Here is a 57,128-nt window from a genome sequence, read left to right as displayed (position 1 = left end):
GCAGTCCTTAAAATACCACAGAAGAATTATCATATAAAAAAGATTGTAGAGAAACTGGGGTTTCTCTACAATCTGAAGACAGGCTTGGCCTGTCTTTTTTCTTATCTCCTTATTCCTTTACTAACCTACCGGCCGCTGACAAACTCTTCCCTGATGATTGAGTACAGTTTCAGGTCATGCTGCGTTCCTTTTATGTACATCCGCTTTCGCATAGTCCCTTCATACTGCATGCCAGCTTTCTGCATGACACGCTCGGATCCTTCATTGTCAACCAGGCATTTTGCCTCGATTCGTTCCAGCTCCATCCGCTCGAAACCAAACCGAATCACTTCCTTGACCGCCTCCGACATATAGCCCTTATGCCAATACGGCCTTCCAATTACATAGCCGATTTCACCGACGTGATGTTTCTGCTGCCAGGACACATAATTAATCGTACCAATCAGCCGCTTCTCTTCTTTAAGCTCTATCCCCCAAAAGACGGCTTGATTGCTTTCATATAAACTTAAAATGATGTCCAGGAATTGCTGGGTATCATCAATCGATTGATGAGGGGACCAGACAACGAATTGCGAAACGGCAGGATCAGATCCATAGGCATACATTGCCTCTGCATCCGATTGTGCAACTTTACGAAGAAGAATCCGCTTCGTTTCCAGGGTAGGAAGATTCTCAAGTATGTGCTCTGTCTGCATAACTAACCTCCCAGACTGCAGGTATTCTACTGTATGTCTAGTGAAAAGGAGACCTCCTCACTGTCATTATCCCTTACTATTCGACACCTTCTCCTGTATTTCCTCTGATATGCCATTATAGAAAAAACTCCCCGAATACAACTGTAAACAGGAAGTTCTAAATAATCAGGTACACTCCCAAGCGCGTGTCACCCTTATGATTTTAAAACCGTATAAAGATCGAGGAATGTAATCCAGCTAATATACTATACTGCCTATTTTAGTTGATTCCAGAATCACCTTTCCATCATCATTTTTATAATAATAATAAGTTCTCGCATCGTCTTTCAGCTTAACAGCTACCATATAATTTTTATTGCCGCTTAAATTTGCAATAAATGGCTCAAGGCTATCTATTTCGCTTTCCTGTTTTCCGCTATCAATTAAATATTCATGCACAGCATTTTCAACACTATTTTTCTTGTAAGCGAAGAACCCCCATATTCCAGAAACAATCAGAAGTAACAGAACAAAAAAAATCATTATCTTCTTTTTCATTTTTATATTCCACCATCTCAACTAATATAATTTAATTTAACATAATTAGTTAAAGAGGGTCACAATTTTTTCCAATTTAAAATAAGTTCTTACCCCAAAAACGCCCGATACATATTCTTGCCATCCTTTTTTGCCTGATACAGAGCGGTATCCGCGCTCCGCATCAGCTCATATCCCTTCGTCCCATTTGCTGGGTAAAAGGCTATTCCGATACTGGATGTTGTGTTGAACAGATTCCTGCCGATATTCCAAGCATTCTGAAACGAATCCCGGATATACTCTGCAATTTCAATAGCATCCTGCTCTTCCTCGATTTCCGACAACAGAATAGTGAATTCATCTCCGCCTTGCCTCGAAATTACATCACGATCCCGCAGGCATTCCTTGACCCTGCGAGCGAATTGCTTCAATAATTCGTCGCCTACATCATGCCCGAGTGTATCATTGATATATTTGAAATTATCGAGGTCCAGATACATGACAGCCGCTTTCTTCTTCGTCTTCTTCGCTTCTTTCAGCGCTTGCTCAAGCTTTTCCTTGAACAACCTCCGGTTTGGCAGCCCCGTCAATGTATCATGATAAGCCATGTACGTCAGTTTCTCTTCATATGCCAATCTTTCGGTGATATCCCTGGAGACAATAAGAAAATGCTCAAACAAACCATTTTCATTGAAGATAGGACTCGCTTTCCCTTCCAACCAGATCCATTCACCCCTGATATTTTTGAAGCGGAATTTCAGCTCACAGCCTTCCTTGGCATAAACCATTTCATCCAGCTGTTTCCGTATGACTTTTCGGTCATCACCATGCATGAAAATTCCTGCATGCTTCCCCTCATATGCTACTGATGGAAACCCGAGGACAGTTACATGCGATGGCGAAGCATACTTAAAATAGCCTTCCAAGTCAATGATGCAGACCAAATCAGTCATATTCTCCGCAATCAGTCTGTATCGCGCCTCGCTTTGCTGCAACGCTTCTTCTGTATTTACCTTTCCGGAATGATCCAAATGGTATGCTGGCTCTTTTTTAACTGTGATATCAACCGAACATCCAATTACTTCGACGACCTTTCCGCCTCTGATGATAGGACGAAGGGAGGTAATGTACCTTAATCCATTTACAATCGATTCGTAAGTGACATTTTCTCCCCCATTCCACGCGCGCTCGTAGTACTTCTTTTTTCTGTCTGCTTCTGCTTCCGGAAGAAAATCTTTCAATTCCTTGCCGATGATTTGTTCCGGAGTAAGCTGCATTCGATAAATCAGTTCACCATCACTGAAACCATGGATGAATTTTTCGGCTTCTTTCTTATATTTGAAAATCATGCCTTGCTGTTTCCGTACGGTTTCCTTCAAGTCCTGATAAGATTTTTCTACGCCCCATTGCAGCCATGACTGCTTGCAGGACTCCGATGAAATGCCTTCATTCGGAACGACCTCTTCCAAATGCGGAATACTCGCCACTAATTCATCTGGCGGAACAGGTTTACTGAAGAAATATCCTTGGGCTTCATCACACAGATTTTGCTGGAGAAAAACAAGCTGGTCCTTAAATTCCACGCCCTCGGCATTGACTTCAAGCTTCAATTGATGCGCCATCGCGATGATCGTTTTAACGATGGTGGCATCCTTCGAATCAATCGTACAATTTTGTACAAATGATCGATCTATTTTGACGATGTCTATCGGAAATTCCTTTAAATGATAAAGGGAACTATATCCGGTGCCAAAGTCGTCCATGCTGATCCGGACTCCAATCCGTTTCAGCTTATGCAAAACAGGAAGTACATGATCGACATTCATCGTCATTGATTCGGTGATTTCCAGCTCCAAAAACTCAGGAGCAATTCCCGAGTTATCCAGAATGGATTGCACCTTCTCCGCCAGATCATCTTGATACAGCTGGCAGGCAGAAAGATTGACTGCAATGATCATAGGTACCAGTCCCATTTCCTGCCACGCCTTGTTCTGTTCACAAGCTGACCGGAGCACCCATTCCCCGATTGGCAAAATCATTCCTGTCTCTTCAGCAGCGGGGATGAATGATAGCGGTGAAATCATCCCATGCTCAGGGTGCTCCCAGCGGATCAACGCCTCCGCGCCAATCAATCTGCCCGTCTTCAAACTGAGCTTCGGCTGATAAACTAGACGAAATTCCTCTCTATCAAGTGCATGAAGTAAGTCTTCTTTTGCTATATGTTGATTCATAATATTTTGGTTCATATCACTGCACCTCGTTATCTAAGGTCTATACGCATGGTTGCTGGGCTGCCTAGTGATAGCTACATTTGCTATATGCATCATGATTATACAACCAACACCTGCTGTATACGATACTTTCCAACATTCCAATTCCAGGTAATTCATCAAGATTGACCCTTAATCGGCTCTAACGGACAAACCCACCACGTATCTATACCCCGTCATATATAATCAGATGCTAATTAATAGGTATGGAGCAAAAAACGTCAGCAATAGAGGCTGACGTTTTTTTACAAAGTGATCACATGTTACGAATCAAATCCTCACAATAGTCCAGATACACCTTGCTTATAAGTGTACTTTTTGGGCTAGGATGGCACTACGTTTCATCCGAATCAACTTTTTCAGCCAATATGACTTGTGTGCCATCCCCTCGCCTTATAGCAGACTAAACCGTGTGGTTACCGCACAATCAACAATAATTGAATAGTCTTTTGGTAGTTATCTCTACACCAAAAACCTTCCATAAAATTTATGGAAGGTTTTAAAAATCCTTTGTTTGTTGTCCTTTTCCGATGGACAAAAATCACCCAAGATTACAGAATAACACACGATTCTGCCAGCTTTCCGCTGTAAAGTTTATTTTTACAATACCTTAATAGTAATTTGATACTAGTCTGATAGTATTTACTTGAAATTAGCACGTACCGACATTTTCAAATAGACAACCTTGGAGGATAAAAACATGGATATCCGTATTGATCAGCTTTCAATGGTTTTTGATAAAACGACTGCCGTTCGTGAAATGACGACAACCATCAAGGATGGGGAGCTTGTATCTTTACTGGGACCGAGCGGCTGCGGGAAGAGTACGACCCTGATGCTGCTCTCAGGTTTGTACAAGCCCACTTCTGGCACTATCTATTTCGGCGATAAAGATGTGACGAAGCTGGATGCAGAAAAGCGCGGCATTGGCATGGTATTCCAGAATTATGCCTTGTATCCGCATTTATCCGTCCTTAAAAATATTATGTTTCCACTGAAGATGCAGAAAGCACCTAAAAAAGAAGCCGAAACACGCGCGAAAGAAATGGCTGATCTCGTCCAAATCGGCCATCTGCTCGATCGGAAACCTGGACAATTGTCCGGCGGCCAGCAGCAGCGTGTTGCCATTGCCAGGGCGCTGGTCAAAAAACCGAATGTCCTATTACTTGATGAACCCCTCTCCAACCTTGATGCGCGGCTGCGACTGGAAATGCGGGAAGAGATTCGACGGATTCAGCAGGAAATCGGCATTACTGCCATCTTCGTAACACATGATCAGGAAGAAGCACTGAGCATTTCCGATCGAGTCATGCTGATGAAGGACGGCATCATCCAGCAGGAATCCGCTCCGCAGAATATGTACAAAAAGCCGGAAAATGAGTTTGTTGCCTCATTTCTCGGTAACCCCCCTATCAATCTCATGACCATAACCAAATCAAAAGTTGCAGATTCCTATCGACTGGAAGATATGGATCAAACGATTGATTTACCTGCGTTGCCGCCAACAGAGCTGCAAACAGTCCGTTTGGGCATTCGAGCGGAGGATTTATACATCTCTGAAGATAATCCGATTTTCCACGGGAAAATCATACACATTGAAACAATCGGCCGCGATACGTTAATTCGCATGCAGGTCGGTGGCATTACAGTACGGGCCCTAGTCGATCCCAATCAGCAGCTTCAAATTGGCGACATCCATGGCTTGGGAGTACATCATGAAAGCATCCATTACTTCCACCAGGATCACGGGAAGCGACTTCCACTCCAAAAGAGAGGCGGGATGCGGCATGCTAAAACCAACGTGGAAGAGCACGCTTAAAGGCTATCTTTATCTGCTGCCTGCTCTGCTTATCCTGATCGTGTTCAGCATTTATCCGATCATCAAATCATTCCTGATGAGCTTTTATACGGATTACGACTTCTTCAATGACACAGTCAATGCTTATGGGTTCGAGAATTTCACGAGATTATTCCAGGATCCCAACTTCATCACTGCCCTGAAAAACACAGGTATATTCGTCATTGGCGTCGTGCCGCTGTCGATCGTCATCTCTTTGGCAATTGCTGTATTGCTGAATAGCAAAATCAAGCTGAGCGGATTCTTCCGTACCATCTACTTCCTGCCATTCGTCACTTCCGTTGTAGCTGTGGCGATTGTCTGGAGCTGGATTTTCCATTCGGATTATGGGCTTTTGAACTATGCGCTTGGCTTATTCGGCATCGACCCGATCAATTGGCTGACGAATCCGACTTACGCAATGCCGTCTTTGATAATTTTAAGCATCTGGAAAGGTCTTGGTTTCAATATCATCATCTTTTTGGCCGGGCTGCAGAATATTGGAAATCAATACTACTTAGCAGCGAAAGTGGACGGGGCATCAACCTGGAATCGATTCAAGCATATTACCTTGCCATTGCTGTCACCGACGATGTTCTTTGTCTCGATCATCTCCATCATCAATGCCTTCAAGGTCTTTGATGAAATATTCGCCCTGTTCAATGGCAGACCCGGACCAGCTAATAGCGCCCTGACCGTTGTCTATTATGTGTATCAGAAATTCTATGAGGAATGGGAATTCGGTTTGGCGTCTGCCGCCGCCTTTGTTCTCTTCATTATCATCTTCCTGTTCACTATCATCCAATTGATAGTCGGCAAAAAATTTGTGCATTACAACTAAGGAGGAATCGGGATGCGTAAGGAAGCTTTATCCAAAGGAACAATCTATGTACTTCTATCATTGGGCTCCATCCTCATGCTGCTGCCATTTGTCTGGATGATCAGTACCTCGCTGAAGAATCCCAATGAAGTGATGGCAATGCCGCCCGTTTGGATTCCTTCTGAGTGGCAGTTTGGGAATTACGAAAGCGCGAGTGAAGCAGCACCATTCGGCACCTACTTCTTCAACAGTATCGTTGTCACGGTACTGACTACCATTGGAGAGCTATTGACGACAATACTCGCCGCTTATGCTTTTTCCCGGATCAACTTCCATGGCAAGGGAGTCGTGTTTGCTATGTTGCTCGGAACGATGATGGTACCTGGTGAGATGCTGTTGATTCCGAATTTCGTCACTGTCTCCAACCTGGGCTGGATCGACTCCTATGAGGGATTGATCATCCCTTGGATTGCGAGCATCTTCTCCATCTTCCTATTGCGCCAGTATTTCTTTTCGGTACCGCAAGAATTGTCCTATGCCGCCAAAGTGGATGGATGCAGTGATTTCAAGTTCCTATGGTATGTAATGGTACCTTTAGCGAAGCCTGCGCTCATCACCATTGCCTTACTGAAGATCATCGGCAGCTGGAATGCTTTTCTCTGGCCGCTGATTGTCACCAATTCACAAGAACTCCGGACGCTGCCTGTCGGACTATCTGCATTCACAACCGAGGCCGGCATCAAATACGAATTGCTTATGGCGGCTTCGACAATGGTCATCCTGCCCATGCTGCTCCTCTTTTTCGTCATGCAGAAATATGTCATCTCCGGCGTTGCCCGAAGCGGATTGAAAGGCTGATCATGAAGCGCTTATTGGAGGTGATGCACAGGGAATCTGCTGCAGAACACGGTAACAGTCGATTAGTGAAAAACACCAAATCCCTTTAAGGAGGAAGTCAAATATGAAAAAAGTAATATCTGTACTGTCCTTATTTTTGGTTCTCTTTTTAGCTGCTTGCAATAATAGTTCCGGTGCCAATGCCAATGGAGATAGTGACGCAAATGGACCAGTTGAAATTGAGTTCTGGCATGCCATGAGCGGCCCGCATGAAGAAGCAATCAAAAAATTTGCGGATGATTTCAATAGTGCGCATGAAGATATTACCATCAAGCCCGTCAACCAAGGCAGCTATGATGATCTGCAGCAAAAAATCATGGCCGCAGCCAAAGCTGGTAATCTGCCTGACATGGCTCAAGCCACAACAAATGTCATCCCAGAATACATCGATAATAAGTTCATCACTTCCTTGAATGACTTCATCGAAGATCCGGAAATCGGCTTGTCTGAGGATGAATTGAATGACTATATCGAGGTATTCCGTGATTCCAGTACATGGGATGACACTTACTACAGCCTGCCTTTCAGCAAGAGTACCCGCGTGCTTTACTACAACCAGACACTGCTTGAAGAAAATGGGCTGGAAGTTCCGAAAACATGGGACGAACTGCAGGAAGTCGCAAAAACGGTAACGAAGGACGGCGTTGTCGGAATGGGCTTCGAGAACTCCTACGAAGCAGAGTTCCAAGGCATCCTGAAACAAATGGGCGGCACGTACATGGATGAAGAAACTGGCGAACCGCAATTTGCTTCCAAGGAAGGCCAGGAAGCAATGACTTTCATCAAAGACATGATTGACGACGGCATCGCGCGGACAGCTGGTGAAGATGAGTACATGTCGAACCCATTCGGCCGCGGGGATGTTGCGATGTACATTGGTTCCTCTGCAGGTATTCCGCATGTTGACGGCGCTATGGAAGATGGCATTGAATGGTCCACTGCCCCGATCCCTACTTTGGATGGCGAGGCTGCTACAACATTTGCCGGAAATGACGTCGTAATTTTCAATCAAAGCGAAGAAGCTGAACAAAAAGCAGCTTGGGAATTCATGAAGTATTTGACTAGCGCTGAAGTAACTTCCGAGTGGTCCATGCTTTCCGGCTACTTGCCAATCCGTCAATCAGCATTGGATACAGAAGAATATCAAACATTCCTTGAAGAAAACCCAGCTTATAAAGCAGGTACAGAACAGTTCGATGCCGGCTTCTTCATCGCCCGTGTTCCTGGCGGCGATGCAGTGCGCAACATTGTACTTGAAGAAATGGATTACATCCTGCAAGGCATGAAGTCTGTCGAAGAAGGTTTGACAGAAGCACAAGACCGAGCGAAAGCTGAATTACAATAATAAATGAACGGCAGGGTCATCCCCTGCCTTTTCTTAACAGAGGTGACAGACATGAAGACAACGATCAAATTTTGGGGCGGGCTGCGCACGATCGGCGGCAATATTGCAGAAGTGACATATGGAAAAGACCGGATCATCTTTGATTTTGGTCTAGTTTATAACCCCGCCAACGCCATCATCGATACAAAAGAACGCAAGCAGTCCTATGTACTGGATATGCTGAAATTAGGAGCCATACCAGCAATTGATGGTATTTACAGTAAAGAAGCGTTGACAGGAGACAGCTTTTCGATGAAAAAGCCTCTGCCTGAAGAAGAGTCAGCTTTTCAAACAGCCGTATTCATCTCCCACCTGCATTTGGACCACATGGGTGCAATCGATACCCTGTCATCCCGAATCCCCATTTACATGACGGAAGGTTCGAAGCAGCTTTACGATGCGCTGGAGAATGTCGGCGAAGGATTATCGGTACATAAGGAGACAATCGGGATTTCCTACGGTCAAACGATCCAAATCGGTGAAATCCGCATTACCCCGTTTCAAGTCGACCATGATGTACTTGGAGCTTCCTCCTTCTTGATCGATACGCCTGATGCAACCATCGTGAATTCAGGAGACTTGCGTATGCACGGTGCCAACCCGCAATATACAGAAGACTGGCTGACAAATATGGTATCCAGAGATATCGATGTATTGCTTATCGAAGGTACGACGTTCAGACCAGATACAAAAGATGCAGAAACAGCTGAAGAAGCGGATATCCTGACAGCTGGAATTGATTCACTGCCCAAACAAAACGGGTTAGGCCTATTCAACATCTATCACCGGAATATCGATAGAATCAATACATTCCTTCAGATGGCTGCATTGACCGACAGAACTCCGGTATTGGAAGTACCGACTGCTTATTTAGCTAAGCAGTTCCTGACTGATGCAAAGTTTGAAATCTACTTGGACGACAGCAGCAAACATAGCAAGATTGCCAAACAGTTGCTGACGCAATACAAAGGTGTTACTGCTGCAGACATCAATCAGAACCCTGCCAACTACTTGCTGCAAAACAGTTATCATCTTATCCACAACTTATTGGATCTTGATTTGAAGGACAGCATTTACCTGCATTCGAACGGCATGCCGCTGGGATCGTTTGACCCTGCTCACAGCACGATGCACGCGCTGCTAGATCGATTCGGCGTCACCTATCAATCTCTTAATGTATCCGGTCATGCCAAGAACGAGGATATCCTTTATATCATCGATAGAATAAAACCCGGCGTACTCATACCATGGCATAGCCATCATCCGGAACTGATCAAGCCGCTTGATCCGAAACAGGAAGTGTATTACCCGAAGAAACTGGAGACATGGCAGCCTACGTTAGTGCCCGCATCGGATTGATAATGTGAGACCAAACAACCATCTGTCACAATGAGGATGGTTGTTTTTCTTCTTCTGCTGTATTCATCTCATGGTTTCTCACCTACTCTATGTATCTTAAGACCCCAGCCTAACACATGTAAATTTATGTTAATATACATAAAGATCGACTAATTATGTTTGGAGAAATCGCAATGACAAAAACGAAAAAGTTTCTCATCATCATTGGTTCCATAGACTTGTTACTAATTATCATGCATCTGATTGGTTATTATTTTCTCTTCTTGAAACCGACTGGTTATCTCATACCTATTGCACTCAATATTGTTACACTAGCAATAATCGGCTTTCGTCATCCTAGAATCAATGGTTTACTAGTCGTTGCAGGTGTATTGCTAGGAACTGCGATCATGTTAGTACATGCTTTCTTCATCTTGATAGGAGAATCAAGTTATAAAAAGATAACTTCTCCTAATAATCAGCAAGCACTTGTCGTAGAATATCAACATTTCACACTCGGCGAAACAACCTATTCTTATAATTTTTATAAAACTAAGTTCGGCATTATCGGCAGAGAACTAAGAGACCAATCCATTCGCATTCTTGTACGGCATGCAGGTAAGCCCGGACGTTCACAGGCGGAAGATATACTAGGCATGAATAATAGCGAATGGGTCGGGGAAGATATCGTTCGTTTTTCTACTAATGACGGAATCAAGGAACTATACTTAAACCCGTCCCGCTTAGATGAGAAATCGTCAACTTCACTCGAGCCCGATTCAATAGATAGAAACACATCTGATTTCGAATTAATAGATAGTAATACAATTGAACAATTTATCGAGAAGGCAGAACAGAAAACAGACGGAGATGAAATATCCATCAATGGAAACATATTCGTTACACGATACGACACGTTATCAAGTCAATACTGGATTGAAGTGCAGAATCCCGACGACCAAGCCCCAATTCCAAGACAGCAATGCTCCCGTATTGTACGCAACGAAGAACGGCAATACTACATGCTGGAGGAATGTACGCATAAGTGGGAGTATGAGCTGTATCCGATTACGAGTGAGTAGTAACATAAAAAAGAGAAACCGCTAGCTTTTCGGGCGGATTCTCACTTTTTTAATTTAAGAACATGCATTTCATTGTTTACCACCTTCCACTTAACTGAGGATTTGGAATTTTCCACAATGGCCGAAGATAAAATATTCTCCGGAAAAGAAAGAGGGATGTGCAGATAAGATTTGTGAATAAATGCCGCCATAAAATGTCCCTGAACCTGAAGTGGTCTTTAGAAATAATAGATTCAAAACCCACTTCCTCAACTAGTACAATTATCTACGAGGTGTTATATATGAGAAAAACACGTGTATTTGCAATAACTTGCTTTATTTGTTTTACCCTAATAGGAGGATGTCTGGCAATCCGGGGTGATAATTCTTATGATGAAGAAACAATCGTAAAGGCAGAAGGGGCAGCCAAAAGCTATGTTGAAAATAACTTCAGGAATATTGAATCTGTTGAGTTGGAAGAACCCTATCAATCACCAATGGGCGGCATGAAAGTTGATGGAACTGTTAATGACGGGCAATCCGGTTTTTCCATAAGCTTAAACAATGACTTTACAGTTGGTTCGATGAGTCTTGAAGAGGGTTTTCCGGAACATAAGGAAGCTTGTAAAGAGAAGAGCTGTGATTACTGACTAACTAGTGAGCAGTACCTACAAGCTTTTGCTTAGCAAGTTTAGTTATTGGTAATGTAACATAAGAACAAGTTTCGGCAATAAGGAGGATTTCAATATGACAGATCTAAAAAAATACTAAACCACCGTATCGGTCTGGGAACGGCGCCGCTTGGCAATATGTTCCGAAGCTGAAGCAATAGCTACTATTGAAACGGCGTGGGATGAAGGAATCCGTTACTTTGATACAGCGCCTTTTTATGGTACAGGTTTGGCAGAGCTTCGCCTGGGTAAGGTATTGTCTCAAAAGAATCGTGACGATTATGTCATCAGCACCAAAGTAGGCCGCTACCTTCTTGATGAAGAGGAAGAAAAGGAAGGTCTATTCAAGCAAGCTCGCAAAAATAAAGTAGTTACAGATTATTCCGCGGATGCGACAAAACGTTCGATTGAACAGAGCTTAGAGCGTTTGCAGACAGATCGACTTGATATTGTTTATGTACATGACCTTTCCCCGGATTTCCATGGTAATGAATGGATTTCCAAGTTTGATGAAACGAGAAAAGGGGCTTTTCGTGTATTAACGCAGCTGCGCGAGGAAGGCGTCATCCAATCTTGGGGACTCGGTGTGAATACGACCCAGCCGATCGAAGTGGCAATGGAATTTGAAGAAGTTCAGCCTGACCTAAATCTGTCAGCGACCCGCTATACACTATTGCAGCACGAGCAGGCATTGCAGCGCATGCTGCCGACTGCACAGGAAAAAGGCGTCGGCATTGTTGTTGGCGGTGCATTCAACTCAGGCCCCCTGCTCGGCGGTCCTTATTTCGACTACAAAGAAGCACCAGCAGAAATCAAAGAGCGCATGAAACAATTAGAGGAAATCGCCCAGCGACACGATGTGAGCCTGAAATCTGCTGCCCTTCAGTTTTCAACAGCTCACCCAGCTGTTGCAGCTGTCATTCCTGGTTCTACACGCCCGGAACGTATCAAGGAGGATCTGGAAGCGATGAAGGCAGATATACCAGAAGCATTTTGGCAGGAACTAGTGGAGAAAGAACTGATTTCACCAGCGGCACCTTTACCGAAGTGAATCTGCATAGAAAAGGCAGCTAACAAACGATGTTAGCTGCCTTCTTCAATTATATTCAGCTCTCTTGCTGCTGATTGATAGTCGCGTTTTTCCCTGCTCCCATACCTACAATCCACAGTACCGCAGCAACTACTAACAATAATACCAAGGGCACTGTCCAGCCCGACGTGATATCGTGTATCAAGCCAAACAAAGTTGGTCCAACAGCGGCTAGCAGATACCCAACAAACTGCGCCATACCTGATAATTCTGCTGCTTCTTGGGATGTGTTCGTGCGTAACACGAAGAACATCGTAGCGAGGCTGAAAACGCCGCCTCCAGCAAGTCCGAATAACAAAACACTAATAACACTTACCCAGGTAATGCCAGTCAACAACCCTGAGAAAGAAAGTGCGAAACACACAGCTATCATGGTTACAATTAGCCTTTGTCCCGCTAAACGTCCTGCTAAAATCGGGAGCAAAAAGGAAGTCGGCAAACTGCAAAGCTGCGTGAGTGCTAAAAGCCAGCCAGATGTTGATTCGCTGAAACCTTGACTTTGGAGTATGGTAGGCAGCCACGTAATCATAATATAATACAGCAGAGATTGTAATCCCATGAAACCTGTAACCTTCCAAGCCAGACCGGATGACCACAATCCTTTCCCTCTTTCAGGGATGGCAATCGATGGTGTGACGCGCAGGCGCAGCTGCGGAATCCATACAACCAAGGCTGCAAGTGCCAATAGCACCCATACAGCGAGAGAGCCATGCCACCCTAGCCCTAGTCCTTCAGATAGAGGGATGCTTATGCCCGAAGCAAGTGCAGCCATCCCATTCATCGTCATGGCATAAGCACCTGTCATCATGCCTACTTTTTCGGGGAATTCCCGCTTGATCAAGCCTGGCAGCAGTACGTTCCCCATGGCAATTCCGATTCCTGCCAATGCCGTTCCAGTGAAAAGCATCCATACAGGGGAGAAAGAGCGGAGTATAAGTCCAAGGGAAATAATAAATAAACCCGCGAATAAAGTTCTTTCAATACCGATGCGCTTTGCAATTCTTGGCGCAACGAGTGCAAAAACAGCAAATGCAATCAAAGGCAATGTAGTCAGCATACCAGTGGAAGCATTGCCGATTCCGGTATCTGAACGGATATTGTCGATCAATGGGCTTAACCCCGTTATCGGTGCACGCAGATTAGCACCGACAAGCAAGATGCTTAATACAAGTAATACGACCCCGACACGAGTCGATTGGTATTTTATTTGATCGGATTGTTCCATTTTTTTCTCCTTATTTCTTTGAGCACGTCAAGTATCTTAAATTACCATACCAAACAAAGAAACACCTTTATGAAAGAGGTGTCTCGGCTCTTGTACTAGGAATCAAATTCTTTCATTATCGCCAAAAGGTAGAACAGTCAGCCTTGTCCATGATATTGAACTCGATCATGCGTTTCAGTAATGAGTAATCAACAGGACCATCCCACCGAATCCGTACCAGCTGCTTCGTGTGCTCATATCCAGACTGGACAATTTCCTCGGAAAAACGATCTATCCCAGCCTTCTCCGGAGCAACAGCCAAATGCTGTTTGGACACGCTGAAGCCAATAATAAAGGTTCCATGATCAGTGAACATCGGTTGATTCCACGCAATTTTCGGCTCTAAATCCGGAAATTTCCCAGCTACCCAAGTGAGCACTTCTTCCGTACGAGCTCGATGCTCTGGGTTACCGATCTTGGCTAAATAATCTGCAAATACTTCCATATCATTTCCCCCTATCAATAACAGTTTATTAATATCAATACGGTTGGCGCCCTCCTCTATGTTGAGGAGATAGATGATTGGTCTATCACTACTATAACCACAAGCGTTAAAAAAGAAAAGCCGACCTCATCCTAACACCTCTGCTCCATTTGGTTATTTAATACAATAAAGTAATATTATCCTTTTGAAAATCTGCGAATATGTTAAAATGAGTGCAATGGTTTTATTCATCTAGTAAGTATAAAGGAATGTGAATCAATGAATTTTCTCTTGGAGATTTTAGGGGAATTGGCAATGTTATTCCTTGAAAATTTAATCCCCTCCAGGAAAGGCAAAAGATACAAAAAGAATCTAAAGACACTAAAAAAACAAGAATGGTTCCGTAGCTTGATGAAAGAGCATAGATCTGTATTTTTAACGAGTCTAGCTGTAAGGTCTAAAATTACGGAATATGCTGATGACGTCAATCTCCAAAAGTATAAATCAGAATTAGAGCGAATCGCAAAATCCGAGTTCGGCTAATGGATTATCCTGCTATGCAAAAAGAACACCTTTACGAAAAAGGTGTTCACTGAAGGTCATTAACATTTCTGGATAATATAGAACAGACTTCACTAGCTCTTCCACGTTACAATCTCACAAATTTCCCTATCGTTCAGCACAAGGTCATCACGCGATTCAACATCTCCCCAGTAAAGGGTTTTCCTCGTCCAATCCCCTCGATCTTCCGTTCCATTCAAGCAAGTACAATATTCTATCATGCCACTTTCCTCTACAGCGTTGCTTATATAGTCATAAAACAATCCCAAACACTTTCTTTCTATCGGGTTGTTACCCCTCTCCTCGGATTTGATAGGAAGGAAATTGTGATAAACAGCGACTTGGTACTTATAATGGAAGCTAGGAACATAGCTGAATCTTTTTTTCTTATCCTGGTCATAATTGTTTTCAAAAAACAAACTTGTAAAATCCAATTCATTGCTGAATACATGAGGCTTATCTTCTGATATAGGCTTTGCACCAAAATCGCCCTCAGGAAGTTTTCTTGGTGAGGATATGTAATAATATTGCGTCATTAGCAATCTCTCCTTATGTGTAGCCAAAGCTCAATTCCTTCTTGTATCATAACCCTTATTATCTCTTAAGACCTTGTTTTTACATGCGTGAGAAGAGAAAGCCTGTACAATCAATCCAAAAGTCATCGAAGTCTATGAAGGATTCGAAACCAGCAGCAAAGAAGATGATGTAACGAAGAAATGGGAATTTGCCATGCTGCACAAGAAATATGAAGATAAATTACTTTGAAAGCGTATGGCAAGAAGGAATAGACTATTTTCAAAGAGTTAAAGATTTTTACAATGTAAGACTCTTCTCAAAAGAACTCGCACAGTACTATACTAGTAATAAGCAGCATGAACTTGCAACAAAGTACTATCTGTTGGCTCTAATATAACGGGAGGGATTTTCCATGAAAAAAATCGTCTACTCATTGGTGCTAGTTGGTGTGATTGTTGTAAGTGGCTTGCTCGGATTCGCTAATCAGGACAATTCAGCTGAGAAGCAAACTGATCTTGGCAGCGCAGTTTTATCCTTGGACATTCTAAATAAATAAAAAATAAGTAAGGATGAAGATCATCAAATGATGGTCTTCTTTTTTAGCCTTTCAACATAAAAACCGGGGGCTTTCTATAACTTTTGATTAAGACAAACAATTTTTCGAGTCTTTCTCATTAAGCGTACTTTAATAATAGAACATAGCAACTTTCTTTAAAGAGATCATAGAAAAGCGAGACTATTTAGAGAATAAGACCCGACAGCATAATTGTCGGGTCCCACTTTTAATGAGCTAATTCCTTAACTTCTGATTCACTCAACGCCTTCCGATAAACCCGGACATCATCCATCTGCCCGCCAAAGAACGGATCTGCGCCATATCTGCTTCGCCCTAAATAATTTGTATCTCCGAGAATATCGGCTGGATTAGCAGTAATATTTTCATTCGACCCTGCTAGTTCGCCATTCACGTACAGCTTTCCTGTATTACCTTCAAGTGTCACCGCAAGATGCACCCACTCACCTTCGGCCAATGCTTCATCAGCAGTTATGTTCTGATCAACACCATCATGAATCGTAAAACGAAGCTTGCCGCTGCCGTCATATGGGGTAAAAAACATATTCTTGCCGTTGCTCTCACCGATGTCAAAGATTCGCTGCCATGCACTGCCGCCTTGCCAGTTCACCCATGCGGAAAATGTGAAATCCTCTGCATCGGCAATCAGCGGGGAAAGTTCCACATAAGCATCCTTGCCATCCAATGCCAGCTTGCCATCATCTGTTTGGATTGCAGTACCTTTCAGCTGAGCTGGCAGATTGCTGGCGGAAGAATCTGCTGCTTCCTGACTGCCGGGATTGCCAAAACTATAGTGCGCAATTTCCGGCTCGGAGGCTTGCTGCTTCACTGTCACTTGGAATGTTTTCGTATCTTTCTTTTTGCCTGCTTGAATACTAGCGGTCAGCGTAGCTTTGCCATCTCCGCTCCCTGCCTTTGGCCGGTGAATCGTACCATCAGTTTCTATCACTTTTGGATTGGAGGAAGTCCATTTAATTACAGATTCGCGAGTACCTTCTGTCGGCAGCTCCACACTTTGATACAAATTATCACTATTCGTGATAGTAAGATCCTTCTTCACCGCTGCAACAACTTCCTTATCTTTCATATCTTCCATTCGATTTCCCCAGACTGCGACACCTTTATCAGACAAAGCGGTGAACGTCGTATCATATTCCTGTGCCGCTTCATCCCACTGTTTCAGAAAGAATCCATTATATTTTTCGCCATCAATCGTCAGGGTGATCTCATTATCCTTGCCGCGTTTCCACTTTCCTTTCACAGCACCTTCAACTTTTCCGTTCTCTTTCAAGGTAATCTGTTCGGAAGTTTTCACATCAGCAGATATATCTTTTCCATGGTTCACATACTGATAGTCCCCAGCCATATCCTTTAGCTTGATTTTCGCTTCTTTCTCATTTGTATTACGGGACGGGGCGACGACCGGCCAGCCTTTTTCGTTCATATGCATCTGATGCACCCGCACCTCATGCTCTTCACCGCGGTCAGGGAAGCGAGAATGGAAGATCAAATAATGGTTTTTCGTATCCTCATCATAAAAAGCGGTATTATGTCCCGGTGACACATAGCCAATACCTGGTTCCGCGCCGGGATCACCGACTTTCTTTTCAAACAAATGATTCCCCAGCAGTTTCACCCCATAAGGCTCGATCGACTTATCATCAAACAGCGGCAGATTCGGATCGGCTTTCACATCAATCATGTCATTTCCTTCTGCATCATAAAACGGCCCATCCGGCGACTTGGAACGTGCCACTCGGATATTGTAGCCTCCCACAGCATCAAGCCCGCCAAACGAGAGGAACATATAATAATAATCGGTTTCCGGGCTGTACATCATCGCTGGTCCTTCAATCCGGCTGTGGTTGCCGCCCATCAGCTTCTTCCCATATCCTTGGCCAGGAAGAGGCTTACCAGTCTCCTCATCCATTTCCATGATGAAAATGCCACCTGAATAAGAGCCATATACCATCCACAGCTTGCCGTCCTCGTCATAGAACACATCCGGATCCACGACATTCGGATGCTTTGTTGCATCATAAATCGTGCCGTCCTCACTCGGCTCATCCCACATACCAGACTTCAGGATGATCCCGGTATCCTTATAAGGACCTTCGATATCGTCCGCCACGGCCACCCCCATCGCAGAACGTGGCGAATCCCCTTTGCAAGCATTGTAGTACATATAAAACTTCCCATCCGAAAGCTGAATCACATCCGCCGCCCAAAGGGTATCCGTCTGGGCCCATTCGAGCGTCTCTTTGAGTTCTTCTGTTACATTCGGAATAAGCTTATTGCCATCACGGACACCAGAGTCGACCATTTTCCATTTCATGAGATCGTTTGTTTTTGCGGCAGCTAAGTGGGAGCCGAAGACATAATACTGGTCGTCCACTTCAATAAAGGATGGATCATGGACGGAGGCATTTTCAAAAACTGGTTTCTTTTCTCCATTTCCTTTAGCCAGGGTATCCGCGCTTGGAATGGCAGGTATAAGTAAAGCAACAGACAGCATCGACGTTACGAGTATACGTTTGTTAGCTTTCATCTCTTTCCTCCTCATTTTTGGTAACGCTTTCACATTGCTGGTTTAAGATTAAGAGGAATAGAGAAAGTTGTCAATAAGTATAAAATCCCTGTTTCATAAACAGATTTTTTATTAACATCGGAAGAATATTTATGCTTTCACAGTAGATTTTTTTACTTATACGTACAAATATAAACATTATCGAGTTATCATTTGAGAGCTGGAGCCGGGTTTAGATTTAAGATTACTCCGGTCCAGTAGTAGAATTTGAGAGGACATTCTAACACCATCATTACTGATTTCATGTTTGCGATTCAACGTCTACTGGGAATACGATATAATCTAAAAAAAGGATGGTGTTTATGAGCGGAAATCCAGATAATACGCAACTCATTAACGAACTAGACCGGACAAATACAGACGCCTGGGAAGAATTGCGTTATGTTGCAGAAAAGATGACAGTTGAAGATCGTAATGTAGTATGGACGAATGGAGGAAACGAGCAATCATTAAGCTACCCCACCTATAGTGAACGTATAAACAAAGCCACGAATCTGCTATATACTGTCGGCGCCATAACCCCTTTATACAATTGGGGAAAAAACGGATTGCCAGACTACTCGCCTTCTATGGAATTAAGTGTTGCAGATGCCATTCGCGCTGCTACTTACATTGTACGTAGCGAACGATTTGGTGAGGGTGCCATTGCAAAGGCAGCTAAGATCGGATTGCTCGACAGCATTTTATATAGCTTGATTAAATGGTATGACAAGGGATAAATACAGCCCTTCTAAATTTTTCTTTTTAACACGATAAACTCTCAAAAGATATCTTGCCAGCAAAAACAGCATACCAAGGGGTGCTTATAAAATTATAAATACAGATGACAAATCATAATCATCCGTAAGATACACAATCACCAAACTCATTAAGCAAATTGATAATTCCACTAGATATGCATTTGACACATATTTTCTGTCAAGTGCATGCTACTTGGTTTGGGCGGCCGTCGATCTGCACGACGTTTTGATCCATGTACTTTCATCAGCCTTGCTCCTTTCACAAGTATATTGGAGTCTCTTAACAAACAGACGATGATCACTAAAAAGGCTCTAAATCTCTATTATAATCAATTCCTTTACGTTCGCTGATTTACCGGCACGCAGCGTTATCATATTGCCAACATACCCAAAGAATCTGCAATGCTGAAGTTTAGCGTCATTTATCGAGAAACTCACTTCTAAGCATACTCATTCTTATCCTATCCACAAATTCCCCATTCCTCAGTCTGTCTTGCCTTAAGATACCTTCCTCCACATACCCAATACGCTTATATGATGTAATAGCTTTTAGGTTATCAATTTCTACCCTTAACCAAATCTTGTTTAAGTCTAACTGATCAAATCCCCACCGTAGCATCTCTTTCATGGCAGATAAACCATAGCCTTTGCCCCAGTATGTTTTATCACCTATTGCTATTCCCAATTCAGCATGTTTATTTAACTTATCAATATTCTTTAAGTCAACCCATCCTATATGTTTTTCTTCTTTCGTCATGATGGCCTTTTGTTGGTAGCCGTTTGTCTTGTTCATACATGCTATAATCCAATCTTCTGTCTCTTTTCTGCTAAAGGGAGGATACTTTGACGGCATGTTCAAATGCTTAATAACTTCCTTATCAAGACACAACTGATAACGATCATCCGCATCAGTAAGGGTCAATTCTCTTAGTTCTACATAAGGTAATTCCAATTCTCGCATTATAACAGTCTCCTACTTGGTTCTTTTATTTACTTTCGATATGTAAATTATCTAGTTTATGGAATAAAATGTATAGAAGTTAATGAAAAAAAGAGACTGAATCACTGATTCAGTCTCTCGGATTCCTACCTACTCCTGCGCTCCACAAGATTAATCCCCACTCCCATCGCCACTATTCCAATCAGTAGCATATACAACAGCGACATCACGACATCCTGCAGACCAGCACCATAGAAAACAACCGAGATGATTGCTTCCATCGCATGTGCCAGCGGGAACAGATCAGCAATAAACAATAATACTGGATTCGTAATCGTTCCCGGCATCATATAGGCTCCGCTGACAAGCGGAATCAGCGGGATGACGGACGGATAGATGGCATAAAACTGCTCCGGCGTCCTGACAAACCCGGTAATCAGCATGGCTATACTGATCATACCGAATGTAAAGCACGCTGCAATGAGGATGATCAGCCACAGATTATCTCCTACATCGTAATTCAACACATATCTAAATACGATCAGCACTACGACAATCTGAAGCATCGTAATCAGAAAGCTATATAACAAATAACCACTGTACATACTTGTTTTTTTCATGGGCGATAAAATCATCCGATCCCAAATACCAGCAACCTTATCTTGTGTCACATTGTTAACCTTGAATCCAAGGATGAACATTGAGATCAAGAAAGTGAAGGCAAACAGCAGCTGCGTACGGATGTTGTACGTAGGAATCTGTTCGCTATCCAACCCTTGTGATTCCATCTGAAATGGTGCATCGTCTAGATAGCTCTCCATTTCCTCCCGGACATCTCCTCCCACTTGTGCTTCAACCGCACTGATTTGTGCTTCTTGTTGAAACACCTTATCCACATGTTGCTCGATGGAAGAAACGGTCGGCATATTTTTGGAGACCAGCAGTCGGTAGTCATCCTCCATGACTTTTACTGCTACATCGATATTGCCTTTCTTAACATCTTCACGAGCTTCTTCTGGTTCCACTATTTCAAATGTGAAGGAATCATCCGTGTTTAATAACGCTTCCCACTTTTTTTCTATTTCTGCAGCATGGGCCTCTTCACTGAAAATACCAACTGTTGTCGCGGACTGAATGCCACCGCCAAATAAAATGGTAGCTACAATACTTCCCGCAATCAATAATAGAACGAGCAGCGGATTTCGTTTATCCTTTGAGAATTGCACCCATAATACGTTTATCATTGTGCTTTCCCCCTTTTCGGAAACAGAGCTAAGCCAATGAAAGTGAATAATAAGAAGAAGCCGATCATGATCATGCTTGGTTGGGCGATGGCGGACAGATCCTCAAATTGGATCCACTCTGTCAGGATGGCCAGGAATAGACCGTTCGGAGTCCATTCTCCAATTTGCTGCAGCCAATCAGGCAGCATATAGATGGGAACAAATCCCCCTCCTAACGTACCGAACAGCAAAGTAGCCAGCATAAAAATCCCATTTGCTGCATCAACACTATTCATCCGCAATAAAATTGCCGTATAAATAGCCGCCAACCCCGACAGCACCAAAGCGAGCAAGATAATCAACACGAAGATACCACCCCAAAAGGCGATCGAACGCTCCGGAAATACCCCCATAAGAAAGTGGGATACAAGCAATACAAATATAATCTGCAGTACAACCAGACAAATCGTGGAAGCCATTTTACCAATCAGAAACCGCATTGGATGGCTATTTGCCAATAAGATTCGGTTGAATACGTGATCCCTGATTTCCACTCCTGTTTTCATTGCTACCGTCGCTACAACGAATAAGGCAAATAATGCTCCAATCGCTATCGAAAAGTATTGGGTCATCGTGAAGTCGTGCTCTGTGCCTATATCCTCCAAACCACCTTCAGGAAGAGCTGCCTCTATTTCTGCACCACCCGTTATTTCCTGTATCGCGAATTGATAATTTAATTGCTCAATGAATCCTTGTATGAACTGTTGCAGGGCACTGCTATTCATCGTCTCTTCTTCCATTTTATAAATCAAAGATTTAGTTGGAGGTTCGCCTGCGAAGCTCGCATATAAACTATCCGCGTTATACCCCTCGGGGATGATCAGCATACCATCGAGGTCGCCCTCTTTGACTTTCTTGGCTGCTTCTTTTTCTTCAAGATCATGAACCGTCACCCATTCCTTTACATCGTCACTTTCCAGATAATCCGATAGCAGGTTAACAGGTTGTATCTCCCCTGCCGCTTCCACGATCGCATTTGCCTCCTGCTCTTCAAAGGCAGCATCACTAACCAATCTTTCCTTCAGCTGTTCCATTGCTTCCGTCTCATTATCCTGATTCACCACGGCTAACTGTAAATCCATCGATACCTCATCCCCATCAAATAACCCAGCAAAAGCAAAATTCAACACGATAACCAAAACAATAGGAAGCAATAGGACCGTAAGCAGCTCTTTCCAGTCCCGTATAAATATCAATAAATCTTTTTTGATAAAACTTCGCATCACGACACCCCCTTAATCTCTCAGCGTACGTCCGGTTAAGTGAAGGAATACATCTTCCAAACTAGGCGTTTCTGTATGGAAATTAAGCAATTGGATTTGATGCTGTTCGGTGAGATGAACCAATTTGCTGATCAAGCTGCTGCCTTTTGCGGCTATAATCTTCAGCTGCAATTCAGACACCTCAATCTTATGAACACCTTCAATTGTCTTTACTTGCTCTACAAATGCTTCATCCAGCTTATTTAACTCCACTTTTATCTTATCCTCGGTCGACAAGATGCTGAGTAATTCATCTTTTGTCCCTGCTGCAATGATCTTGCCGTGATCCATAATGTATAATCGATCGCAAAGCTGCTCTACTTCTTCCATGTAATGACTCGTATAAAGAATTGTTGTTCCATCTTGCTGATTCAGCGCGCGTACAGCTTCCAGGATATGATTTCTCGATTGCGGATCGATGCCGACTGTCGGTTCATCCAATATTAAGATTTGCGGGCGATGCAATAATGCAGCCGCTATATTAAGCCGGCGTTTCATCCCACCGGAGTAGGTCTTGACCAAGTCTTTTTTGCGATCCTCCAAACCGACGAACTCCAAAGCCTGCTGGATAGCCTTCTCTAATTCTTTACCTCTCAATTTATAAATCGAGCCAAAAAACTTCAAATTCTCATAAGCGGAGAGCTCCTGATACAGCGCCAATTCCTGCGGTACCACACCCGATACTCGTCTGATTTCACCTGGTTTATCAATCGCGTTTACGCCGTTCAAGGTTATCTTGCCGCTTGTCGGTTTAATCAAAGTTGAAATCATGGAAATCGTCGTGGACTTTCCGGCTCCATTTGGACCAAGCAATCCAACCGATTCGCCGTTGGCAAGATATAAATTGAGATCCTGCACAACCTTCTTTCCTTTGAAGGACTTACTTAAGTTGATCGTTTCCAGCATGTTTTTGCCCCCTTTGATGTCGTTACTAGCATCATAAATAAAAAAAACCAAAGCCACTACTGACTATGGTCATTCCGCGATTGGACACTTATTACTTTCGTCACTTTTTTATACGAGACGATGACGTATCGCATAAATGGCTAACTGCGTCCGATCCCTTAATTCCAATTTATCTAATATGTGACTTGTTTGATTCTTGACCGTCCCTACCGACAAGCCTAATCGTTCGGCCACTTCCTTATTATTCAGTCCCTCACCGATACACTTCAATATCGCTCTTTCCCTCGGAGTCAGCGCCGGGTCAATTTGTCTCTCTTCCTGGTTTTTCAGTAAGATTGGCATTACCTTCGAAGCTACTTGATCTTCCAAGGATAAGCCCCCGCTCAATGCACTTTTAATCGAGCGAATGAGCGATGCGGTATCTCCATTTTTCAGCATATAACCGCTGACGCCCAGCTTTAAGGCGCTCAATACATACTCGTTATCGTCAAAGGTGGTAAGCATGAGAATCTTTATATGAGGGAAGCGTGAGCGCAGGATTTTCGCTGCTTCAATACCATCCATCACAGGCATACGAATATCCAAAATGGCCACATCGAAAAGCTGTTTTTCACATAAGCTGATTGCTTCTTTCCCATTATCCGCTTCACCAGTCACACGAATGTCTTCATCTGCCTCAATCATCGCCTTTAAGCCCTGACGAACCATCACTTGATCTTCTGCCAACAAAATCTTAATCATCCGAACCGCCCCAGTCTGATAATCTTATCGTGCCTCTCACTAAGAACCGATGCGCCTCATAATCGATCTCAAGCGTACCGCCCACTTTCTCTAAGCGCTCCCGCATCGCCTTCAAACCATAACCTTCTTGGAAGTAGCGATCATGCGTCGCAGCATTGATCACTTCAAACCGAAAGATACTCCCGCCAGGTGACTCAAAAATCACTTGCGCCTCTCTTGTAGAACTATGCTTCATAATATTCGTCAATGCCTCCTGCACAGCACGATAAATCGCAAATGACTGCTCACCTGTCAAAGGAGCAGCGAACGCCCCATGCTTTACCGAAAAGTTGATCTTCATAAAACTCTCTATTTCTAATTTACGTATAAGCCGAATCACACCCTGCAATCCGCCCACTTCTCTCTGCTTGAACGACCGCACCGCCTGCCGCGTTTCCTCCAGACTTTGTTCCGCCAGCTCTTTCAGCTTCCCAATCGTTTCCTTATCCTTCTCCGCCGCCGTCAAACGAAAAGCCTCAAACTGAAACAGCAGCGCCGTCAATTTGTGCCCGACAGAATCATGGATCTCATGCCCGATCAGCATGCGCTCATCCTGCCTTGCCTGCTGCTCCTCTATGACAAGCTGCCTTTTCATTCTTCGATATTCTTCAAGCAAGGCTTCATTGCTCAGTCGCGCTTCTTTTTCTCGGCTATATATAACTTGATGATAAAGTAAAGCAGCTATTAGTAATAGATAATATAGTGCACACCAAATTAATTGCGAGGGTGTAAGTGATGACGTTATTAAGATCACTGCAACACTCATAAGCTGCAAAATAATTACAATTAAACTTTTTGTTCTAGTAAGATAAAAGACTGCTTCTGCCATTATTAATGATTGTATGAGGATTGCGTATGGGCTTAATTCATTGTTTATAGGATAGAAGATGAGGATTGTCAGCAGTGCTTGTGCACAGAATAATAAGGTTTGTATTAACGGTTTTTCTGTGAAAAGAGGCAGAATGAATAAGAGGATGAGAAAAACAACCATAACCGCCAGTCGTATTGCATTTATATCTAAGGTAAATTCCCAGTAGGTTAATGCCAAAACAATACAATAGATAGCAAGCCAGATAAAATACGTTTTTTTCATTTAACGAACTTCTCCTTAAAAAGAAGCACCAGATGCGTATGATGCTTCTTTAGTTATGATATATATGTTTTATTATTTGATATTTTAAGGGCTTACTTTTGAGATCGGGAATAAAGTCGATAAAATATTTAATCAAATGTGTTCACGATTAGTAAGTTTTTGTTTGCCTAATTTAAAATCAGACTACCATTAAATAATCCATTTATCTATTTTCTTTCTCTTTGGCTACATTTAATTGTTCCCTTAGATTCAAAGGTGGATTTTCATACATTTACTCAATTAAATCAGAGACTTTTGCCCTACTCTCAGATTCAGCTTTTTTTATTGCTCGTTTCACATCTTCTTTTGCCTGTTGATAATTTGGTACTCTTTCTCTTCAGTCCATAAACCTCGTTTCTCAAGAAATAATCTAAATCTAATTATAGGGTCTTTTCTAGCCCATTCGTCATCGAGTTGATCTGTTCCATATACGGTCGGATCATCACCCGATGTAGAATGTGGTCCATAACGATAGGTTACTGTCTCAATTAATGTAGGTCCCTCTAACTTAATTGTACGTTCTTCCTTTGTAAACTATATAAGTAGCAAGTATATCCATCCCTTCTACCCTCACACCTTTAATACCTGCTGCAACAGATTTATGCGCAATTGATTTTGCAGCAGTTTGTTTCTCAAGAGGAGTAGATATCGGTTGTTTATTTTGAACAACAAATACCGTTTGAGCATTGAAGACCCCTGCAAAATTTATCCCCTCATAAAAATCTCCTTGAAACGAACCTCCGTCACCAGTATACATAATAGCAATGTTTCTTTTCCCCTTCTTTTTCAAACCCAACCCTACACCTGTAGCTTTCCTATCATACTAGCTTCTTGTCCAGCAACTGGAGCATAAAAACCTAATCTTCCCTGTCTCGATAAAGACATACATCTTTGATCAATAGTTCTAATATACACCATTCTTTCCATTAGTACTTGTAACATTTCATCACTTAGACTTGGTAACAAGTTCTTGTCGATAAGTTCCCCGTTTTCATTCAGAAGTTGAAATGTCTCAAATTGTGTATCTCTTCTGCAGGTCTAATCAATCTTATACTTATTATGGGACTTGGAGGAAATCAATAAAGATTATAAAAATATACAAACACAAATCGAGGATCAATATAAACATTGAAGTATCGTCTTCTCGTTTAGTCGCTCCGGCTCCATGGAATGGTGAAAAGAGCGGATTTTAAACTACTTTACCTATAACTTGACGAATTCCCCCCTGGAAGGAACGAACAATCTAAACTAAAGCGCCGCGGTTAGGCATGTCCTAACCTCTATAAGTTTAACTTGCGAATTCGCATGGAATACCGTCAAACTGCCTAGGAATTCGAAGCATACATACGTTAGAGAAAGTATCAAGCACGTATACTCGTAGAAGCAATTCTCATTTACCAAACTGGTCATTTATTAAACCTCTTTCAAACATGTACTATCATAGGAAATATAGTCTCTTAAACTCAGATTTTAGTTATATTTGGAGATGAATAATTCCCAAGCTACAAAACTCCAAAAAATGGTAATATTAATTTAATTAAAGAATAACTATTCTGAAGGAGCTTTGCACTATGGGACATAATATCTCTAAGCAAGCCGATATTACGGCTGAATTCGACAATTGTCTATCAGTATTCGTCTTGATAAAAGAGAAGCGGCAGCTAGTATTCATGAACGTCTAAAAGGCTTTATCAACGACTACACTACCGACAATCTTATTAGATTCTTACTGCTAGAAAGCCACTTCTACTTAATGCAAAAAGACATTGTGAATGGAGCTATCTCCATTGACAAAGCAAAAGCATACCTCCCCCACTTCAATGATACCCACCTACATTATTTGCATTTAGCCGAAGGTATACTATTCTATAATGAAAACCATTTTCCAGAAGCACTTAACTGCTTTGAAAAAGCTGAAAAGTATCTAAGTCATTTAGATGATCCTGTAGAGATAGGTGAATTTCATCTTCGCAAAACGATGACGTATTTTAATCTCGACATTACTACACTATCTGCACTTCACGCAGAAAGAGCAATCGAAGCTTTTAAACCTTATAAGACTTTTGAATTTTTACTTGCTCACGCAGAAATGCTGCAAGGATTGAATTATATAGATCTCCGCAACTTTGACAAAGCAGAAGAATATCTTCATAGTGCTTTAACATCATTTAAAACACTCGGAAATAACAATTTTATTGCTTCAACCAATCTCAACCTCGGCGTACTTTATGTGAAAAATAACCTGCCGGCTGCCGCACTTCGATATCTTGAAGAGGCGCTAAAACTTAATCAAGAACGAATTCGGTTGAAAATCTTATACTTATTTGCAGATTGTTATTGGAAAACTGATCAGACTTCAAAAGCACTTGAAACGTATACTGCTGGCTTTAAAGAAAGTATCGAAAAAGACGATATGGCGAAAAAGTGGGAATTTGCGATGCTTCACAAAAAATACGAAGATAGGCTGAATTTTGAAAGCGTATGGCAGGAAGGCATAGAGTATTTCAGAAGAATTAACGATATTTACAATGTAAAGCGGTTTTCAACGGAGCTAGCACAGTATTATAATGAAAATAGTCAGTATGAACTTGCAACTAAATATTATTCATTGGCTCTACTACAATAAGGAGGGTTTTTAAATGAAGAAGCTTATTTTTTCACTGGTACTTGTCGGTGCAATTGTGGTTAGTGGATTACTTTGGTCCGAAGATATGAAAAATATCGCAGCAAAAGAAGGAGACGCTGGAACTATAATTTTCACTCCGAAAACCTTTAATAAGTAAAAAAAAGAAGGTCATCAATAAAGATGATCTTCTTTTTATCTTCACATATGAGCAAAACCAAAACCTAATGCAGACACCACAAACACCAATATTATTGCGCCGTACACACTAAGCAAGACTATTCTCCAGCGTTTTGTACTAAATATGCCTGTTATTATTGTAAACGATACACTTAATAAGAAAAAGGGCATTATAACATATGCAGGTGTTTCACCTGTATCAACTAGTAATATGAAAACACTTAATATAAACAAAGCGACAGAGATGACACCTAGATATTTTTGCAATCTGGATTCTCCCTCATTATTCTTTTTTTACCACATTACCATATGATTTTTTTCGTATATCCTACAATTGAAAACAACCGAACGACAGTATACACCATTCCGATTACACCAAGGAACATACCTGAAATGATTTTCAGAATCCAACCAATCACCAAAAAGAACAGATAGATGCCGCAGAAATCTCCTCTCTGATTGTTTGACACTTCTCTTCCGTAAACATGCAAGATTTATTCGGTACATATTTTCAGAGAAAGGCTATTGAAATAGCAATAGAACGCTTTGGAGGAGAACAGGAAATGTGTTCGGTTATATCTCAATTATATAAAATGCAAAAAGCATTTGCTAGGTATTTCCCTGCCAAAAAGTCGGTACCCAACCCTGAATCCCATCAATCCCTTGTCTCCCAAGGCTTCCGCCCTCTTATATCGCCTTTTCCCTTCCATCCATTATGTTATTAAGTTCTTCCCAAAACGCCTTATATCCTCTTCTTTTTCTCTGTTACGGGTTGTATCGAATATTCGGACAATGTTATTAAGTTGGTACTCAAAATGGAGGAAAGAAGAAGGAGCAAGGATAAAACACTGCAATTTTAGGATGACGCAATGTTTGAAGAATAGAGGAGAAAATCCTACGGATTAAATCTATGGATCCCCTCTGTTGAGCCTATTCTGATTATTGAACGGATAACTTATTGATTGGTTTTAGCTACATAGTACAACGAAAGATAACAGATTTGGGATGATGTTATCTTTCATACTTTTATCTGACCTTACCAAAATAAAAATGTGTATAAACCGCTTAGTTGAGCCATTTCTTATTTCTATGATTTTCTCTGAAGGAATGATTACTGGTACAAATTCGAGTTAAATATAACACTTTTGGGACGTGATGGAGAGAAGAAAAAGGTTAAGAAGAGATAATCCTACGGATTCCGAAGAACCACACAAGTGAAAAGATACCGGAAAGCTGCCGAAATCGCATAAGGAAGGGCTTTGAAGCTTACCGAATAAAAAAAGACCGGATCAATTATGATCCAGCCTTCGAAATGATATTGGTTTTGAGAAAATCACCGTACATCCTTACTCCCACTCTTCCCTCAACTATCGGTACCAACTATTTAGCAGCAGATACCGACTTTTTAGCGTGGGGAAGAAGAATTTAGCAGGGAGATATAGTAGAGAAAATAGAAGTTAAGTAAATAAGGATAAATTTTTCCAGGCTACCCCACACATTTTATTTTCATTACCTACACCCATCAACCTTGTAAGAATAGATGAAAGTAAAATCTTAGCTTTCTAAACTATATTGAGTAGTGACTGTGTTTTTAGTTCCAGGCTTAAATTCAACCTTCACGGTTTCACCATCATCAAAGAATTTTAGTTTCTTTTTAATTCGCTCTGGTTCTTTCACAACTAAGTTCTCAATTGTATGTGTTACTTTGATATTCTCAAATTCAACTCCAAAAAGCTCAAACTGCTTTACCTCATTTTCTTGTATAATTATCGGTCTGCTGTCTACATTATAAACAATTTTTTCTAAAGCCTTTATGTTATCCAATATCACACTGACATTTTCTATTTTTGATTCAATTGTTTTCCCCTCTATTATTGCCTTTAGAATTTCTATATTTTCAAAATCCTCTTCAACCACCATTTCTGGTAATTGGAACTGAACATCTAAAGTATTCTCAATTTGCAACAAATCTGATAGTAGTGAAATTCTATAATCCATATCCTGAAATTCTTGTGAGTAATCCATATTTATTCCGGCCGTAAAAAAGGGCTTTTGCGATTCAAGATCTATAAGACTCATTTTTGAACTTTGACCTGCATATTTCATAATCTCTAAGAAGATCTTTTCTGCACTTACTTTACCTTCAAAACTTTCCCTGATTCTAATATTAAATTTAGAATCACTTCCTACTGGGGAGTTTTTTATAAAGATATTTGGTATTGATAAAGATAATACAATTGGAGAACCCTCTTGATTAATATTACTAATTACAATCCTATTCGGATTCTTATTTACTTCTGTAATTCTTAATTCAAGATAATCAATAATTACCCTATCAGTTTGTTCAATTAAAACTAACTTCGCCTTAATAGGTGGCGGTAACTCTCTTGGAAGTATAAACCACTTACCATCATTTAAAGCATTTTGTTCAATAGATAATTTATCCTCAATAAACTGATCACCAATATAGGTTTCTATGTATTTCATATCAATACTTATCTTTTCTTGTGAAAAATATTTTCGAGTTAGATAATCTCCGATAGTTTCCCCTTCATTAAAGTCTCTATCACTTATTGAGAACTTCCCTTTATATTGTAGAGGATGTGTCTGAGCAACTTTTTCATTTGCGGGATGGTGTTCAAACACAATTTTTGAGCCTATCTCAACGGGTTTATATCTGTAAAGAGGGTATAATGGATGCAACTTTTCTGCTTCATTATATACCTTCGTAAACACCTCTACCGCTTCTTCAAGTTTTCCATTTTTGATCAACCAAGACATATATTCAATAGGACTATTAATGATATTTATTTGATTATCATTTGATTTAATTAGTGCTACTTGATTAACTCCTTCATTCTGACTTATTTCTTTTTTCATTTTCAGAATAATCAACTCCAATATTTATTGAGTTATTCTTAGATTTCTGCATGGCAATTTGAGTACTGCCATTCTCTTGTATTATTCCTCTATTTCTATTTTTCTTCTTAATAATATATTTGTATGTAGCACCGCCCACTAATGTAGTTGCTATTACACTTGCCATAATGCCTACTATTAGATCTATTCCCATCGCTTCACTTCCAATCTCATGTATTCACACGATTATTATGTAATCGACTTTTTCAAGTATTCTTCCCAATAAACATTCCTTAGTCTCCAAAAGCAATTGAAGTACTTAGAAGGATATTAAATAAGAGTAAGTGTACTTATTTATATACTAAAATTTAGGATCAACCCAGCCGCCTGGATTAATAGCTCCTCGATTTCCTCTTCTCCCAAAACCTCTTGAACCTCTGATACCTCTTGCTCCCCTTACAGAATATGACCTTGATATCTTTATTCCTACTCTATCTTCTCTATAGAATTCCCCTACTACTTCTCCTGTTCGTGCAGAGAAAATCCTGTTTTCATCAATATAACCAACATGATGACCGTTCTCGTCATATACTTGGTCTTCTAATACTTTTCCACAAAACCTTCCACTTAACGCCCAAATTGGGTAATCCATTTAGATAGCTCCTCCCTCCATAATCAATTACTTTTTGATTAGCTTGATACTTGGTTCAGTTTCTTTATAATTGAGAGTTCCTTTTTCAAGGTTACACAGCATTTCTATATACTCTTGTGGCAAAGACATTTCTTGAATTAGTTGTTGTTCGTTCTTTAAATTGTTCTCTAATAACATTAAAATGCTTTTCTTTAGAACTACTGGCTCCTGTAATGGATAAACATCATCAAGTGGCTCTTTCTTTCTCATTTTCTTCATAGATATTTGCTTTTGCAATGAAGTATATTTCCCTTCATCGATAATGTTTAAGTCTAAACATCTATATAACATGGCCGCAATTGAGACATTCCAATATTTCTTTAATTCAACAAAGTGAAGCAAAGATGTAGAGGTAACAGTTTTTGCAAAGGCATCCGCAGGCAATGAAAAAGCAGAAGCAAATCTATTTGCTTGATTTTCCATTGCTTTAAATTCCTCTTTGTTTAATACATCTTGATTATCTATATCCTTATGCATTAATATGTGTCCCAACTCATGCCCACCATCAAACTGTCTTCTAAAAGCAGACTGCTTATCGTTGCCAAGAAAAATAAATGGTCTACCTTTACGGTGTTGGCAAAATGCATCTACTTTTTGACTATCAGTGTCCACCGAAAAAACCATTATTCCGTTCTTTTCCAACAAATGAACTATATTAGTTATGGGATTGTCCCCAAGTCCCCAATGTTCTCGTACTTTGAGGGCTAATTCTTCAATCGAATCATCATCCCATTCTGAATCAAAATCTGAAATATCAGGTAGATTCAATTCAGGAAACTCTATATAATCTGCTAAATATTCATAGATGTATCCTGATAACAATGTTTTATTGTATTGCCGTTCCTTACTTTTTTTGGTAGCTGTTGCATTAGCTCTAAAGAACGTATTTCCAACAAATTGCTCTTTGTATTCTCGGTAGAAGAAGTTTTTAGGGAACTTTAACGTATTAATAATCGACATCATTGTTTCCGTTTTAGGTGTATAATCTCCAAGTTCAAATTGTGAAACTGCTTGCTTGGTGACACCAATTTTCTCTGATAATTCTTTTATTGTTAAATCTCTTATCAACCTTGCCTCTCTTAAACGTTTAGGATTAAACATTGGCTCATTTTCTACTTTCATAACGTTAACTCCTAACTAACTTTGTAATTCTAAGATGGATTATTCTTTAGCTTAATAACGATGTCTTCATCGTCTTTACGATCTTTAAGGGTGGTTTTAATATCAGATAAACTGTAATTATTTAATTTTACAAGGTCGTTGGTGTTAATGTTTATGTATTCTGTTATATCTTCCTTGTAAATCCAATCTTCTTGGTTAGGTTTTAAAGCACCTTCAAAAACAACATCGCTTCTACTATCGTAGCAAACCATAATCCCAAAAGGCTGATTCTCAATTCCAAGAGGTAATGAATATTGGTATGATTCCTGATCTTGACCAAATAACTCTTCTTCTTTTAAACCAGCTTGAAGTAGTCGGTCAATATTAGAGGAAGAAAATTCACCACGATACTCGCTTGGTTGAAAAATATACTTCTTTTCTGGCAGTTTTAATATTAAGATAAAGACATTTCTTATGGCATCGTGAACAACTATATAAGGATGCCATCCTGATTTTCTTGTATAAACTCTCATTTGCGTATGAGGATTGTCCTCTATTATTTTCTCAACATGCGTATTAACCAAATCATATTGCAAAAAAGGGGTATGTTTCTTTGTTGTTGTCTCTCCAAGTAGTAGTGATAATTCTTGAAACTTCTCTTTCCCATTCTTAATCCCCTGCAAAATCAAGCTTCTTTGTTCATCAGTAAGCATACATTCTTTAATTTTTCTATCCATTCAACCATACCCCCAATAGTTTCAGATTAGTTGAATTAATTATTTACTTTTATTATATTTTTGTCAAGTAACTATCTATTATTATATGAAAAGTTAAAGTTTCATGAACAATTATAACAGAAATAAATAAGTGGATTTGAGAATGTATTACTTATCTATACAGTAATGCGGAATGGTATAATTCATTTGAAGGGGGACTTCTTTTGAAATATATGATGACTGAAACATCAACACACATTGACTTAGGTTTTGGCATCACAGCAGCAAATTTCAGACAAACAGCTTTATTTCTCGATGAAAATTATAATGATAGCGTGTACACAGGAGAGATGCCGATTTTATATCTCTATAGGCATTCAGTTGAACTTTTTCTAAAATCACTAATAACTATATTCCATAGGAAATTGGAATTACCGTATAAAGAAGGAAATGTAGCCTTCGATAGCGAAATGCCATTTATTAAATCAGAGAAGAATCAATGGAGAGAAATTACCAAATGTCACGATATATCAACGCTATACCGTTATTACTTGGAACTAATTGAAGATAATAAAGATTTATTAGTTGAAAAAGCACCGAGTGGAGATTGGAACATCATTAATCCTGACCACCAAAAACACGTTAACGTAATTAAAGCCTATGATTTTGACAGCACTTATTTTCGATATCCGTTTACTAAAAATAAAAGTGTCGATAACAAGAAATTTAGTGTCAAAAAGATTGATCCAGAGAAGCTCCATGCTCAATTTAAGTCTAATATAGGACAAAGTACATTACTAATTTTTAATGATAATGAGGAACTTGTACAGGCACACGTTAATACAAAGGCAGATTTGAAGGAATTAACAAATGCCTTAAAAGATTTATCACATTATTTGGATTGTATTCATGCTATGTCAAGAGCTACCCTTTGCAACTATTGGTAATATGCTATAAATGTAAAGTGAGATCGGAAGTATCCAATCTCACTTTTGATTACAATCTATCTTCAAATTTACCAATATAACTTGACACTTCGGTGTTAAATTCCGCTTTAACATTAGCTTTTCTCAATACCTTCCACGACTTTACTACTTCACCCGCTTTATTCATGTCTTGGATAACATGCTTTACCCTACGTAGACGAAATTCTTGTTCGGATTCCCAAACCTCATTAATGAATGCTTTGGATTTCGGCATTTTATCTAAATGTTGCTCTAATAATGCTCTTTCACCTATTGCGTCACCAATACCCTTAACTGTTATCCTCTTTTGTTTTTCATTCCAGTTTCTAAGTTTCCACGTTGCCTTCTTAACTCTATTTAAAATTTCCTGATCTCGTTTCTCCCAATCTATCCGTCTATTTTCTTTATTTCCTTTTAATAGTTTAGGTGAATTATTATGTAACCATTCTTTATCATTTCTATATAAATAGGTATACGTTGACGGCTTTTTGTTTCTCAATTCTGTTTTAGATAATTTCGGATAATCTTGTTGCAATCGCACCCATAATTGTCGATGGTCTTCCACTGAATCAGCCTTATTTGTACTCAAAAACTCCATAGTTTTATTGTTACCTAAGGTAGCATTTGCATATTTAATCACCGTATTAGGATCAACATGTAATCTACGAGCTATTTCCCGATAACTTAGTTTCTCTTCAAGCAAAGCACTAAGCTCCCTTCTCCAAAGAAATCCAAAATTCATTATCCTTGTATATCTAAAACGATCTTCATCATTTTGCTCCTGACCTTTTCTTGTATAAGTAAAGCCACAGTGCTTACAGGAAAATCTACCGATAGGCAGTTTTGTCTTCTCACAGCTCCTTATAGAGACTTCTTGAATAACATCTTTGTTGTAATTTGGACAAACTACATTCAAGCAGGGCCACTTTGGTTTTCCAAAAGTCTCAACCTCTAATGGAGTTTTTCGAAAAACATCATTAACATTTAATCCAAGAAAATTAAGTAAAAGAATATGATGATAGGGATGAAATGATTTTCGATGTTTTCTTGTAATTAAAGATAACCATAATTCTGTTGATTCCAGTCCAACATTTATGTTTTCAAGAAATTCATCTGAATAATATTCCTGAAAATCATTAAATAACCTCTTCTGATAAACACGACCATTTAACGTAGCAAATCTTGCTTCAATCATTTGTTTACGGTAGAAATCTGTCAAGTAAGAAAAAGATATATACTTGAACCCACCATTTAGCAGAGCCCCTGCTTGTGAAAGAAAATGCTTATATTGTTTCGATACATTGTCATACACCAATCTTGATTTCGTAAGATCGCAGTTGTTTGAAGTAGGTAATATATAGCTATGTTTATTTGAAGGAGTGATTGATACTGTGCTATTCTCTAACCACAGTTCATGTTTCGGACAAATGAGATTTCCTGGTAACTGGTGAATACGATGCCAGTATAATTCTCCATACTTAGCAATATCCTCTTCAGCACAGGCTGGGCAAAATTTTAAATACTTATTTTGTGGTATCGAACTTGCCATTATACCCGATTGCATATAGATCCCTTTTCCATCATCACTTATCATAGAATCATAAATGGATTGAGCCTTTTCTGTAGGTAAGAACACTGTATAGAATGGGTACATTGTGTGCTTCTCTACAAGTGTCTGTTCATTTATGGTCGTTTTTTTGGGTAAATGCTGAACGAGAGAGCCAATTCCTGATGGCAACAATAAAGAAGCACTTATAGTTCTCTTTCCAAATAAATCTTCCACTGTGTGTTTCCAAAAGACATTTCCGGATCGAATGTGATATCGAGCAATAACACTATATAAAAGTTCATCAGGATACGGGGTGGGGAATTGTATGATCATGAAACATCACGCTCAGGGTAATCTTGCTTAATCATTCCTGCATCTAGTAATGCTTGATAAGCAGTTACTTGCCGCTCTTTCCCATTTTTTATAATGACCCTTAGGTCGGTACTTATCTCTTTATCCGTACCTATTTCATTATTGTTTAATAGAAGAAAAGCATCTTTTACTACTTGTGATACATCCCCAATTTGATTGTTCTCTGAAACAACTTTTTCTACTGTCATAATTGCAACATCATTATTAAAACCTAGCATTCCTAAACGGAAAACAGCATCATCAACCAATTTCTCCTGCTCATTTTTACGTTTTACTCCTTCTTGAAGGGAATCCATTACCTGTTTTTGATCAAGATTAATTCGTTCTTGCTCAATAAGATCCTCCATATCTGGTAGCAATAAGTCGTCATATTTTGCTAGTTTGCTGTAGTCTTTTCTTTTCAAAGTATTTAACATCGGTTGAACCATTTTAAGTTCTTCTTGAGCCACTTGTTTGATTAATGCAGCTGTAATTTTCTCTTCACCACTGGTAATGGCACGTAGCTGCACCATCATGGTGAGCTTAATTGCGATGTCAGCAATTCCTTGAGATTCATTATAGAGGGTTGAAGAAATTTCTTCTGTAAAAGGTACTTCCTCTTTTGTCCACTGATATTTCCACATCCCATGAACAAATAGATCCCAAATCGCATCTTTTTCAAATCTATCCCACATGATGTTCCCCATATTAGTGCTTCTTCTTGCTTGTCTGAACTGTGACTGTAAGACATCCATTGCTTTTGGAGTTCCAACCATGACGAGAGGGATATTTATCGTATTTATTAACGCTGTAAAAAAGTTTAATATCTGTGCTGAGCTAGAGCTTTTTATACCTTTTAGGTGTTGTAACTCGTCCAAGAATAGCATGCCAAGATTTATACTTTTAGCAATCTGAGCCATAATGGGCATTAGCTGACTTGTTGACAAATGGCTGTTTACGTATCTATTAAAATAGTTGGAGCCTAGAAGTAGATCTACTTGATACATAAAATCGTAAATTATGGTTTTTACAGAACCATCAAAAGGGGTTTCGATTTTTAAATAGGTTACTTGGTAGTGATTTAATGCCTGCCCTTTATACGCCACATGAGAGATGACCTGTGGTATGGTTTTCAAAATCCGCTGCAGTGTACGTGTTTTTCCTACACCAGACACCCCTAAAATACTTAGTGTTTGTCCTGTCTGGATGATAGAATGATCAAAGGATTTTTTCTTTATATTATTCCAGTTATCTACAAAAGTTTGTGCATAGTTAGCACTTATCGGATTACGATAGGTATATCCAGTCCTAATCAACCGAGATAAAGCTGACTCAATTCTAAGATGGATGGGGATAGCTTGAAAATAATGAAGCAACCTAGAAATTAGATGTACTCTCTGATGATCACTCAAATATCTTTCTTCTTTGTTATATGGAGGATATATACTAAGACGGTCAATGACCTCCTCCTGAGTATAGATTGGCGGCAAAGCCTCTATAAGAGGATTTCCTTGGTATTCCAATATTTCTGATTCCTTATAATTGGCAACTTGGGCCTTAGTTCCATTATGTAATTCAATTATCCCCGTCATAAAGCACTTCCTTCTGTTTTTCACGGAAAATATCCATCACTTTCACCGTTCCAGCATTATCATTTACTCTGTTCAAGTGCTTTCCTTTATTATTTTGATTCACTACGGTTTGCTTTTCCTTTTTTAATATTTCTCTCTCATTTTCTCGATTTTCTCTAATATTTCTTATATCTTTAGGTACCTCACTATTTGAAATTTGTTTGCTAGTCTCTTTTTTCGCTTTTCTAACAATCTCCTCTATCTCCTGAGCTAGCTTAATTTCTCCATTCAAACTGCTTTCCTCATATTCGGCCTCTTGTTGTTTTCTTCCTTTATTTAAACTCTCAACTTCCTCCATCTTTGCACCACGATACATTTCATATTGTTCTAGTAGTGTACAGACTTCATAGTTATGTCTATCTATCCAAATGTAGATATTCGAGACATCTTGAGGGTCAAAACGCACTCCCATATCCCAACTACCTTGTATACGAGCCTTAGAAAACCACCGTTCTTTCAGTGCCCTCGGACAAGTATAGAATAGACTTCCAAATTTAATTCCTTTCGGAGTAATTTTTGCACTACCTTTAGGTAATAGACTGCTTCTGATTACATTTAAAGGCATGGTCCTCAATAAGCCCGTTCCTTTATGCAACCCCCACTTAAATATTTCAATTGGTATGGGTGGTATTTTTTCTTCTATCATATTTTGTGTTAAAGGATAGCCGGCTAAATAATTATGGTTGTTATAATAAAGCACTGCTCGAACTAATATTTGAACGTATTCGTTTAGGTTTAATACTGCCTTTTTTCTATAATCCTTCCCCCCACGCTTCATAAAATCTTTTTGGACCGCTCCAGGAAGGAAGGGAGAAATATGGCCTTGAAGAATATCAAAATATTTTTCACATATAGCTTTAAGTTCGGGTCTGTAGGGCCCTAAATTCTGGATCTTAATATTTAAGTCCTCTGTGATTTGTGTTAACTCATTGGAAATTAACTCACTACCCCGATCCGCCAAAATCGTATGCGGGAGATAATGAATGGGCCAATCATTTTCATCAATATCCATATCGAGTGTCCGCTTACAAAATTCCTTTTTATCTTCAAAAGCATTTGCCAGAGCTAATCTCAATGATTCCTTCGACATATTCTGAATTCCTGCATATACAGAGACAATACATCTGGAAAATATGTCTACAGTTAAATATATTACTGGGCGGCCAATCACTTTGTTTCTATCAATACTAGAAACTAAATATATATCACCTATAGTTGCATCAATAGCATATGTACCTATCCCCATTGAGTCTTCTGTAGCTGAACCAGTTATTGCACGATAGTTTTGCAAAAATTCTCTTCTTCCCTCTCTTTTATGAATGGCATCTTCCGGTTTAAACCACTTTCTATACCAATAATAAAATTGGTCATATGAAATAATTGGTCTATCTAAGTCCAACACTTTATAGCCAGTTTTTTTATCTTTTTTAGTGAAATACTTCTTCACCATTTGCTGATAAGCGTGTTTTAATGAAGGCTTTGAACGTATAAAGTAGTATTTTTCCAGGCTAATTCTAATGATCTGCTTCCATTCATCAGTGATTGCTGCTCTCTGAATAGATGAGGAATAGACAAATGGTCTTCCTGCCTTTTTGGTGTATTGACGTTCCTTCTCCCGTTGTTTCCCGCAATTATTAAAATCGGGTAAGAGTGCATTCTTTACCATCCCTCTGGTCCAATATCGTTTCAAATATTGTCGTACTGTCTTTGTACTCAGAGAAAAACTTATACTGGCCGCCTTTATTAACTCTGACCTCCGTTTCGGGATAAAAATATCAGGAATCAGATGGATTTGGTTTATTACCATCCATGCTTTTTCTCGTTTTTCAATTTCTATCCCAGATAAGTCCTCATCGTTCACACTGATAGCCCAGGGGTCAGTTGCAACCTTTGTAATTTCCCCTATGTTTAAGGATGTTTCTATATTGTGTAACTCCTTACTGTAAGGAAATGACGGTTCGTTAACATTAACAAGGAAACAAAGTTGATACTCCTCATCAATCCAGACTACTCTTTGAATGAATATTGGACTTCCAGTGCTTTGTAACAAATCGTTAACTACCAACGGCATAACTTTTATCTCCACCATTTTCATCATTTAATTGAATATGATAATGATCTATTTTATTAGTAAAATAGATTTTCTTTCTTAAATCCATCCTTACTTCTTTATGGGCAACCAAATGTTTAAATAAAATTAAACCTAACCCTTCATCCAGAATATATTCTTTTTCCAATCGAGAAAAAATGCCTTGAAAAGAATCCTCCTTATTCGACAAATATTGAATCATATCACTTTTTAAGTGGGGCAGATTCAAAGTAAGCGATGGATAATCTTGAATATCATAAGAGTTCAATATCCACCCAATATTACGTGCCAGCTGTTTATCAATCTCTTTTTCTGTTACAACTCCAAAATTGATTCCCTTCTTTTCAAAATACCTTCTTTGAAGTTCCAATCTCTGTAATGATGCATTTTTCTCTAACTCCTGTGATTGCTTAATAATCCTTGCTTCATCATAATACTCACCATTTTCTGCCTTCCTTGTAACTAAGAAAGAAACCGTAAAAATATGTGGTACCTGCGTCTTTTTATCAAATAATTTCTTTGTTAGCTCCTCATCCACATGAATATTCATGTCGTGAAAATCTAATAAAGGGTATTGCTCCCTTATATCAGTGACATTTTCGTCAAACTCCAATAAATAGAAGTAATATAACTGTAAATCGCTCAATAGGTGATGCACCCGTTGTGTCGTATACCCAAGCGTGCGAGTAGATCTTCCTTTGGATGCTATGTCTTGAACTTGCAGCCACGGCTTATATTCTTTTCCTATTCCTTGTCCTCGTTTTTCTTTAAGCAGCCTATTGATAGTTGTTTCGTTCCATTCTCTAATCAAAAGTTATCCTCACTTTCAAACAAGGGAAAATAAAAACCACAATTCCTTAAGTCAGTGCCTGTAGTCAAAAACCCTTGTTTTTTTTACAGTATGACTAAGAAATTGTGGTCATTTTTTCATTATTCAATTTGAGATTGTCCATATTCTGGCTCCCTACTATTTTTTTTACTTTACGATAAAAAGTTGTTCTGCTAATATTCAGCTTTTTATATGTGGCAACTGCTGTTTGTTTACCTTCTTTCCAACATTTGTACTCCCGTAAGAAATTATCATCTATTTGAATTGCTGGTCTTCCAAATGCCACTCCCTTTTCTTTGGCAATAACAATACCTTCTAGTTGGCGTTGCCTGATACTGTCTCGTTCGAGTTCATATAGAGCTCCAAATATAGTACAAATAAATTTCCCTTGGGGTGTAGAAGTATCAATATTTTCCTTTAGACTAACAACCTCGATTCCTCTTTCAGTTAAATCATTTACTATCTCGAGAAAATCCTTTGTGTTACGAGCTAATCTTGAAATAGACTCAATAATTAAAACATCTCCGTCTCGAATAAAACTTAGCATTTCTTGTAACTGTGGACGATTCTTATCACTCCCACTTAACTTATCGAGAAAAATCTTTTCTACATTTTGTTCCTCTAAGGCTTTTATCTGTCTTGATTCATTTTGTGTTTTATGGGAAATTCTGCAATATCCTATTTTTATTTCAATCTCCTCCTACGGAATGTATGTTTGTATATTTCTATTATAAAGGGTCCCAAAAGGTCTGTGAAGGTCTTGAGACATTCCAAAAGTAACAATGCAATGTTTTGGAACATTATTTTTCACATTCCCAAAAAGTATGCTTTAGTGACACTAGCAATTCTTATCTACTCTACGGGAATAGTATATACATTATTTACCATAAAAAATATACGTTGTAATATAAAACAGAATAACAGTAAAATAATACTATAAATACATTTTCAGGAATGGGAGATTTGTATGGAGAATAAAAGAAACGAAGAATCGGAAATATTAAGGCTTGAGGCAAATTTTAATAATCAGATATCTGCCTTAGCTATAGTAGATCATAAAGAAAACGATGAATCTCTACCCGTAAATATAAATTCATTGCAATCAGAAATTCAGAATAAGATTCAAGTTGATGTAAATGAATTATCAAAGGTCGCACTAGACTTAATTAAGCAAGATGATAAATTAACTGATGAAGAAGTTGGTATTGAGTTGCTTAGAAATATTGCATTAAATAATAAAAGTAAATTTATGAGAAAGTTAGCCACAAAAATGATAAAAGAAAAAGTGGTGGATTAAACAGTGATTAAATCTATGTTTGAAAGAATCAAACTAATTTTATTAAAACTATTGAAAGAACATGAAAAAGAAATAAAGGAGTACTTATGGCAATTATTAATGTCAATAGTTATACATGTAAGAGAAAAGAATAAAAAATCGTCTCACTAAGAAGCTTAATGACTTTGAAAATCATAATTAGTAACTGAGGAGTATTTATGTAGCTAATAACCCTAAGATTCTGAAATGCATAAATTTAATAGCAACAATTGAATTTAATTTTTGGTTAAGAGCTAAAAAGAAATAGTATACTATTTGAATTGGAGGTAATTCTATGGCGACAAGTCAAACTAAATCATATCGTATAAGTGCTGAAGGTATTCCTTTTGAACATGAACAAAAGAAAAAAATATTTGAGACTTTTTTTGCGGTTTCTGACTATTACAAAAAGCACCCAAATCCTGGAGCATGTCATCTGATCTCAAGCATTTTCCACGTCTTGCTAACTGAACAAGATATTAAAAATGAACTATGTATCGGGGAAGTTAAGACTGGCTCTCAATATTTTGATCATTCATGGATAGAAATTAGTGGGAAAGTTTTCGATATTTCGATTCAATTGACGTTAGATGGATCCAGAAATGCTCCAATCTATGCAGGATATGACTTGCTAACCAATGAAATGCCTGTTAGGATTTATGGAACCCAATCACCTACAGGCTTTGATAGAGATGCGAAACAACTTATTAAAACTCCCTTTGTAAGATACATGGATAGGTACCCAGATTTTAAGGAAGGTGCATGGAAAATTGTAAAAGTTGTTGGTAAAGAACTTCGATTAAAATTAGATATACCTATGCTCCGACAGAGATACACAAATATGGAACGCACTATAAAAAAAACACCCTCTTAATACGATTTTTTCTGTTAAGGACTGCCCAATGCAGCCCTTAGCAGTAGTATTGTTCTAGTAACTATTTCCTCAAGTTCCTTGTACAAAAGTACTTAGAATTATCATAAACTCTGCCAACCTCACCTGGAAGTTTATCTTTAATTGAATTAACAATAAAAGTGCCTATTTGATTAAAGCTAAGTTTATCACTAACTCTCTCAATTGAAGCGTTTTGCTTAAACATTTTAAAAATATATTGAAAAAAATTAGATGGAGAGTAAATAACACCTTCTTTTACCATTCTATCTAACCAAAAGACCAATACTTCACTGAAATCTATTTCTCCATTATTGTAGTTAATTAGAATTAACTCAGTTTCACCTGAGTACGTCCATTTAGAGCATTTCTCTAATTCATCAATAAATTCACTAAATTTTTGAGCACTGAATGACCACTCTACACCGTTAATTTTACATACTCCTTGTTCATCGGGAATAGCTCCATACCAATATGCACCGTAACCCGGAAAATAAAAATCAATTCCATAACTTGATCTATGATGATATTCAGAGATTGATAATATTATTCTTCACAAACTCACAATTCGGATTACCAATAAGAATACCTAACACTACATTGTTATTACCTTTTTCTCTTAAATCTTCTAAAAGTTGTTGATAGGTGATTGCTTCTATCATATATATTACCTCCCCTTATCATTAATCATTTCTATTTGATTTCCAGTCAATGAAATAAGTACAGTTCTAAAAGAAATAATGTAATTCAAAGATTGTAGCAAAGCAGATTATAATGTAATGCATATGTATCTAACTGATTATATCAAAGACATGAGCACCTTTGATTGGTAAAAAAAAATTTAGAAAATCACTCTAAGTTATGTTGAGAGAAAGAAATTTTCACAAACACAAGAATGCGGGCTCCTTTAATTTCACTGTTAAATAAGCAAATCAAAATTATATACATAACTTTTTAAACCCCTATTGGATATCATTTCAATGATATTGCTCGTTTCACTTTATTGTGGAACGAGCAATTGCTTAGTTAAGCTATCCCCTTCTCAAAGAACAGGCAGTAAATTCTACTTATTAATTTGGAAGATCAACTTGCTTTCTTATTACTAATGTTGCTCATATTCCTTGAAAGCACATTTCGTATAGATATCCTAAGTTCTTCAATCTCTCTTAATGCCTTCTCAGAGATAATACCTTTACTTACCGAGGTTTCCAACGCACTTTCCAACCCTCCTAGTGCTTTCAAAGAATCATTAAAGAAACGAAATTTCTTTTTAACATGTAATTGATTTGCTTCGGCAACGTTAGCCAGACATGACGTGGTGTGCTTTCTCATTTTGCTTACAAGGTCCTTTTCCTTCCAAAACTCTTTTCTTCTTGTAACTTCATATATTCTTTCTACCAACAGCAAAGCATTATTATATGCTCCAAAGTTTTTCACATTAGGAGTAAATGGGTTTGGCAGATCTAATCCTTTGCCCTCTTTTTCTTTAATATTGGATAAGGTTTTCGTTAGAATACGTACCACTTGATTAACCATGTTATCCAATTCCTCGAATTGAGTCTGGGTGATATACTTTTGGCCCAATGAGACCTGGAGCCATGCAGAAGTTTCTTTTGCAGATCCTATTGCTATACTGTATTGGTAAAACTTTTCTCTTATATAGATTTGCTCCCCTATTTGTATTCTTCTTTTAATCGACTCTGCACTCCTCATAATTTGATTAACAATATGGTCAACCTCAAATGAAGGAAATTTCCTGCATAATTCGATGATTCGCACTTCTAATTCCTTTGCCTTCTTGTAGCCAATAAATTGTTTTACATCTCTTACTTCAAGAGAATGCTGAGGGTTTTGTAGAGGGGTGATTCTTTTTGTGGATTTTGAGGGAGTACTTGCACGCTCATCGTTTGATGGGGGGATGGGGAATAAGTTATGGAGATTATCGTAAATTTGAACAGCTCTATATTTATGTAAGTAGTAGTTAATTACAATCTCTTCAAACTCAGTTATATCTTTTAAATCTTTAAGTACCCAAATTAATCCTTTCTCTGCTAGGTTCTTTAATTTTTCACCAATGTCCATGATACTGTAATCACACAATACTCTTTCATTCCGATACCAGTTGTGTATTTGTTCTACTATTTTATTCAATCTTCTTTCGACTCCTTTTTCATATTAAGTATTGATTTTTTCCTTCTTTATAATTCTATTCTACTTCCTTACTTATTGATTAACTAGTTTATTAGGCATGACCATGTTCTAGTATCAGTTATGAAATTTATGAAATTATCATACTTGCTAGAACCATACTTATATGAATTTTTCTTATATTTATGATTATGGTACATAGTATGAATTATTAAATCTATTAAATAAAAGGAAGTGGTTTAAATGAAAGAAACTATAATGATTGCCATCGATTGTGGCAAATATCAGACCAAATCAATTGCTCGCTACAAAGGAAATACCTTCATGACAAATTTCCGCACTAAATTAATGTCAGTTTCTCAATTAGGGATGGAAATTCAACCAAAGTCCTATCTAGTGGAGTATAATGGGGGTGAATATTTAATAGGTGACATGGTGAGTGAACAGTTCGCAGACTTTTCTCTAAACAAAGCCTCTCTTATTCACCAGATTTCCATCTACACTGCAATTTCACATATGCTGCAGAAAGCAAATGCCCCTTCTAATGTTGAGATTAGATTGGCTGTAAATGTCCCTATTCCTACGTACAAGGATTCTGTTCAAAAGGAAAAATTCAAGCAGATGGTAGAAAACCAAGGACGAACTGTACACTTGGTGGTTAACGAAAAAGCCTACTCATTCGTATTATCAGATGTAACTATAGCATTTGAAGGTATGGGTGAGATATACGCCAAACCAGAAGCATACAAAAACAAGAACACAATTGTAATTGATTTAGGCGGACTAAATACAACTCTTTGTCAATTCAGTGGGTTACAACCGCTCATCAATACCATGATTGTCAGCGATTTAGGTGTTAATAGTGTCCTAAAGGGAAAGATCGGAAAGGTTATTAATGAACGTTATGGCCTTTCAGTTTCTTCCGATGATTTAGAACAAGTTCTTCGAAATGGATATTTTGCAAGTAGAGGAGAGATTTTCGAAAACAGCAAAATATTTATTGAGGAACTAAAGTATGATCATTTCCAGCAGATTATTCAATTTGCAAAGAGCCGAGGGTATACTTTTAATATGTCTGATATCCACTTTGTAGGTGGTGGGGCAATTATTCTTAGAAGGTATATCAAACAGGAATTTCCTCATGCAGTCATTACTGATAACGCTCAGTTCAGCAATTGCCTCTCTTTCCTCAAAATCCTCGAGGTCAAAAATGCCTAATGCCAGGTATACCATTAGCATCCTCTCTAAAGACTCTGATTTAATCCATTATATTGAGAACAAAAGAAGGTCCATTGGGTTAAGTACATATATTCGGGAATTGATTCGTAAAGACATGGAAAATCAAGATACCTCGGATTTAGAGCAAATATATGAATATGTAGCAAAGAGAATGAAAGAAGAGGGATTACATATAGATGATACAAGTGCTCGAAAAGCTGCAGAATTTATAGATGAGCAGCATAAGGATATTATCATGGACCTCTTCTGAGGAATCTTATACAAACTAAAAAGGACCCTTGTGGTCCTTTTTGTTGTACTGAATTATGTGCGTTCATTTAAACCATCGTATACTTCTTCAAACATATCATCCATAACAAACGATCTAAATTCACCGTTTTCTAACATCTTCATAAAGAATTTTTCATTTTGCGACATTCTCGATATTACAAAATCCAAAAAGGCTTTATCATAGGAGAATTTAAAATTCTCTCGTGTATTATTCTGTGCCTTTTGTGCTAAATCCTCGTCATTTATCATATCTTCTTTTATTTGATCTCTGGATAGCTTATCTGTTTCTGAAAACTCCGTTCCAAATCGTTCATTAAGTCTGTTAATAATAGAAGAAAGTCTCTCATTTTCCTCTTCACCAGTTTGTCCTTTTCCGTAGCTCGGAGGTTTTAGTGTAGATTCTCCAACGGGATTAAGTGATATATTACCTTCAAATACTTTATCGTTCCGGTAGTATTGAAGTGCAACATCATCTGCTAGATACACACCATCAGAAACGTTTTTAGGTAGTTTTCTTAATAGATAATTTAGATATACATATAACTTATGTAAGTCGATATCTGCAAATGGCCCTATCTGCAAGATAAAAGCATACGTTCGAACAAATTTAGTAGTAGCTCCCTTAAAGTCTTCTTGCTGCTCTTTTGATAATTCTTTATTATAACGATTCACAGCTTTATCTAAGATAGAATTCAACTTCTCCTGTGTCTTACTTGTCTTCCTCTTCTCACTAAATTCTAATTTACAAACCTCTTCGATTTCTTCCTTCGTGTACACCTGACAAGCATCTAATTCTCTTTCTAAATCATATAGCAAGTTAGGATCTGTTGTACTTTCTAAACCCGTAACTTCGTAATATGGTTGAAAAGCCTTCTGAATATCTTCTGCCTCATTCACAAAATCAAGCACAAAGGTATCATTTTTACCCTTACAAGTTCTGTTTAGCCTAGAAAGCGTCTGTACCGCCTTTATCCCATCTAGTGGCTTATCAACATACATGGAGTGAAGTAGCGGTTCATCAAAACCTGTTTGGTATTTCTCCGCAACCAATAGAACTTGATAGTTATCGGTATGAAACTTGTCTGGTAATTCTTTTTCTCCAAAACCGTTCATCTCAGGTTCTGTAAATGGCACTCCCTTATCCTCAACTGTTCCTGAAAATGCTACTAAAGTGCTTAAATCACCATAGCCTTTTGCTTTGATATACTTATCAAAAGCTTGCTTATATCTAACAGCATGAAGACGACTACCTGTAACTACCATGGCCTTAGCACGACCACCAATCTTATGCCTAGTCACTTGTCGAAAATGTTCCACAATAATTTCAGTTTTCTGAGCAATGTTATGTGGATGTAAGGATACATATTTAGCAATTTGCTTCGTGGCTTTCTTACTAGAAACCTCTGGATCATCTTCAATACTTTTGGCTACTTTATAGAATGTTTTGTACGTTGTATAATTCTTTAATACATCTAAAATGAAACCTTCTTCAATAGCTTGTCGCATAGAGTAAACGTGGAAAGCATGTGGCATTCCATCTTCATCATAGGTTCCAAACCGTTCAATCGTTTTCGGTTTTGGTGTAGCAGTAAAGGCAAAGAAAGAGATATTATCTTGTTTTCCACTTTTTGCGATGGTTTCAGCAATTTTCTCATCTACATCTTCCATGTTTTCTTCAGCTAATCTATCAGCCTCAAAAGCATCCTCTAACGATTTATCCGATAAGATGTTTGTCATTGCTGTCGATGCTTTGCCACCTTGGGAAGAATGAGCTTCATCTATTACTATTCCATACTTACCAGCAGAAAACTCTCCAAGCTTTTCTATAATAAATGGGAATTTCTGTAATGTAGTGATAATCACCCTAGTTCCTCCAGCAATAGCATTAGCTAATTGTGCAGAATCCTTATCTATTTTCTCTACCATTCCCGCTTTATGCTCTAATTGATAAATAGCATCTTGTAGCTGCTTATCTAATACTCTTCTGTCCGTAATAACAATAATGCTGGTAAACATTGCATTATCGTCTTCATCATGAAGTTTAGCAAGACGATGAGCTAACCAAGATATACTATTAGTCTTACCACTACCCGCACTATGTTGTATCAAATAGTTTTGACCAATCCCTTTCTCTTTCACATCTTGCTCTATCTTTTTTACTGCATCCAACTGATGATAACGAGGGAAGATAACCGTTTCTCTTCTATCTATAATTTCTCCAGTAGAATCCAATACGTCTTCTTGATTTACATAGACAAACCGGAAGAGAATATCTAGTAAGCTATCTTTTTGAAGAATATCATTCCATAAGTACGATGTACGGTAGTCATTATAGACAACTGGATTGCCTTTTCCTCCATAATTTCCTCTGTTGAAGGGCAGGAAGAACGTTTTATCTCTATTCAGTTGTGTAGTCATGTAAACTTCATCTGTATCAATCGCAAAGTAAACAATTGCTCGTTTCTTGAACTCAAATAACAACTCTCTAGGATCACGATCTTTTCTAAACTGATTCTTGGAATCTTCTACCGTTTGATTAGTTAGTTGATTTTTTAACTCCATAACAACTATGGGTAAACCATTAAGAGAGAGCATCATATCAATGCTGTTATTGTTTTTACTGCTGTAGTACACTTGTCTGCTGGCAGTAAAAATATTCTTACGATAAAGGTCAATAAGCATTTGATTCATGTCACTAACAGGTTTGTTGTATGCCAGTTTTAGAGTTACGCCATAATCCTTTACTCCGTGCCTCAAACAATCAATCATTCCACGTTTATCAAGTTCTTTTTGTACTCGGTCTAAGATTTTCTTTTTGTACTGTTCTTTATAGGCTTTTCGTAAGCGTTCGAGTGATTTAGGTTGTGATGTCTCCAGAAACTCGAAAAAAGTCTCTACATCAATTGCGTACATTCTAAAATCATTTAAGGCTTGATCAGAAATGGTTCTTTGAATATAACCTGAATTAATCAGATCAGCTTCTATATTAGATTCAAAACCTTTCTCAGAATAATCAATGTTCATTTTGTCACCCCTACACTTTAAATATTATCTCTCACATCAATCTTCCCTGTAACCACTTCATAGATAAGAGATTGACGATATTCTTTAAGTGTATTTATTTGTTTGCCCAATAATTCTATACTTTCTTTAATTTTATTAGTTTTAAAGTCTAAGAACTCAGCTATTTGAATTTGTTCTTCATTAGGTGGAATTAAGACCGAAAAACCCTTTAATACGTCTTGACTCAATGATGCTCTTGTTACTATATTCATTTCTTTCACAAAATACCTTCTACCCAAGTTACTTCTAAAATAGTACTTTGAAAATTCTGGAGTTATTTCTTTCGTAGTAGGTCTGAATCTAATTAAAAAACCAGCAAATGTTGCTTCTTCTATGGTTTTGATACAAGTGGACGCTATTCCTATTTCCTCAATAGTTTCGGAGGTTCTAGTAAAAAGGACATCCCCTTTTTTTACTGAATATGAATTTTTATCAGTCTGTGTTGCATTTACTAAACCCTCTACTTTAAAAGGTAACTCCATATTTCTATATACATCACCATAACTTACAAATGGTGTCCCAAATCCAAACTCATCTGATGATTTACTAATACCATTTTGAGTTCGCCCTAAGAAACCTAATTTTTTCACACCCCAATGCTCAGGTATCTCCCCAATCCAATCCACACCTGAACCCTTCATTTTCACATCAGGATTTAATCCTTTTGTCACCGCTTCGGTAATAATGGCTTGACGTTTTTCCTCTAGTAATTTAATAAGATTTTCTTTATCAGCAATAAGTGCATCAATCTCAGATGTTTTTTTGTCAAGATAATCCGCAATAAGAATTTGTTTTTTTATGGGTGGAAGAGGTATAACCTGTTCGCCTATAAACTCCCAATTTGCCCTTGGCATTTTGGCACCATATGTTGATGAATTTATAATATCTGTAAATTTATCATTTAAGATTACATATTTTATGAATCGATTTATTGATGTTAGCTTTTTTTGTCTTAAAACTAATAACTCAGTAGTTCCTTTACCGTCAAAATTAGCAATAGTACATTTCGAAAGATAAGGTCTTAGTTTTCCATATAGTATATCCCCTATTTTGAATGTATTGGAAATCCCATCAATACTGATTTCTTCTTTTACGATATACTTACCAGTCTTGGATTCTATATTTTCTAAACCAACATATTTCAAATAGCTTTCTGGGCCTACTTTTTCATTTATTGGATTAACAGCATATTTTAGTTTTACTCTTTGCCAGTCTAAAGGAATTTGTCCAATCCAATCATGGGACTTCTTTCTTTTTTCCATTATCCCATCACCTTCTTCAACTTCTCCAAGATACTCTCTTCCAACTCTTTTATCTCTTCTTTTATCTCTTCTGAACTTCTCAATTCCGTATATTCATAAAAGTAACGTGTAAAAGGAACTTCATAACCTACTTTTGTCTTTGACTCATCAATCCAAGCACCTAGAACATGTGGTTTTACTTCTCTTTCAAAGTAGTCATAAATAGATTCTTTAAATGGCACGATCTCAGTATCACGTAAATCAGTATCTGGTTCAGGGTTCCCTTTGCTATCCAAACAAACATCAGCAGTCTCATCTTTCTCAGAAAATGCAGCTAGAATTGCTTTAAATAAAGGGGTACCAACCTTTATATCGTTTTCTTTAAATTTCTTCTTGAGCTTCTTCGTGAACTCTTCTCTATTTTTATATGCCTCTTCAATTTTTAAAGATAATAAAGCATCCACTATATCTCTTTGCTGTTGTTTACCTAACTCTATAGCCTCTAAACCAGCTTCACCTTTTTTCTTGGACTTTGCTAAGTTGGCAAAAGCAGTCTGATTATATAACTCTTTTACCCTATCTTGGTTAATCTTGAATTTTAAACGCAACGGTCTCTCTACTGTAATCTTTTGATAACCAAAGTCTTCATTATCAAAAACCTTTACCTGTTTACCTTCTTTGAAATCACCATACAATCTAATTATTTCAGAAATATGTTCCTCAGAAAGTTCCTTACGCTTGCTACCTAAACTTTTTCTCATCTTTTGGTAAAACTCCACGGCATTTACAAGTTGAATTTTCCCTTTACGATGTGAACTTTTGTTATTAGTTAGTATCCATACATACGTTGAAATCCCAGTATTGTAGAATAGATCAGTTGGCATAGAAACAATTCCTTCAACCAAATCGTTCTCGATTAAATATCTACGTATTTCAGACTCTCCACTTCCCGCATCGCCAGTAAATAAAGGAGACCCATTCATGATGATTGCAAGACGGGATCCTTTTGGATTATCTTCAGTGACTGGTTTCATTTTGGATACAAGATGCTGCAAGAAAAGAAGTTGTCCATCACTGATGCGAGGTAGTCCAGCTCCAAACCTTCCGTTATAACCCTTTTCCTCATATTCAGCTTTTACAGCTTTTTCAGCTGGCTTCCATTCCACTCCATAAGGCGGATTAGTTATTAGATAGTCAAAGGTCATTTCAGGAAAGGCATCATTTGATAAAGTATTCCCAAACCGAATATTCTTGGCTTCCTCACCCTTTATTAAAACGTCAGCCTTACTAATCGCATAAGATTCCTCGTTGAATTCTTGAGCAAAGAATTCTAACTCTGCTGATGGATTTAATTCCTTTAGGTATTCTTGAGCAACAGAGCCCATACCACCTGTACCTGCACATGAATCGTATAATGTTTGTGTTATCCCTTGCTTAGTTAAAATATCTTCATCATCTAAAAACAATAGATTTACCATGAGACGAACGACCTCTCTTGGTGTATAGTGATCACCAGCCTCTGCATGCTCACTAAAACGGCGAATCAACTCTTCAAATATGTATCCCATTTCTACATTAGATACGACACTTGGATGTAAATCTATTTCTCCAAAACGTTTCACAACAAGATAAAGCAAATCATTGCGCTCCATCTTATCTATTTGCTTATCAAAGTCGAAATACTCAATGATGTCTCTTGCTGTCTTAGAAAATCCGTTTATATAATCACGCAAGTTATCAGCTATGTTATCTGCATCACTTAGTAATTTTGAAAAATCATAGTTACTTACATTACTAAATCTTTGCTTTGCTACTCGATTTAGTATTTCATCCCTAGACTCTTCTGGCATATTTTTAAATTGCTCATACTTGTCTAGTACCTCTTCTTTTGTGCTATCCAGCACGCTGTCAAAACGTCTTAATACAGCCATCGGTAAAACTACTTTCCCGTAATCTTCTGGCTTATATGGGCCTCTAAGCAGCTCTGCTATAGACCAAATAAAAGAAACTTTTTCTTGAAAATTTATCATCTCTGTACTCTCCTGCGAGAAATCTATTGTGTATCTTTACTACTTTTATACTATCAAATTATTGTACTTATTATAAGATGTAATCTAATGGATAAGGTTCTAGCTCCTTCACTAAATAAAATTTCACATTAGGTATTCTCTACTCAACTGGTATCCTTACTAAGCCCTATAGAACTGTTCAATATCAAGGGAATTTATGTTTGAAGACTAGTAACTTATTTAATTACATACTTGTATAGGGTTATGATTCGGTAATCCTGTTTCGCCTAGCAATATTATTGGTGTATTACTAAGGCTTTCTTTTAATTCCGTTATGAAAAAAGAGAACGTTCTTGTTAATCGAGCATAGAAAAATACACATTGAAACCTCCTCCTTAATAGAAAGAGGTTTTTCCTTTACGATGTACTGCAAGCATATCCTTCTGCATTCAATTGACTGCCTATTATTTTCCGAATAACTTTTTCTGTTTTGTCAATAGTCAAAACGGGGACAAATCTACCGCTGTCTATTGCAATTTTTTGCTGTCTTTAGTTCACAGAGACTCTTTTCTGTGGAATCATATAGCTTAACACCTCCATTATGATGAATCTCCATTTTTTCCTTGCTGAAAAGCATATTCTTTTCTTTCAACATTTCGGGTATTTGCTCAATGAGGGGGTTTTTAGGGGAGTTTAAAGCGTTTGAAGATCAAACTCATATCTCTTGATACTTCAGCCGTGTATCCGGTTATAATAGCTTGCGAATAGACCATAAAGCAGACGAACATTCTGCCATCCAAGTCTCCATCAAAATAGTAGATGATTCGAAAGAAATCATCTAACCTTTTCATATTTATGTTGTAGGTACTGGTAGATAACTAGACAGGTGAGGTTGTATCTTTTAATGTCTAAGCATGTTTGAGTACACTCATTATCTGTTTAACGATGGTCAATAGCTTACTTCAATGCTCAATAAATAGATTAATTACAAATAGCAAACTGAGTAACTCCGTATAAACTGCATATTTTTCTAAAACTTCTGCAACACTCATCGTTGTAAACTGCACATTTTCAATAATATCCCCTTCTAAATTGTCTATTGTCAAAACAACTTGTGTATGTGTCGTTGTAAACTGCAGCTTTTTCAAAACTTCTGCATAAATTATGATGAGAATTATTAGGTAAATTAACAGAGAAGGCTGATATAAAGGCATTTTTCAAACTTCTGCAACATCCATCGTTGTAAACTGCAGTTTTTCCTAATACTTCTGTAACGCCCATCGTTGTAAACTACAATAGTTTATGAATTTCATATCCTTTTACACAGATATTATGTAAATATTGCAAATCACAGATTTATAAACCACCTTAATTGGTTTAAGGTAATAGGGAATTGCTATATTTTTCACCATATATTATTGCCATATGTTCTCTATAAATCTTTTCAAATGTGGCTAGTTCTTCTTTGGTAAAAATATTAAATCGTGGATCATTAAAGTTTGCTGAAATATTCAGCATCTTTTCATCAATTACTACTTCATTCCTTGCCACTACATACTCCCCGTATAATTCTTTTCTAATCAACCCAGTCAACTCCTTACCCTTATCATCGGTTTGAAAGAGTAAATTGTGATAATCATCTATTTTTAAATTATTTATATTGTGGTTCAGGTATACTAGTGCTGGCCTATTTCAGTAGTGACCTCACCTTATAACTTTTTGGATAAAAAGTATTTTGATCATAATAGTTCGCCATATTATTACTTCTGATTACCGTCACAACAAACTGTCATGTTCTCAAAGATACTTAAGCTACACCTTATCGATCTCAATATCATTTGCGAAAAAAATAATTTCAAGAGATAATTTGAATAATCAATTTGGGTTGGGAGTGATATTTCTGAATACTCAAGAGAACGTAAAAAGAAGAAGTCTAAACTTACCTCTTGCCATAACAAGTGAATCCCACGGTGTCAAAAGATTGCGCAGGAACAATGCCCTTTTGCTGAAAAGACTTCGAGATCTTAAATCTGGACCATTTGGAGTTTGCTCTTGGTTTAGAAAATGATCAAATATAACAAACGGCGACCTATGTTAGATCGCCTTTCTCTTTCTGACGAAACTCCACTGTTTCAGTAAGAATATATGCACTAAAGATTAATTGGAACTCAAACCTCAGATGTTAATCACTTCTATCTTTATAACTTCTTAGTTATAAAGGGTACTACATACAAAAAATATCTTCATACAAAAGAAACATAATACTTTTTTAAATTGCTACAGAAGTCATCTATATGTGTTAATACTGCCCACTATAATTGTATTTTTAATATCAAGAGCAGGTTTTTCCGGTCTTATACTAAAACCAGTTATTTATATATATTTGTACAGGGTTATGATTCGGTAATCCTGATTCAGAATAAATAAAAAAGACTGCTGACTATATGTCGCAGTCTTCACTCATAAGATCAATCTATGATTCTTTTTAAGGATTCTTTATTCTGAATAATTGTTTTCAGATATCTCTCCGCCTCTTCTTCCATTCCAAAACCATTCAATAGAATATTAAGTTTCGTAGTCAATTCACATCCTCTTTTCCCTCTAATTAAACGAAAAACATAACTAGGAGATAAGTTCGTTCTATCCGCTATTTCGTGCAAGCTATATCCTTGTTTTTTCTTTAGCTGCTCTACTAATTTGCCAAATTGCCCATCAATCATCTCAATAATATTAATATTCTCTTCATTAACCATTTCTTTTCCTCCTAAGAAACTGTTATTAAACAGTACCTGTTTTGTCATTGCCTATTATTCTAAGCAGTTTGAAATAATTAATTACTCGATATGACAGGTCTAATTATTAGGAGAATAAAATCAGGATTACCGAATCATAACCCTATATAAATTATTGTTTAAATCTAGCTCTATTTACTCTAATTAAAAGCAATCCATGAATTAAAATAATACCTAAAAGACAAACTTAGGTAGCGCAACATAAAACATTTAACACTTATCATTTTGAACCAGGTACATATATTAAAAGAGACAATCATTTAACCAAACTATCCATCTATAATGGCAATACATCCCTCTATTAGTTTTAATAAGCTACATAAAGAGTCTATAAACCAGCCCCCAAAAGTATAGACTCAATTGTATTTTGATCACGGGTTTTGACTTTAGGTAAAACTCGTGACAACTCCACCGCTGATTGTTGCAGTTTTTCATTAGAATTTACCTATTTTTAAAGAAAACTCTTTTCGTTTATTGCCAATAGTCAAAACCGGGACAAATCTACCGCTGACTGTTGCAACTTTGTATAAGCTATAAGAACTCATTTGTACCTATTGTCAACTAAGTCTACTAAATTCAATTCATTTATTGTCTTTAGTCAATTTATATTTGGCGATCTCCCGCAAATTATTGTAATCTCTAAAACTTTGTCCATTTCTACCGCTGATTCCTGCAGTTTTTACGTTACACAATTTAACCATTGCTTTCACCATATATAAATAAATGCCATTCAGTGTGAGTCATGCTGTTCAGAAATAAGAGTTAATAGAAATTCCTCAAACTGCTTATCTTCTAAATAATACAAATCAATGAAAAGGTATGGCTGCTTATCTCCTTTTGCTACCGTTGCATAGCCCTCTCTTCTTCCAAAACGATCATTTCTTGAAGAATATTCGTACCCCAACCAGTCCAGCAATTGAAAAAAACGCATTGTGGGGTGGGATCTCCAGATCTCATACACCAAACTTATTATTTTACTTTTATGTTCCATCTTTTATATCCAATCCTTCCTTATTAATGTAGTGTGTAG

At 38.1% G+C, this 57,128-nt stretch carries 49 protein-coding genes and 2 pseudogenes; 17 read left to right on the top strand and 34 right to left on the bottom strand.

Going from position 1 to position 57,128, the window contains the following annotated elements; genetic code table 11:
• Nucleotides 1-125 precede the first annotated feature (125 nt).
• The 3 genes from AB1K91_RS18930 to AB1K91_RS18920 all read right to left on the bottom strand — a co-directional run bounded on the left by AB1K91_RS18930 (nucleotide 126) and on the right by AB1K91_RS18920 (nucleotide 3,457).
• Nucleotides 126-695, bottom strand: a complete 570-nt coding sequence (locus tag AB1K91_RS18930) for a GNAT family N-acetyltransferase (RefSeq protein WP_413092129.1) — start codon at nucleotides 693-695, stop codon at nucleotides 126-128.
• A 237-nt stretch (nucleotides 696-932) separates the two neighbouring features.
• Complete coding sequence (locus tag AB1K91_RS18925) at nucleotides 933-1,232, bottom strand: DUF3139 domain-containing protein (protein WP_413092127.1); 300 nt, start codon at nucleotides 1,230-1,232, stop codon at nucleotides 933-935.
• Between the two features lie 89 nt (nucleotides 1,233-1,321).
• A complete protein-coding gene (locus tag AB1K91_RS18920) occupies nucleotides 1,322-3,457 on the bottom strand; it encodes an EAL domain-containing protein (RefSeq protein WP_413092126.1) in 2,136 nt (711 codons plus the stop codon).
• A gap of 724 nt (nucleotides 3,458-4,181) precedes the next feature.
• Between AB1K91_RS18920 and AB1K91_RS18915 the strand changes: the two genes are divergently transcribed.
• The 8 genes and pseudogenes from AB1K91_RS18915 (at nucleotide 4,182) to AB1K91_RS18880 (ending at nucleotide 12,540) form a co-directional block, all read left to right on the top strand.
• Nucleotides 4,182-5,300, top strand: coding sequence for an ABC transporter ATP-binding protein (locus AB1K91_RS18915; RefSeq protein ID WP_413092124.1), 1,119 nt, complete (start codon nucleotides 4,182-4,184; stop codon nucleotides 5,298-5,300).
• A complete protein-coding gene (locus AB1K91_RS18910; RefSeq protein WP_413092122.1) occupies nucleotides 5,269-6,159 on the top strand; it encodes a carbohydrate ABC transporter permease in 891 nt (296 codons plus the stop codon). Before AB1K91_RS18915 ends, AB1K91_RS18910 begins: the two co-directional genes overlap by 32 nt.
• A gap of 12 nt (nucleotides 6,160-6,171) precedes the next feature.
• Nucleotides 6,172-6,996: a carbohydrate ABC transporter permease gene (locus AB1K91_RS18905; protein WP_413092121.1), complete on the top strand. Its 825-nt coding sequence runs from the start codon at nucleotides 6,172-6,174 to the stop codon at nucleotides 6,994-6,996.
• Nucleotides 6,997-7,099: 103 nt separating this feature from the next.
• Nucleotides 7,100-8,380, top strand: a complete 1,281-nt coding sequence (locus AB1K91_RS18900; RefSeq protein WP_413092119.1) for an ABC transporter substrate-binding protein — start codon at nucleotides 7,100-7,102, stop codon at nucleotides 8,378-8,380.
• Nucleotides 8,381-8,431: 51 nt separating this feature from the next.
• Entirely contained in the window at nucleotides 8,432-9,778 is a 1,347-nt protein-coding gene (locus AB1K91_RS18895) for an MBL fold metallo-hydrolase (protein WP_413092117.1), read from the top strand.
• A gap of 173 nt (nucleotides 9,779-9,951) precedes the next feature.
• Nucleotides 9,952-10,839, top strand: a complete 888-nt coding sequence (locus AB1K91_RS18890; protein WP_413092115.1) for a hypothetical protein — start codon at nucleotides 9,952-9,954, stop codon at nucleotides 10,837-10,839.
• Between the two features lie 281 nt (nucleotides 10,840-11,120).
• Nucleotides 11,121-11,468 (top strand): hypothetical protein, encoded by a 348-nt coding sequence (locus tag AB1K91_RS18885; protein ID WP_413092114.1) that lies wholly within the window; start codon nucleotides 11,121-11,123, stop codon nucleotides 11,466-11,468.
• 159 nt (nucleotides 11,469-11,627) lie between these two features.
• A pseudogene (locus AB1K91_RS18880) lies at nucleotides 11,628-12,540 on the top strand (aldo/keto reductase).
• Between the two features lie 55 nt (nucleotides 12,541-12,595).
• Here the strand turns inward: AB1K91_RS18880 and AB1K91_RS18875 are convergent.
• From AB1K91_RS18875 to AB1K91_RS18865, 3 genes are all read right to left on the bottom strand, one after another.
• Nucleotides 12,596-13,804, bottom strand: a complete 1,209-nt coding sequence (locus AB1K91_RS18875) for a CynX/NimT family MFS transporter (protein ID WP_413092112.1) — start codon at nucleotides 13,802-13,804, stop codon at nucleotides 12,596-12,598.
• A gap of 115 nt (nucleotides 13,805-13,919) precedes the next feature.
• Complete coding sequence (locus tag AB1K91_RS18870; RefSeq protein WP_413092110.1) at nucleotides 13,920-14,288, bottom strand: iron chaperone; 369 nt, start codon at nucleotides 14,286-14,288, stop codon at nucleotides 13,920-13,922.
• A 614-nt stretch (nucleotides 14,289-14,902) separates the two neighbouring features.
• The gene (locus AB1K91_RS18865; RefSeq protein WP_413092108.1) at nucleotides 14,903-15,364 is read right to left on the bottom strand and encodes a hypothetical protein; all 462 of its coding nucleotides are present in this window, start codon (nucleotides 15,362-15,364) and stop codon (nucleotides 14,903-14,905) included.
• Nucleotides 15,365-15,756: 392 nt separating this feature from the next.
• On the opposite strand from AB1K91_RS18865, the gene AB1K91_RS18860 reads away from it, so the two are divergent.
• Entirely contained in the window at nucleotides 15,757-15,900 is a 144-nt protein-coding gene (locus AB1K91_RS18860; protein WP_413092107.1) for a hypothetical protein, read from the top strand.
• Between the two features lie 226 nt (nucleotides 15,901-16,126).
• Here AB1K91_RS18860 and abnB read toward each other — a convergent pair whose 3' ends face one another.
• On the bottom strand, nucleotides 16,127-18,466 hold the full coding sequence (abnB, locus tag AB1K91_RS18855; RefSeq protein ID WP_413092105.1) for an arabinan endo-1,5-alpha-L-arabinosidase AbnB: 2,340 nt from the start codon (nucleotides 18,464-18,466) through the stop codon (nucleotides 16,127-16,129).
• A gap of 341 nt (nucleotides 18,467-18,807) precedes the next feature.
• Here abnB and AB1K91_RS18850 point away from each other — a divergent pair, with 341 nt between their 5' ends.
• Nucleotides 18,808-19,224 (top strand): DUF6508 domain-containing protein, encoded by a 417-nt coding sequence (locus tag AB1K91_RS18850; protein WP_413092103.1) that lies wholly within the window; start codon nucleotides 18,808-18,810, stop codon nucleotides 19,222-19,224.
• A gap of 439 nt (nucleotides 19,225-19,663) precedes the next feature.
• Here AB1K91_RS18850 and AB1K91_RS18845 read toward each other — a convergent pair whose 3' ends face one another.
• The 7 genes and pseudogenes from AB1K91_RS18845 to AB1K91_RS18815 all read right to left on the bottom strand — a co-directional run bounded on the left by AB1K91_RS18845 (nucleotide 19,664) and on the right by AB1K91_RS18815 (nucleotide 26,547).
• Nucleotides 19,664-20,197, bottom strand: a complete 534-nt coding sequence (locus AB1K91_RS18845; protein ID WP_413092133.1) for a GNAT family N-acetyltransferase — start codon at nucleotides 20,195-20,197, stop codon at nucleotides 19,664-19,666.
• 134 nt (nucleotides 20,198-20,331) lie between these two features.
• On the bottom strand, nucleotides 20,332-21,429 hold the full coding sequence (locus tag AB1K91_RS18840) for an ABC transporter permease (protein WP_413092102.1): 1,098 nt from the start codon (nucleotides 21,427-21,429) through the stop codon (nucleotides 20,332-20,334).
• Nucleotides 21,426-22,691, bottom strand: coding sequence for an ABC transporter permease (locus tag AB1K91_RS18835; RefSeq protein ID WP_413092101.1), 1,266 nt, complete (start codon nucleotides 22,689-22,691; stop codon nucleotides 21,426-21,428). The genes AB1K91_RS18840 and AB1K91_RS18835 overlap by 4 nt, the downstream gene beginning before the upstream one ends.
• A 12-nt stretch (nucleotides 22,692-22,703) precedes the next feature.
• The gene (locus AB1K91_RS18830; RefSeq protein ID WP_413092099.1) at nucleotides 22,704-23,636 is read right to left on the bottom strand and encodes an ABC transporter ATP-binding protein; all 933 of its coding nucleotides are present in this window, start codon (nucleotides 23,634-23,636) and stop codon (nucleotides 22,704-22,706) included.
• Between the two features lie 108 nt (nucleotides 23,637-23,744).
• Entirely contained in the window at nucleotides 23,745-24,377 is a 633-nt protein-coding gene (locus tag AB1K91_RS18825; RefSeq protein WP_413092097.1) for a response regulator, read from the bottom strand.
• A complete protein-coding gene (locus AB1K91_RS18820; protein WP_413092095.1) occupies nucleotides 24,370-25,509 on the bottom strand; it encodes a sensor histidine kinase in 1,140 nt (379 codons plus the stop codon). The genes AB1K91_RS18825 and AB1K91_RS18820 overlap by 8 nt, the downstream gene beginning before the upstream one ends.
• Before the next feature lie 202 nt (nucleotides 25,510-25,711).
• Nucleotides 25,712-26,547, bottom strand: a pseudogene (locus AB1K91_RS18815) (thiamine pyrophosphate-dependent enzyme).
• A gap of 754 nt (nucleotides 26,548-27,301) precedes the next feature.
• On the opposite strand from AB1K91_RS18815, the gene AB1K91_RS18810 reads away from it, so the two are divergent.
• Together AB1K91_RS18810 and AB1K91_RS18805 are read left to right on the top strand one after the other, a co-directional pair.
• A complete protein-coding gene (locus AB1K91_RS18810) occupies nucleotides 27,302-28,174 on the top strand; it encodes a tetratricopeptide repeat protein (RefSeq protein ID WP_413092093.1) in 873 nt (290 codons plus the stop codon).
• A 13-nt stretch (nucleotides 28,175-28,187) separates the two neighbouring features.
• Nucleotides 28,188-28,331, top strand: a complete 144-nt coding sequence (locus tag AB1K91_RS18805) for a hypothetical protein (RefSeq protein WP_170829571.1) — start codon at nucleotides 28,188-28,190, stop codon at nucleotides 28,329-28,331.
• Between the two features lie 41 nt (nucleotides 28,332-28,372).
• On the opposite strand, the gene AB1K91_RS18800 is transcribed toward AB1K91_RS18805, so the two are convergent.
• From AB1K91_RS18800 to AB1K91_RS18775, 6 genes are all read right to left on the bottom strand, one after another.
• On the bottom strand, nucleotides 28,373-28,618 hold the full coding sequence (locus AB1K91_RS18800) for a hypothetical protein (RefSeq protein ID WP_413092091.1): 246 nt from the start codon (nucleotides 28,616-28,618) through the stop codon (nucleotides 28,373-28,375).
• A gap of 1,287 nt (nucleotides 28,619-29,905) precedes the next feature.
• Nucleotides 29,906-31,231: a hypothetical protein gene (locus tag AB1K91_RS18795; RefSeq protein WP_413092089.1), complete on the bottom strand. Its 1,326-nt coding sequence runs from the start codon at nucleotides 31,229-31,231 to the stop codon at nucleotides 29,906-29,908.
• A complete protein-coding gene (locus AB1K91_RS18790; RefSeq protein WP_413092087.1) occupies nucleotides 31,206-31,424 on the bottom strand; it encodes a hypothetical protein in 219 nt (72 codons plus the stop codon). The genes AB1K91_RS18795 and AB1K91_RS18790 overlap by 26 nt, the downstream gene beginning before the upstream one ends.
• A 147-nt stretch (nucleotides 31,425-31,571) precedes the next feature.
• Entirely contained in the window at nucleotides 31,572-31,862 is a 291-nt protein-coding gene (locus AB1K91_RS18785; RefSeq protein WP_413092085.1) for a hypothetical protein, read from the bottom strand.
• A 27-nt stretch (nucleotides 31,863-31,889) separates the two neighbouring features.
• Complete coding sequence (locus AB1K91_RS18780; RefSeq protein WP_413092084.1) at nucleotides 31,890-33,023, bottom strand: XRE family transcriptional regulator; 1,134 nt, start codon at nucleotides 33,021-33,023, stop codon at nucleotides 31,890-31,892.
• Between the two features lie 29 nt (nucleotides 33,024-33,052).
• On the bottom strand, nucleotides 33,053-33,739 hold the full coding sequence (locus tag AB1K91_RS18775) for a hypothetical protein (protein WP_413092082.1): 687 nt from the start codon (nucleotides 33,737-33,739) through the stop codon (nucleotides 33,053-33,055).
• A 203-nt stretch (nucleotides 33,740-33,942) separates the two neighbouring features.
• Between AB1K91_RS18775 and AB1K91_RS18770 the strand changes: the two genes are divergently transcribed.
• On the top strand, nucleotides 33,943-34,665 hold the full coding sequence (locus AB1K91_RS18770; RefSeq protein ID WP_413092080.1) for a hypothetical protein: 723 nt from the start codon (nucleotides 33,943-33,945) through the stop codon (nucleotides 34,663-34,665).
• Between the two features lie 49 nt (nucleotides 34,666-34,714).
• Here the strand turns inward: AB1K91_RS18770 and AB1K91_RS18765 are convergent, their stop codons facing one another.
• The 5 genes from AB1K91_RS18765 to AB1K91_RS18745 all read right to left on the bottom strand — a co-directional run bounded on the left by AB1K91_RS18765 (nucleotide 34,715) and on the right by AB1K91_RS18745 (nucleotide 41,814).
• Nucleotides 34,715-36,565, bottom strand: a complete 1,851-nt coding sequence (locus AB1K91_RS18765; protein ID WP_413092078.1) for a TnsD family Tn7-like transposition protein — start codon at nucleotides 36,563-36,565, stop codon at nucleotides 34,715-34,717.
• A complete protein-coding gene (locus AB1K91_RS18760) occupies nucleotides 36,562-38,175 on the bottom strand; it encodes an ATP-binding protein (protein WP_413092076.1) in 1,614 nt (537 codons plus the stop codon). Before AB1K91_RS18760 ends, AB1K91_RS18765 begins: the two co-directional genes overlap by 4 nt.
• On the bottom strand, nucleotides 38,159-40,285 hold the full coding sequence (locus tag AB1K91_RS18755) for a Mu transposase C-terminal domain-containing protein (protein WP_413092074.1): 2,127 nt from the start codon (nucleotides 40,283-40,285) through the stop codon (nucleotides 38,159-38,161). The genes AB1K91_RS18760 and AB1K91_RS18755 overlap by 17 nt, the downstream gene beginning before the upstream one ends.
• A complete protein-coding gene (locus AB1K91_RS18750; RefSeq protein ID WP_413092073.1) occupies nucleotides 40,269-41,114 on the bottom strand; it encodes a TnsA endonuclease C-terminal domain-containing protein in 846 nt (281 codons plus the stop codon). The genes AB1K91_RS18755 and AB1K91_RS18750 overlap by 17 nt, the downstream gene beginning before the upstream one ends.
• A gap of 94 nt (nucleotides 41,115-41,208) precedes the next feature.
• Entirely contained in the window at nucleotides 41,209-41,814 is a 606-nt protein-coding gene (locus AB1K91_RS18745) for a recombinase family protein (RefSeq protein ID WP_413092131.1), read from the bottom strand.
• Nucleotides 41,815-42,099: 285 nt separating this feature from the next.
• Here AB1K91_RS18745 and AB1K91_RS18740 point away from each other — a divergent pair, with 285 nt between their 5' ends.
• Both AB1K91_RS18740 and AB1K91_RS18735 read left to right on the top strand, forming a co-directional pair.
• A complete protein-coding gene (locus AB1K91_RS18740; protein ID WP_413092071.1) occupies nucleotides 42,100-42,429 on the top strand; it encodes a hypothetical protein in 330 nt (109 codons plus the stop codon).
• Nucleotides 42,430-42,742: 313 nt separating this feature from the next.
• Entirely contained in the window at nucleotides 42,743-43,321 is a 579-nt protein-coding gene (locus AB1K91_RS18735; protein ID WP_413092069.1) for a hypothetical protein, read from the top strand.
• A gap of 545 nt (nucleotides 43,322-43,866) precedes the next feature.
• On the opposite strand, the gene AB1K91_RS18730 is transcribed toward AB1K91_RS18735, so the two are convergent.
• Together AB1K91_RS18730 and AB1K91_RS18725 are read right to left on the bottom strand one after the other, a co-directional pair.
• The gene (locus AB1K91_RS18730) at nucleotides 43,867-43,998 is read right to left on the bottom strand and encodes a hypothetical protein (RefSeq protein ID WP_413092067.1); all 132 of its coding nucleotides are present in this window, start codon (nucleotides 43,996-43,998) and stop codon (nucleotides 43,867-43,869) included.
• A gap of 421 nt (nucleotides 43,999-44,419) precedes the next feature.
• Nucleotides 44,420-45,487 (bottom strand): four helix bundle protein, encoded by a 1,068-nt coding sequence (locus AB1K91_RS18725; RefSeq protein ID WP_413092066.1) that lies wholly within the window; start codon nucleotides 45,485-45,487, stop codon nucleotides 44,420-44,422.
• Nucleotides 45,488-45,727: 240 nt separating this feature from the next.
• Between AB1K91_RS18725 and AB1K91_RS18720 the strand changes: the two genes are divergently transcribed.
• Both AB1K91_RS18720 and AB1K91_RS18715 read left to right on the top strand, forming a co-directional pair.
• Nucleotides 45,728-46,702 carry a ParM/StbA family protein gene (locus AB1K91_RS18720; protein ID WP_413092064.1) on the top strand — a complete coding sequence of 325 codons (975 nt, stop codon included), beginning with the start codon at nucleotides 45,728-45,730 and terminating at the stop codon, nucleotides 46,700-46,702.
• Complete coding sequence (locus AB1K91_RS18715; RefSeq protein WP_413092062.1) at nucleotides 46,695-46,973, top strand: hypothetical protein; 279 nt, start codon at nucleotides 46,695-46,697, stop codon at nucleotides 46,971-46,973. The genes AB1K91_RS18720 and AB1K91_RS18715 overlap by 8 nt, the downstream gene beginning before the upstream one ends.
• 53 nt (nucleotides 46,974-47,026) lie before the next feature.
• On the opposite strand, the gene AB1K91_RS18710 is transcribed toward AB1K91_RS18715, so the two are convergent.
• From AB1K91_RS18710 to AB1K91_RS18680, 7 genes are all read right to left on the bottom strand, one after another.
• Nucleotides 47,027-50,017, bottom strand: coding sequence for a type I restriction endonuclease subunit R (locus AB1K91_RS18710; protein ID WP_413092061.1), 2,991 nt, complete (start codon nucleotides 50,015-50,017; stop codon nucleotides 47,027-47,029).
• 17 nt (nucleotides 50,018-50,034) lie between these two features.
• Nucleotides 50,035-51,318, bottom strand: a complete 1,284-nt coding sequence (locus AB1K91_RS18705; RefSeq protein WP_413092059.1) for a restriction endonuclease subunit S — start codon at nucleotides 51,316-51,318, stop codon at nucleotides 50,035-50,037.
• On the bottom strand, nucleotides 51,318-53,327 hold the full coding sequence (locus tag AB1K91_RS18700) for a type I restriction-modification system subunit M (protein WP_413092058.1): 2,010 nt from the start codon (nucleotides 53,325-53,327) through the stop codon (nucleotides 51,318-51,320). Before AB1K91_RS18700 ends, AB1K91_RS18705 begins: the two co-directional genes overlap by 1 nt.
• A 941-nt stretch (nucleotides 53,328-54,268) precedes the next feature.
• Nucleotides 54,269-54,520, bottom strand: a complete 252-nt coding sequence (locus AB1K91_RS18695) for a hypothetical protein (RefSeq protein WP_413092057.1) — start codon at nucleotides 54,518-54,520, stop codon at nucleotides 54,269-54,271.
• A 163-nt stretch (nucleotides 54,521-54,683) separates the two neighbouring features.
• A complete protein-coding gene (locus AB1K91_RS18690) occupies nucleotides 54,684-54,890 on the bottom strand; it encodes a hypothetical protein (RefSeq protein WP_413092055.1) in 207 nt (68 codons plus the stop codon).
• A gap of 884 nt (nucleotides 54,891-55,774) precedes the next feature.
• Entirely contained in the window at nucleotides 55,775-56,059 is a 285-nt protein-coding gene (locus AB1K91_RS18685; protein WP_413092054.1) for a helix-turn-helix domain-containing protein, read from the bottom strand.
• Between the two features lie 769 nt (nucleotides 56,060-56,828).
• The gene (locus AB1K91_RS18680; RefSeq protein WP_413092052.1) at nucleotides 56,829-57,089 is read right to left on the bottom strand and encodes a hypothetical protein; all 261 of its coding nucleotides are present in this window, start codon (nucleotides 57,087-57,089) and stop codon (nucleotides 56,829-56,831) included.
• Nucleotides 57,090-57,128: the final 39 nt, after the last annotated feature.

This window comes from Terribacillus jepli (assembly GCF_047228925.1).
Taxonomy (GTDB): Bacteria; Bacillota; Bacilli; order Bacillales; family Amphibacillaceae; genus Terribacillus.
Note: the sequence above shows the minus strand (reverse complement) of the source record. Positions and strands in the feature narration are given on the sequence as shown.

What these genes read in the sequence shown, in the direction of transcription:
- AB1K91_RS18780 (WP_413092084.1), bottom strand. Translation starts at nt 33,023, where the DNA reads ATGAAAGTAGAAAATGAGCCAATGTTTAATCCTAAACGTTTAAGAGAG.
- AB1K91_RS18885 (WP_413092114.1), top strand. Translation starts at nt 11,121, where the DNA reads ATGAGAAAAACACGTGTATTTGCAATAACTTGCTTTATTTGTTTTACC.
- AB1K91_RS18865 (WP_413092108.1), bottom strand. Translation starts at nt 15,364, where the DNA reads ATGACGCAATATTATTACATATCCTCACCAAGAAAACTTCCTGAGGGC.
- AB1K91_RS18910 (WP_413092122.1), top strand. Translation starts at nt 5,269, where the DNA reads ATGCTAAAACCAACGTGGAAGAGCACGCTTAAAGGCTATCTTTATCTG.
- AB1K91_RS18875 (WP_413092112.1), bottom strand. Translation starts at nt 13,804, where the DNA reads ATGGAACAATCCGATCAAATAAAATACCAATCGACTCGTGTCGGGGTC.
- AB1K91_RS18755 (WP_413092074.1), bottom strand. Translation starts at nt 40,285, where the DNA reads ATGCCGTTGGTAGTTAACGATTTGTTACAAAGCACTGGAAGTCCAATA.
- AB1K91_RS18765 (WP_413092078.1), bottom strand. Translation starts at nt 36,565, where the DNA reads ATGATCATACAATTCCCCACCCCGTATCCTGATGAACTTTTATATAGT.
- AB1K91_RS18895 (WP_413092117.1), top strand. Translation starts at nt 8,432, where the DNA reads ATGAAGACAACGATCAAATTTTGGGGCGGGCTGCGCACGATCGGCGGC.
- AB1K91_RS18900 (WP_413092119.1), top strand. Translation starts at nt 7,100, where the DNA reads ATGAAAAAAGTAATATCTGTACTGTCCTTATTTTTGGTTCTCTTTTTA.
- AB1K91_RS18925 (WP_413092127.1), bottom strand. Translation starts at nt 1,232, where the DNA reads ATGAAAAAGAAGATAATGATTTTTTTTGTTCTGTTACTTCTGATTGTT.
- AB1K91_RS18730 (WP_413092067.1), bottom strand. Translation starts at nt 43,998, where the DNA reads ATGATAGAAGCAATCACCTATCAACAACTTTTAGAAGATTTAAGAGAA.
- AB1K91_RS18735 (WP_413092069.1), top strand. Translation starts at nt 42,743, where the DNA reads ATGGCGACAAGTCAAACTAAATCATATCGTATAAGTGCTGAAGGTATT.
- AB1K91_RS18890 (WP_413092115.1), top strand. Translation starts at nt 9,952, where the DNA reads ATGACAAAAACGAAAAAGTTTCTCATCATCATTGGTTCCATAGACTTG.
- abnB (WP_413092105.1), bottom strand. Translation starts at nt 18,466, where the DNA reads ATGAAAGCTAACAAACGTATACTCGTAACGTCGATGCTGTCTGTTGCT.
- AB1K91_RS18680 (WP_413092052.1), bottom strand. Translation starts at nt 57,089, where the DNA reads ATGGAACATAAAAGTAAAATAATAAGTTTGGTGTATGAGATCTGGAGA.
- AB1K91_RS18715 (WP_413092062.1), top strand. Translation starts at nt 46,695, where the DNA reads ATGCCTAATGCCAGGTATACCATTAGCATCCTCTCTAAAGACTCTGAT.
- AB1K91_RS18870 (WP_413092110.1), bottom strand. Translation starts at nt 14,288, where the DNA reads ATGGAAGTATTTGCAGATTATTTAGCCAAGATCGGTAACCCAGAGCAT.
- AB1K91_RS18685 (WP_413092054.1), bottom strand. Translation starts at nt 56,059, where the DNA reads ATGGTTAATGAAGAGAATATTAATATTATTGAGATGATTGATGGGCAA.
- AB1K91_RS18810 (WP_413092093.1), top strand. Translation starts at nt 27,302, where the DNA reads ATGCAAAAAGACATTGTGAATGGAGCTATCTCCATTGACAAAGCAAAA.
- AB1K91_RS18930 (WP_413092129.1), bottom strand. Translation starts at nt 695, where the DNA reads ATGCAGACAGAGCACATACTTGAGAATCTTCCTACCCTGGAAACGAAG.
- AB1K91_RS18920 (WP_413092126.1), bottom strand. Translation starts at nt 3,457, where the DNA reads ATGAACCAAAATATTATGAATCAACATATAGCAAAAGAAGACTTACTT.
- AB1K91_RS18825 (WP_413092097.1), bottom strand. Translation starts at nt 24,377, where the DNA reads ATGATTAAGATTTTGTTGGCAGAAGATCAAGTGATGGTTCGTCAGGGC.
- AB1K91_RS18705 (WP_413092059.1), bottom strand. Translation starts at nt 51,318, where the DNA reads ATGGAAAAAAGAAAGAAGTCCCATGATTGGATTGGACAAATTCCTTTA.
- AB1K91_RS18805 (WP_170829571.1), top strand. Translation starts at nt 28,188, where the DNA reads ATGAAGAAGCTTATTTTTTCACTGGTACTTGTCGGTGCAATTGTGGTT.
- AB1K91_RS18915 (WP_413092124.1), top strand. Translation starts at nt 4,182, where the DNA reads ATGGATATCCGTATTGATCAGCTTTCAATGGTTTTTGATAAAACGACT.
- AB1K91_RS18860 (WP_413092107.1), top strand. Translation starts at nt 15,757, where the DNA reads ATGAAAAAAATCGTCTACTCATTGGTGCTAGTTGGTGTGATTGTTGTA.
- AB1K91_RS18820 (WP_413092095.1), bottom strand. Translation starts at nt 25,509, where the DNA reads ATGAAAAAAACGTATTTTATCTGGCTTGCTATCTATTGTATTGTTTTG.
- AB1K91_RS18795 (WP_413092089.1), bottom strand. Translation starts at nt 31,231, where the DNA reads ATGAAAAAAGAAATAAGTCAGAATGAAGGAGTTAATCAAGTAGCACTA.
- AB1K91_RS18740 (WP_413092071.1), top strand. Translation starts at nt 42,100, where the DNA reads ATGGAGAATAAAAGAAACGAAGAATCGGAAATATTAAGGCTTGAGGCA.
- AB1K91_RS18700 (WP_413092058.1), bottom strand. Translation starts at nt 53,327, where the DNA reads ATGATAAATTTTCAAGAAAAAGTTTCTTTTATTTGGTCTATAGCAGAG.
- AB1K91_RS18760 (WP_413092076.1), bottom strand. Translation starts at nt 38,175, where the DNA reads ATGACGGGGATAATTGAATTACATAATGGAACTAAGGCCCAAGTTGCC.
- AB1K91_RS18905 (WP_413092121.1), top strand. Translation starts at nt 6,172, where the DNA reads ATGCGTAAGGAAGCTTTATCCAAAGGAACAATCTATGTACTTCTATCA.
- AB1K91_RS18850 (WP_413092103.1), top strand. Translation starts at nt 18,808, where the DNA reads ATGAGCGGAAATCCAGATAATACGCAACTCATTAACGAACTAGACCGG.
- AB1K91_RS18720 (WP_413092064.1), top strand. Translation starts at nt 45,728, where the DNA reads ATGAAAGAAACTATAATGATTGCCATCGATTGTGGCAAATATCAGACC.
- AB1K91_RS18830 (WP_413092099.1), bottom strand. Translation starts at nt 23,636, where the DNA reads ATGCTGGAAACGATCAACTTAAGTAAGTCCTTCAAAGGAAAGAAGGTT.
- AB1K91_RS18710 (WP_413092061.1), bottom strand. Translation starts at nt 50,017, where the DNA reads ATGAACATTGATTATTCTGAGAAAGGTTTTGAATCTAATATAGAAGCT.
- AB1K91_RS18785 (WP_413092085.1), bottom strand. Translation starts at nt 31,862, where the DNA reads ATGGATTACCCAATTTGGGCGTTAAGTGGAAGGTTTTGTGGAAAAGTA.
- AB1K91_RS18840 (WP_413092102.1), bottom strand. Translation starts at nt 21,429, where the DNA reads ATGATAAACGTATTATGGGTGCAATTCTCAAAGGATAAACGAAATCCG.
- AB1K91_RS18775 (WP_413092082.1), bottom strand. Translation starts at nt 33,739, where the DNA reads ATGGATAGAAAAATTAAAGAATGTATGCTTACTGATGAACAAAGAAGC.
- AB1K91_RS18835 (WP_413092101.1), bottom strand. Translation starts at nt 22,691, where the DNA reads ATGCGAAGTTTTATCAAAAAAGATTTATTGATATTTATACGGGACTGG.
- AB1K91_RS18695 (WP_413092057.1), bottom strand. Translation starts at nt 54,520, where the DNA reads ATGCCTTTATATCAGCCTTCTCTGTTAATTTACCTAATAATTCTCATC.
- AB1K91_RS18790 (WP_413092087.1), bottom strand. Translation starts at nt 31,424, where the DNA reads ATGGGAATAGATCTAATAGTAGGCATTATGGCAAGTGTAATAGCAACT.